At 69.1% G+C, this 55,859-nt stretch carries 58 protein-coding genes and 1 pseudogene (1 of these 59 running past the window's edge); 18 read left to right on the top strand and 41 right to left on the bottom strand.

The annotated features are described in order from the left end of the window. The 5 genes and pseudogenes from ACESK8_RS05400 to ACESK8_RS05420 form a co-directional block, all read right to left on the bottom strand. Positions 1-373, bottom strand: a pseudogene (locus ACESK8_RS05400) (DNA-directed RNA polymerase subunit beta); the annotation flags it as partial. A gap of 230 nt (positions 374-603) precedes the next feature. Further along, a complete protein-coding gene (locus tag ACESK8_RS05405; protein ID WP_372967633.1) occupies positions 604-2,310 on the bottom strand; it encodes an ABC transporter ATP-binding protein in 1,707 nt (568 codons plus the stop codon). After that, on the bottom strand, positions 2,307-3,272 hold the full coding sequence (locus tag ACESK8_RS05410; protein ID WP_372967634.1) for an ABC transporter permease: 966 nt from the start codon (positions 3,270-3,272) through the stop codon (positions 2,307-2,309). The genes ACESK8_RS05405 and ACESK8_RS05410 overlap by 4 nt, the downstream gene beginning before the upstream one ends. 34 nt (positions 3,273-3,306) lie before the next feature. Next, the gene (locus ACESK8_RS05415) at positions 3,307-4,311 is read right to left on the bottom strand and encodes an ABC transporter permease (protein WP_372967635.1); all 1,005 of its coding nucleotides are present in this window, start codon (positions 4,309-4,311) and stop codon (positions 3,307-3,309) included. A gap of 85 nt (positions 4,312-4,396) precedes the next feature. Continuing rightward, a complete protein-coding gene (locus ACESK8_RS05420; RefSeq protein WP_372967636.1) occupies positions 4,397-6,070 on the bottom strand; it encodes an ABC transporter substrate-binding protein in 1,674 nt (557 codons plus the stop codon). Between the two features lie 169 nt (positions 6,071-6,239). Between ACESK8_RS05420 and ACESK8_RS05425 the strand changes: the two genes are divergently transcribed. After that, a complete protein-coding gene (locus ACESK8_RS05425) occupies positions 6,240-7,160 on the top strand; it encodes a sugar kinase (RefSeq protein ID WP_372967637.1) in 921 nt (306 codons plus the stop codon). 35 nt (positions 7,161-7,195) lie between these two features. Here ACESK8_RS05425 and ACESK8_RS05430 read toward each other — a convergent pair whose 3' ends face one another. Genes ACESK8_RS05430 through ACESK8_RS05450 form a run of 5 tightly spaced genes read right to left on the bottom strand, consistent with a single transcriptional unit; the run spans position 7,196 to position 12,702 of the window. Next, positions 7,196-8,062, bottom strand: a complete 867-nt coding sequence (locus ACESK8_RS05430) for a MurR/RpiR family transcriptional regulator (protein ID WP_372967638.1) — start codon at positions 8,060-8,062, stop codon at positions 7,196-7,198. 14 nt (positions 8,063-8,076) lie between these two features. Continuing rightward, entirely contained in the window at positions 8,077-9,591 is a 1,515-nt protein-coding gene (locus ACESK8_RS05435; RefSeq protein WP_372967639.1) for a glycoside hydrolase family 3 protein, read from the bottom strand. Continuing rightward, the gene (locus ACESK8_RS05440) at positions 9,588-10,421 is read right to left on the bottom strand and encodes a carbohydrate ABC transporter permease (RefSeq protein ID WP_060928592.1); all 834 of its coding nucleotides are present in this window, start codon (positions 10,419-10,421) and stop codon (positions 9,588-9,590) included. Before ACESK8_RS05440 ends, ACESK8_RS05435 begins: the two co-directional genes overlap by 4 nt. Continuing rightward, entirely contained in the window at positions 10,418-11,395 is a 978-nt protein-coding gene (locus ACESK8_RS05445) for a carbohydrate ABC transporter permease (protein ID WP_372967640.1), read from the bottom strand. The genes ACESK8_RS05440 and ACESK8_RS05445 overlap by 4 nt, the downstream gene beginning before the upstream one ends. Before the next feature lie 14 nt (positions 11,396-11,409). Continuing rightward, the gene (locus tag ACESK8_RS05450) at positions 11,410-12,702 is read right to left on the bottom strand and encodes a sugar ABC transporter substrate-binding protein (RefSeq protein WP_372967641.1); all 1,293 of its coding nucleotides are present in this window, start codon (positions 12,700-12,702) and stop codon (positions 11,410-11,412) included. 143 nt (positions 12,703-12,845) lie between these two features. On the opposite strand from ACESK8_RS05450, the gene ACESK8_RS05455 reads away from it, so the two are divergent. The 4 genes from ACESK8_RS05455 (at position 12,846) to ACESK8_RS05470 (ending at position 16,171) form a co-directional block, all read left to right on the top strand. Continuing rightward, complete coding sequence (locus tag ACESK8_RS05455; protein WP_372967642.1) at positions 12,846-14,099, top strand: LCP family protein; 1,254 nt, start codon at positions 12,846-12,848, stop codon at positions 14,097-14,099. Positions 14,100-14,116: 17 nt separating this feature from the next. Next, positions 14,117-14,977, top strand: coding sequence for a spermidine synthase (locus ACESK8_RS05460; RefSeq protein ID WP_372967643.1), 861 nt, complete (start codon positions 14,117-14,119; stop codon positions 14,975-14,977). Between the two features lie 131 nt (positions 14,978-15,108). Continuing rightward, positions 15,109-15,636: a hypothetical protein gene (locus ACESK8_RS05465; RefSeq protein WP_372967644.1), complete on the top strand. Its 528-nt coding sequence runs from the start codon at positions 15,109-15,111 to the stop codon at positions 15,634-15,636. A 46-nt stretch (positions 15,637-15,682) separates the two neighbouring features. Further along, a complete protein-coding gene (locus ACESK8_RS05470; protein ID WP_372967645.1) occupies positions 15,683-16,171 on the top strand; it encodes a SprT-like domain-containing protein in 489 nt (162 codons plus the stop codon). Between the two features lie 112 nt (positions 16,172-16,283). Here ACESK8_RS05470 and ACESK8_RS05475 read toward each other — a convergent pair whose 3' ends face one another. The 11 genes from ACESK8_RS05475 to ACESK8_RS05525 form a co-directional block, all read right to left on the bottom strand. Then, a complete protein-coding gene (locus ACESK8_RS05475; protein ID WP_372967646.1) occupies positions 16,284-16,853 on the bottom strand; it encodes a DUF3054 domain-containing protein in 570 nt (189 codons plus the stop codon). Between the two features lie 70 nt (positions 16,854-16,923). After that, positions 16,924-17,586, bottom strand: coding sequence for a 2-phosphosulfolactate phosphatase (locus ACESK8_RS05480; protein ID WP_372967647.1), 663 nt, complete (start codon positions 17,584-17,586; stop codon positions 16,924-16,926). A 77-nt stretch (positions 17,587-17,663) separates the two neighbouring features. Next, positions 17,664-19,136, bottom strand: coding sequence for an FtsX-like permease family protein (locus ACESK8_RS05485; RefSeq protein WP_372967648.1), 1,473 nt, complete (start codon positions 19,134-19,136; stop codon positions 17,664-17,666). Next, positions 19,133-19,894, bottom strand: coding sequence for an ABC transporter ATP-binding protein (locus ACESK8_RS05490; protein WP_372967649.1), 762 nt, complete (start codon positions 19,892-19,894; stop codon positions 19,133-19,135). Before ACESK8_RS05490 ends, ACESK8_RS05485 begins: the two co-directional genes overlap by 4 nt. A gap of 85 nt (positions 19,895-19,979) precedes the next feature. Further along, entirely contained in the window at positions 19,980-20,615 is a 636-nt protein-coding gene (locus ACESK8_RS05495) for a response regulator transcription factor (protein ID WP_174521385.1), read from the bottom strand. Then, positions 20,612-21,790 carry a sensor histidine kinase gene (locus tag ACESK8_RS05500; RefSeq protein ID WP_372967650.1) on the bottom strand — a complete coding sequence of 393 codons (1,179 nt, stop codon included), beginning with the start codon at positions 21,788-21,790 and terminating at the stop codon, positions 20,612-20,614. The genes ACESK8_RS05495 and ACESK8_RS05500 overlap by 4 nt, the downstream gene beginning before the upstream one ends. Before the next feature lie 62 nt (positions 21,791-21,852). Beyond that, positions 21,853-22,644, bottom strand: coding sequence for a class I SAM-dependent methyltransferase (locus ACESK8_RS05505; RefSeq protein ID WP_372967651.1), 792 nt, complete (start codon positions 22,642-22,644; stop codon positions 21,853-21,855). Between the two features lie 43 nt (positions 22,645-22,687). Continuing rightward, positions 22,688-23,845, bottom strand: coding sequence for an AMP-binding protein (locus ACESK8_RS05510; RefSeq protein WP_372967652.1), 1,158 nt, complete (start codon positions 23,843-23,845; stop codon positions 22,688-22,690). Between the two features lie 16 nt (positions 23,846-23,861). Further along, positions 23,862-24,773, bottom strand: a complete 912-nt coding sequence (locus tag ACESK8_RS05515; protein WP_372967653.1) for a 1,4-dihydroxy-2-naphthoyl-CoA synthase — start codon at positions 24,771-24,773, stop codon at positions 23,862-23,864. A gap of 78 nt (positions 24,774-24,851) precedes the next feature. Beyond that, positions 24,852-25,811 carry a permease prefix domain 1-containing protein gene (locus ACESK8_RS05520; RefSeq protein WP_372967654.1) on the bottom strand — a complete coding sequence of 320 codons (960 nt, stop codon included), beginning with the start codon at positions 25,809-25,811 and terminating at the stop codon, positions 24,852-24,854. Position 25,812: 1 nt separating this feature from the next. Beyond that, the gene (locus ACESK8_RS05525; protein WP_372967655.1) at positions 25,813-26,145 is read right to left on the bottom strand and encodes a PadR family transcriptional regulator; all 333 of its coding nucleotides are present in this window, start codon (positions 26,143-26,145) and stop codon (positions 25,813-25,815) included. A gap of 130 nt (positions 26,146-26,275) precedes the next feature. Between ACESK8_RS05525 and ACESK8_RS05530 the strand changes: the two genes are divergently transcribed. Continuing rightward, complete coding sequence (locus tag ACESK8_RS05530) at positions 26,276-27,253, top strand: o-succinylbenzoate synthase (protein WP_372967656.1); 978 nt, start codon at positions 26,276-26,278, stop codon at positions 27,251-27,253. A gap of 156 nt (positions 27,254-27,409) precedes the next feature. On the opposite strand, the gene ACESK8_RS05535 is transcribed toward ACESK8_RS05530, so the two are convergent. After that, positions 27,410-28,033 carry a TetR/AcrR family transcriptional regulator gene (locus tag ACESK8_RS05535; protein ID WP_372967657.1) on the bottom strand — a complete coding sequence of 208 codons (624 nt, stop codon included), beginning with the start codon at positions 28,031-28,033 and terminating at the stop codon, positions 27,410-27,412. Between the two features lie 121 nt (positions 28,034-28,154). Here ACESK8_RS05535 and ACESK8_RS05540 point away from each other — a divergent pair, with 121 nt between their 5' ends. From ACESK8_RS05540 to ACESK8_RS05550, 3 genes are all read left to right on the top strand, one after another. Then, the gene (locus ACESK8_RS05540; protein WP_372967658.1) at positions 28,155-30,956 is read left to right on the top strand and encodes an efflux RND transporter permease subunit; all 2,802 of its coding nucleotides are present in this window, start codon (positions 28,155-28,157) and stop codon (positions 30,954-30,956) included. Beyond that, entirely contained in the window at positions 30,953-32,923 is a 1,971-nt protein-coding gene (locus tag ACESK8_RS05545) for a YhgE/Pip family protein (protein WP_372967659.1), read from the top strand. The genes ACESK8_RS05540 and ACESK8_RS05545 overlap by 4 nt, the downstream gene beginning before the upstream one ends. A 195-nt stretch (positions 32,924-33,118) precedes the next feature. Next, positions 33,119-33,715, top strand: coding sequence for a 2'-5' RNA ligase family protein (locus ACESK8_RS05550; protein WP_245647431.1), 597 nt, complete (start codon positions 33,119-33,121; stop codon positions 33,713-33,715). Positions 33,716-33,722: 7 nt separating this feature from the next. On the opposite strand, the gene ccsB is transcribed toward ACESK8_RS05550, so the two are convergent. The 5 genes from ccsB to ACESK8_RS05575 all read right to left on the bottom strand — a co-directional run bounded on the left by ccsB (position 33,723) and on the right by ACESK8_RS05575 (position 38,386). Continuing rightward, positions 33,723-34,700, bottom strand: coding sequence for a c-type cytochrome biogenesis protein CcsB (ccsB, locus tag ACESK8_RS05555; protein WP_372967660.1), 978 nt, complete (start codon positions 34,698-34,700; stop codon positions 33,723-33,725). A gap of 4 nt (positions 34,701-34,704) precedes the next feature. Further along, on the bottom strand, positions 34,705-36,441 hold the full coding sequence (locus ACESK8_RS05560) for a cytochrome c biogenesis protein ResB (protein WP_372967661.1): 1,737 nt from the start codon (positions 36,439-36,441) through the stop codon (positions 34,705-34,707). 28 nt (positions 36,442-36,469) lie between these two features. Further along, the gene (locus tag ACESK8_RS05565) at positions 36,470-37,249 is read right to left on the bottom strand and encodes a cytochrome c biogenesis CcdA family protein (RefSeq protein ID WP_372967662.1); all 780 of its coding nucleotides are present in this window, start codon (positions 37,247-37,249) and stop codon (positions 36,470-36,472) included. 16 nt (positions 37,250-37,265) lie between these two features. Then, on the bottom strand, positions 37,266-37,919 hold the full coding sequence (locus ACESK8_RS05570) for a TlpA family protein disulfide reductase (RefSeq protein ID WP_372967663.1): 654 nt from the start codon (positions 37,917-37,919) through the stop codon (positions 37,266-37,268). A 62-nt stretch (positions 37,920-37,981) separates the two neighbouring features. Next, positions 37,982-38,386: a MerR family transcriptional regulator gene (locus ACESK8_RS05575; protein WP_372967664.1), complete on the bottom strand. Its 405-nt coding sequence runs from the start codon at positions 38,384-38,386 to the stop codon at positions 37,982-37,984. 60 nt (positions 38,387-38,446) lie between these two features. On the opposite strand from ACESK8_RS05575, the gene ACESK8_RS05580 reads away from it, so the two are divergent. Next, on the top strand, positions 38,447-39,346 hold the full coding sequence (locus tag ACESK8_RS05580; RefSeq protein ID WP_372967665.1) for an NAD(P)/FAD-dependent oxidoreductase: 900 nt from the start codon (positions 38,447-38,449) through the stop codon (positions 39,344-39,346). Positions 39,347-39,409: 63 nt separating this feature from the next. Here ACESK8_RS05580 and ACESK8_RS05585 read toward each other — a convergent pair whose 3' ends face one another. Together ACESK8_RS05585 and ACESK8_RS05590 are read right to left on the bottom strand one after the other, a co-directional pair. Continuing rightward, the gene (locus tag ACESK8_RS05585) at positions 39,410-40,039 is read right to left on the bottom strand and encodes a histidine phosphatase family protein (RefSeq protein ID WP_372967666.1); all 630 of its coding nucleotides are present in this window, start codon (positions 40,037-40,039) and stop codon (positions 39,410-39,412) included. A gap of 1 nt (position 40,040) precedes the next feature. Next, positions 40,041-40,415 (bottom strand): DUF5684 domain-containing protein, encoded by a 375-nt coding sequence (locus ACESK8_RS05590; RefSeq protein WP_372967667.1) that lies wholly within the window; start codon positions 40,413-40,415, stop codon positions 40,041-40,043. Between the two features lie 115 nt (positions 40,416-40,530). Between ACESK8_RS05590 and aspS the strand changes: the two genes are divergently transcribed. After that, positions 40,531-42,309, top strand: coding sequence for an aspartate--tRNA ligase (aspS, locus tag ACESK8_RS05595; RefSeq protein ID WP_372967668.1), 1,779 nt, complete (start codon positions 40,531-40,533; stop codon positions 42,307-42,309). A 159-nt stretch (positions 42,310-42,468) separates the two neighbouring features. Here the strand turns inward: aspS and ACESK8_RS05600 are convergent, their stop codons facing one another. After that, the gene (locus ACESK8_RS05600) at positions 42,469-43,296 is read right to left on the bottom strand and encodes a sulfite exporter TauE/SafE family protein (RefSeq protein ID WP_372967669.1); all 828 of its coding nucleotides are present in this window, start codon (positions 43,294-43,296) and stop codon (positions 42,469-42,471) included. A 150-nt stretch (positions 43,297-43,446) separates the two neighbouring features. On the opposite strand from ACESK8_RS05600, the gene ACESK8_RS05605 reads away from it, so the two are divergent. The 5 genes from ACESK8_RS05605 (at position 43,447) to ACESK8_RS05625 (ending at position 47,674) form a co-directional block, all read left to right on the top strand. Beyond that, complete coding sequence (locus ACESK8_RS05605; protein WP_372967670.1) at positions 43,447-44,595, top strand: ABC transporter substrate-binding protein; 1,149 nt, start codon at positions 43,447-43,449, stop codon at positions 44,593-44,595. Further along, the gene (locus ACESK8_RS05610; protein WP_372967671.1) at positions 44,592-45,542 is read left to right on the top strand and encodes an ABC transporter permease; all 951 of its coding nucleotides are present in this window, start codon (positions 44,592-44,594) and stop codon (positions 45,540-45,542) included. Before ACESK8_RS05605 ends, ACESK8_RS05610 begins: the two co-directional genes overlap by 4 nt. Further along, positions 45,539-46,333 (top strand): ABC transporter permease, encoded by a 795-nt coding sequence (locus tag ACESK8_RS05615; protein ID WP_372967672.1) that lies wholly within the window; start codon positions 45,539-45,541, stop codon positions 46,331-46,333. The genes ACESK8_RS05610 and ACESK8_RS05615 overlap by 4 nt, the downstream gene beginning before the upstream one ends. After that, entirely contained in the window at positions 46,330-47,409 is a 1,080-nt protein-coding gene (locus tag ACESK8_RS05620; RefSeq protein ID WP_372967673.1) for an ABC transporter ATP-binding protein, read from the top strand. The genes ACESK8_RS05615 and ACESK8_RS05620 overlap by 4 nt, the downstream gene beginning before the upstream one ends. An 88-nt stretch (positions 47,410-47,497) precedes the next feature. Beyond that, complete coding sequence (locus tag ACESK8_RS05625; protein WP_074731866.1) at positions 47,498-47,674, top strand: DUF1508 domain-containing protein; 177 nt, start codon at positions 47,498-47,500, stop codon at positions 47,672-47,674. Between the two features lie 76 nt (positions 47,675-47,750). On the opposite strand, the gene ACESK8_RS05630 is transcribed toward ACESK8_RS05625, so the two are convergent. The 11 genes from ACESK8_RS05630 to ACESK8_RS05680 all read right to left on the bottom strand — a co-directional run bounded on the left by ACESK8_RS05630 (position 47,751) and on the right by ACESK8_RS05680 (position 54,140). Then, positions 47,751-48,506 carry an amino acid ABC transporter ATP-binding protein gene (locus tag ACESK8_RS05630; RefSeq protein WP_372967674.1) on the bottom strand — a complete coding sequence of 252 codons (756 nt, stop codon included), beginning with the start codon at positions 48,504-48,506 and terminating at the stop codon, positions 47,751-47,753. Then, positions 48,503-49,300, bottom strand: coding sequence for an amino acid ABC transporter permease (locus tag ACESK8_RS05635; protein ID WP_372967785.1), 798 nt, complete (start codon positions 49,298-49,300; stop codon positions 48,503-48,505). Before ACESK8_RS05635 ends, ACESK8_RS05630 begins: the two co-directional genes overlap by 4 nt. A gap of 34 nt (positions 49,301-49,334) precedes the next feature. After that, positions 49,335-50,150, bottom strand: a complete 816-nt coding sequence (locus tag ACESK8_RS05640) for a basic amino acid ABC transporter substrate-binding protein (protein ID WP_372967675.1) — start codon at positions 50,148-50,150, stop codon at positions 49,335-49,337. A gap of 149 nt (positions 50,151-50,299) precedes the next feature. Next, positions 50,300-50,599 carry a Dabb family protein gene (locus ACESK8_RS05645; RefSeq protein WP_372967676.1) on the bottom strand — a complete coding sequence of 100 codons (300 nt, stop codon included), beginning with the start codon at positions 50,597-50,599 and terminating at the stop codon, positions 50,300-50,302. Continuing rightward, positions 50,596-50,886 carry a glutaredoxin family protein gene (locus ACESK8_RS05650; protein WP_372967677.1) on the bottom strand — a complete coding sequence of 97 codons (291 nt, stop codon included), beginning with the start codon at positions 50,884-50,886 and terminating at the stop codon, positions 50,596-50,598. The genes ACESK8_RS05645 and ACESK8_RS05650 overlap by 4 nt, the downstream gene beginning before the upstream one ends. Next, complete coding sequence (locus ACESK8_RS05655; protein ID WP_372967678.1) at positions 50,883-51,185, bottom strand: rhodanese-like domain-containing protein; 303 nt, start codon at positions 51,183-51,185, stop codon at positions 50,883-50,885. The genes ACESK8_RS05650 and ACESK8_RS05655 overlap by 4 nt, the downstream gene beginning before the upstream one ends. An 81-nt stretch (positions 51,186-51,266) precedes the next feature. Next, positions 51,267-51,365 (bottom strand): 30S ribosomal protein bS22, encoded by a 99-nt coding sequence (locus tag ACESK8_RS05660; protein WP_003792170.1) that lies wholly within the window; start codon positions 51,363-51,365, stop codon positions 51,267-51,269. Positions 51,366-51,479: 114 nt separating this feature from the next. Next, positions 51,480-51,965, bottom strand: coding sequence for a hypothetical protein (locus ACESK8_RS05665; RefSeq protein ID WP_372967679.1), 486 nt, complete (start codon positions 51,963-51,965; stop codon positions 51,480-51,482). 17 nt (positions 51,966-51,982) lie between these two features. Continuing rightward, positions 51,983-52,174: a helix-turn-helix domain-containing protein gene (locus tag ACESK8_RS05670; protein ID WP_042538977.1), complete on the bottom strand. Its 192-nt coding sequence runs from the start codon at positions 52,172-52,174 to the stop codon at positions 51,983-51,985. A gap of 76 nt (positions 52,175-52,250) precedes the next feature. Further along, the gene (locus ACESK8_RS05675; protein ID WP_372967680.1) at positions 52,251-53,180 is read right to left on the bottom strand and encodes a cyclase family protein; all 930 of its coding nucleotides are present in this window, start codon (positions 53,178-53,180) and stop codon (positions 52,251-52,253) included. A gap of 27 nt (positions 53,181-53,207) precedes the next feature. Further along, positions 53,208-54,140: a TetR family transcriptional regulator gene (locus ACESK8_RS05680; protein WP_372967681.1), complete on the bottom strand. Its 933-nt coding sequence runs from the start codon at positions 54,138-54,140 to the stop codon at positions 53,208-53,210. Between the two features lie 127 nt (positions 54,141-54,267). Here ACESK8_RS05680 and ACESK8_RS05685 point away from each other — a divergent pair, with 127 nt between their 5' ends. Continuing rightward, entirely contained in the window at positions 54,268-55,152 is an 885-nt protein-coding gene (locus ACESK8_RS05685; RefSeq protein WP_372967682.1) for an ATP-binding cassette domain-containing protein, read from the top strand. Beyond that, positions 55,149-55,859 carry the 5' portion of an ABC transporter permease gene (locus tag ACESK8_RS05690; RefSeq protein WP_372967683.1) on the top strand. The gene runs 105 nt beyond the window's last position, so only the first 711 of its 816 coding nucleotides appear in the window; it begins with the start codon at positions 55,149-55,151; its stop codon lies off the right edge, out of view. The genes ACESK8_RS05685 and ACESK8_RS05690 overlap by 4 nt, the downstream gene beginning before the upstream one ends.

Below are 55,859 nucleotides of genomic sequence, written 5' to 3' on the forward strand. Positions count from 1 at the left end.
CCTCGACGTACAGCGGAGCGGCGTAGGTCTTGCCACGCTCCTTGCACTCCTCGATCGAGTACTTCTCCGGCTCGAGGTACGGGTTCGTGAACGACAGCTGCATCGTCTCGCCGAGGTCCTCGATCGGAGAGATCTCCTCGAAGATCTCGCCGAGACCGCTGTTCTCGTTCACGTCGGTGCGGCCGGCCTTCTTGGCCTCTGCGACTCGAGCCTTCCAGGCGTCGTTGCCGACGAGCCATCCGAAGGATTCCGTCTGCAGAGCGAGAAGGTCAGGGACCGTCAGCGTGTCGGAGATCTTGGCGAACGAAAGACGGGATGCTCCGCGTCCGTTCTTGGTGGTGGTGGATGTGGATGCGTTGCGAGCAGCAGCCAAGGGAATAACCTCCGTGAGCCCCGCAGGGCTTCTCGATTCCTTTGTCGTCAGGTGGAGTGTGCGCCCGAATGCTCAACGAGCTGCCGACCACCATATGAGGGCAGGGAGAAGCGAGCGCAACTACCAACTATACGCAGGATCTTGCGACATGGCAAGCTCGATCCTTGACCTTCTTCGGATGCTGCGGTAATGGCACCCGAAGAAGGTCGTGGACGCGTCGACTTCGCAGCTCAGGAGGCGATGTTGAGCTCGTTGCCGGGGATCGACGCCAGCAGCCGCCTGGTGTACGGATCGCGGGGGTTGGTGAAGATCTCCTCCGAGGAGGCCGCCTCGACCAGGGATCCGTCCTTCATCACGCACACGTAGTCGCTGATCAGTCGCACGACGGCCAGGTCATGCGAGATGAACAGGTAGCTGAGCCCGTACTCGGTCTGCAGGTCGCCGAGCAGCGTGAGGATCTGGTCCTGTACGAGCACGTCGAGCGCGGACACCGGCTCGTCGCACACGATCAGTTCGGGCGAGAGCGCGAGCGCGCGGGCGATCGCGACGCGCTGACGCTGACCTCCCGACAGCTCCGACGGATAGCGCCGCAGCATCGACTGCGGCAGCGCCACGTCGTCGAGCAGCTGCCGGACGCGCTTGCGCCGATCGGAACCGCTCCCCCGCTTGTAGAAGTCCAGGGGCTCGGAGATCAGGCGCTCGATCGTGAACATCGGGTTCAGGCTCGAGTACGGGTCCTGGAAGATCGGCTGCACCTTCTGCCGGAAGTCGCGCGTCTCCGCTCGACTCAGCGAGGCGACGTCCTTGCCCTCGTAACGGATGAGACCGCTCGTCGGCTCGATGATCTTCAGCAGCATCCGTGCGGTCGTGGTCTTGCCCGACCCCGACTCGCCCACGATCGCGACCGTCTCGCCCCGCGGGATCGCGAGCGACACGTCGTCGACGGCGACGAAGTCCTCCTTCTGCCCTCTGACCGGGTAGACCTTGGTGAGGTGCTCGATCTCGACGATGTTGTCCGCGGACTCCGGCATGGCCGCCGCATCCACCGCCGCATCCTGCTCCGCGTCCGGCGCGCTCGCGCGCTCCTCGGTGCGGAACGCCTCCGGCCGCAGCCGAGCGACGGCCACCGACGGCGCCGCCTGCACGAGCGACTGCGTGTACGGATGCTGCGGGTCCTCGAGGATCTGCTTCGCAGGCCCCTGCTCGACGACCTTGCCCCGATGCATCACGATGACGCGCTCCGCCCGCTCCGCGGCCAGCCCCAGGTCGTGGGTGATGAGGAGCACGGCGGTGCCGAGCTCCCGCGTCATCTCGGCGATCTGATCGAGGATGGTTTGCTGCACCGTGACGTCGAGAGCGCTCGTGGGCTCGTCGGCGATCAGCAGGCGCGGCTTGCAGGCGAGGCCGATCGCGATCAGCGCGCGCTGCCGCATCCCGCCCGAGAACTCGTGCGGATACTGCTTCGCGCGACGCTCGGGGTCGGGGAGGCCCGCGGCGGTGAGCGCCTCGACCGCCTTCTCCTGCACGTTCTGCCTCGTCGCGAGACCGTGCGCGAGCAGAGTCTCCGCCACCTGGGTGCCGATCTTGGCGACCGGGTTCAGGTTCGACATCGGATCCTGAGGGACGAGACCGATGTCCCGCCCGCGGATCATCCGCAGCTCGCTCTCGGGAGCGCGGGTGATGTCCTTGCCGTCGAGGCGGATGCTGCCGCCTGCCACCCGCCCACCACCGGCCAGCAGGCCGATGATCGCCATCGCGGTCGTCGACTTGCCCGAGCCCGACTCCCCCACGATCGCCACGGTCTGCCCCGGTGCGATCTCGAGGTCGACTCCCTCGACGGCGTGCACGACGCCGTCCATCGTGGCGAAGTCGACCGCCAGCCCTTCGACGGACAGCAGCGGGGCGTCCGTCGTCTGATTCTCTCTCGCAGCGTTCATCGTGCTCTCGTCCTCGGGTCCATGGCCTCGCGCAGCGCCTCACCGAACAGGGTGAAGCCGAGCGCGGTGACCGCGATGCAGATACCGGGCAGGAACGCCAGCCACGGTGCGATGGCGAGCTCCGCCTGCGCGTAGGTCAGCATGCGACCCCATTCCGCGGTCTCCGGGCGTCCTCCGCCGAGGCCGAGGAACGACAGGGCGGCCGCGTCGATGACGGCGGTGGCCAGCGTCAGCGTCCCCTGCACGATGACAGGTCCGATCGCGTTGGGAAGCACGTGCGACATGGTGATCTGCCCGCGACCGAGCCCCAGCGTCTGGGCGGAGAGCACGTAGTCGCTCGATCGCTGCTGCAGCATGGACGCGCGCAGGAGCCGGGCGAAGATCGGCACCTGCGAGGCGCCGATCGCGATCATCACGGCGAACGGGGTCTGACCGAGGATCGCGGCGATCGAGACCGCCAGCAGAAGGTTCGGCACCGACAGGATGATGTCGACGACGCGCATGATGAGCGTGTCGACCCACCCGCCGAAGGTGCCCGCGAGGAGTCCGAGGATCATGCCGCCGACCAGACCGAGCGCGGTCGAGATCACGCCGATCAGCAGCGACGCCTGCGCACCCCAGATGAGCTTGGAGAGCACATCGCCGCCGAAGCGGTCGAGCCCGAGGGGGAACGCCGGGAGCTCCCCCGGGCCCGGGATGTGCGTCGGCGTGATGTACTTCGCGCCGGGCAACGCCGTCTCGGGGTACGGGGCGAGCAGCGGCGCGAGCACCGAGACGAGGACGAACACCAGCACGATGCCGGCGCCGATCCAGGCTGTCGGGTTGCGGCGGAGGCGGCGGAACACGTCGCGCCAGAATCCGCCGGGCCCCTCCTTGAGGCCCGCCTGATTGACGGCGACAGTGTCGACGACCGAGCCGCTCGCCGCGGACGGTCCCTGCGCGGGTGGGAGCGAGATGGTCATGACGCCACCCTCTTTCGGAGAACGAGACGGGACATCACTGCACCCGCACTCTCGGATCGATGAAGCTGTAGGACACGTCGACCGCCAGGTTGATCAGCGCGTAGGCGATCGCGATGAAGATGATGAATCCCTGCAGCACGGGGAAGTCCCGTGTGAAGATCGCTCTCGCGAGGAACGATCCGATGCCGGGGAACGCGAACACGGTCTCCGTGAGCACGGCTCCCGAGATCAGGAGCCCGGTCTGCAGACCGATCGTCGTGATCACCGGCAGCATCGCGTTGCGGAGGATGAAGCGGCTGCGCAACGTCGACGAGCCGACGCCCTTCGCCCTTCCCGTGCGCACGTAGTCCGCGTTCTGCACCTCGAGCACGCTCGCCCTCGTGATGCGGACGATGATCGCGAGCGGGATGGTGCCGAGCGCGAGCGCCGGGAGGACCAGGTGCATGAGGGCATCCCAGGAGGCGTCGAACTCGCCGGTGATGATGCCGTCCCAGACATAGAAACCCGTCGGATGGGTGGCGTCTATTCGAGGGTTCTGCCTGCCGTCCGACGGCAGCCAGCCGAGCTGCACCGCGAACACGTACTTGAGGATGAACGCCAGGAAGAACACCGGGATGGTGATGCCCACGAGGCTCAGGACCACGGACGCGTGGTCGGTGAACTTCCCGTGCCGCCTGGCCGCCCAGTACCCGAGCGGGATGCCGACGCCGACCGCGAAGATGAGCGCGACGACGCTCAGTTCGATGGTCGCAGGGAAGCGCCGGAGGAACTCCTCCACGACGGGCCGGTTCGTCTGGATGGACGTCCCGAAGTCGCCCTGCAGGAGTCGGCCGACCCAGATGAAGTACTGCTCGATGAGCGGCTTGTTGAAGCCGTAGAGCTCGTTGACCCTCGCGATGGCCTCGGGCGTCGCCTTCTCACCGAGAAGCGCGACCGCCGGGCCGCCGGGGAGGGCCCTGACCCAGGCGAACAGCAGGATGCTGAGGCCGATCAGAGTGGGGATGAGGAAAAGCAGTCGCCTGCCGATGGTGCGCAGCAAGAGGTCTCCGTTGTCAGAACGTACGCCGGTCCCGGGCCTCCGCGGCGAGCGCGGAGACCCGGGTGGGCATCTCAGTCGGTCAGACCTACTTGGTGAGGACGATGTCCGTGAAGACCTCGTCGTTCACCGGGCTGGCGGGGTAGCTCTCGACACGCGAGTCGAATGCCAGGGTGGGCGCGGGGTGCGCGAGCGGCACACCGGGGATGAACTCCGCGACCATCTCGTTGATGTCCTCGTAGAGGGCCGTCTGGTCCTCGAGGTTCGAGACACCGCGCGCCTCGGTCAGCGCCTGGAACAGCTCGGGGTTGTCGAAGCCCCACTCCGAGCTCTTCTGGCCGAAGAACACGCCGACGAAGTTGTCGGTGTCGTTGTAGTCGCCGGTCCAGCCCAGGAGGTGGATGCCGTGGTCGGACGTGCCGGTGGTGCGGTCGAGGTACTCGACCCACTCCTCCGAGACCGGGGTGGTCTCGACGCCGACCTCGGACAGCTGCGACGAGAGGACCGTGAAGATCTGCTCGGGGTCCGGCATGTACGGACGCGAGACGTTGACCGGGTAGTTGAAGGTCAGCTTCAGCGGGTTGGACTCGTCGTAGCCCGCCTCGGCGAGGAGCTCCTTGGCCTTCTCGGGGTCGTAGTCGTACGTGGTGACGTCCGGGTTGTAGCCGTTGACGACCTCGGGGACGAACTGGGTCGCCTTCTCGGTGCCCTCGGGCAGGACCTGGCTGATCAGCGCATCCTTGTCGACCGCGTACGAGAGCGCCTCGCGGACCTTGGGGTCCTGCAGCTCGGGAAGGGCCTGGTTGAACGCCAGGTACAGGATCGTGAACGGAGGACGCGACACCATCGTGAAGCCGTCGTCCTCGAGAGCCTTCGTGTCGGCCGGTCCGACGAGGTCGTACCCGTCGATCGAGCCGGACTCGAGTGCCTGGCGGCGTGCGGTGGGGTCGTCGATCGTGCGGAAGATGATCTCGTCGATCTGCCCTGCCTCGCCCCAGTAGTCGTCGTAGGCCTTGAGCGTGACCTGCTCGCCCGGCGCCCACTCGTCGAACTGGTAGGGGCCGGTGCCGACCGGGTGACCCATCGCGTACTCGGACAGCACGGGCGCCTCGGCCGAGCCGCTGACGTCGTCTGCGCCGAACTCCTGCAGCGCCGACGGGCTCTGCATCGAGAAGGACGGCAGCGACAGCGACGCGACGAAACCGGCGAACGGCTTGTTCAGGTCGATGGTGACGGAGTAGTCGCCGTCGGGCGTGCAGGACTTGTAGACCGCGTCGGCGGCGTTCGCGGCGTAGCCCTTGAAGAGCTTGTTGTAGTAATAGCCGAATGCCTCGGAGGCGGCGAGACCGGTCCAGTTGAACCAGCGGTCGAAGTTCGCGCACACGGCTTCGGCGTTGAACGGCGTGCCGTCGTGGAAGGTGACGTCCTCCTTCAGCGTGAAGGTGTGGCTCATGCCGTCCTCCGACGACTCCCACTTCTCGGCCAGGAGGGGCGCGGGGTCAGCGGTGCCGGGCTTCGTGCCGACGAGGCCCTCGAAGATCTGACGGGAGACGCGGAAGCTCTCGCCGTCCTGGGCGAATGCCGGGTCGAGGCTGGCGGGGTCGGAGGATGCGGCGAACACGAACGTGCCGTCCACATCCCCAGAGCCCTCGGAGCCGCCGTCGCCGCGCTCGCTGGCGACGCATCCCGAGAGGACCAGCGCGGCGAGCGCTGCTCCGGTGACGGCGATGAGTCCTCGCCGACGCATGACTGTGTGGTGCATTGTGTGACCTTCCTGTCGAGCGCTGCAGTGCGCGTTCCGGAGGCGTCGTCGACTCCGGAAACGGTGATTCCTCGACGCTACCCAGTGGGCAGACCGATGCAAAACACCTCCAGGTTGCATTCCGGTATCGGATATTCTGCGTCGACGGCGATCCGGTAGTGTCCAGAACGTGCCCGACACGTCCCCACTCGCCGTCTGCCTGGGCGAGGGCCTGGTCTCCTTCGTCCCCGCGACCGCCGCCCCTCTCGAAGACGCCAGAACCTTCCATCGCTCGCTCGCCGGAGCGGAGTGGAACACCGCTATCGCCCTCGCATCCGCCGGCATCCGCGCGGCCGTCGTGTCCCGCGTCGGCGATGACGGCTTGGGGCGATTCCTCACCTCCGAGCTGCGCCGGCACGACGTCGACGACTCGGCGGTGGAGATCGACGCCGACTCCCCCACCGGTCTCTACGTGAAGGAGCTGTCACCGCGTCCTGACGGGTCGATCGACGGCACGATGCACTACTACCGTGCGGGATCGGCGGCGGCTCGGATGTCGCCGGCCATGCTCGCCGCTCCCCCGGCATCCGCTCTGCTGGCCGAGGCCGCGCTCGTGCACACGACCGGCATCACCCTCGCGCTCTCGGAGTCCGCGCGGGCCGCGCAGGATGCCGTGTTCGACCGGCCCCGCGACGGGCGGCTGCTGAGCTTCGACGTGAACTGGCGGCCCGCGCTGTGGCGCGGCCGCGAGGACGAGGGACGCGCCGTGATCGCCGACTTCGCGCGTCGTGCGGACATCGTCTTCTGCACGCGTCCGGACGCCGACGCCGTGTTCGGCACCGCCGAACCCGAGCGGCTGCGCGCGCTGTTCCCCGAGCCCCGGTACCTGCTCGCCACGAGCCCGGACGGCGCCGTCGCGTTCGACGGCGCCGAGCGCACGGACAGCCGCTCGCTCGATGTCCCCGTCGTCGAGTCGATCGGCGCGGGAGACGCGTTCGCCGCTGGATTCCTCGCCGGCGTGCTGACCGGCCTCTCCCTCACCGGGAGCCTTGCGAGGGCGCACCGGATCGCCACCAGGGCTCTCATCAGCACGAGGGATCACGTCGACTGACGACCGCCCGCGAGCAGCCGGTCGCTCCGATCAGGTCAGCGACGGCGTCGTGTCACCGCGGCGTCGTGCGTGAGCTGCAGCGGGATGACCACGGGTTCACCGCGGTGCTGCACCACCCGCACGAACAGGATGTCGACCAGTGCCAGCTGTGCGATGCGGCTCGACATCGCCGCCATCCGGAACGGGGACTCCTGCGCGTAGGTGAGCAGCACGATGTCGGCGGCCAGCGCGAGAGTCGAGTCCGGCGCGCTGGTGATGGCCACCGACAGCGCTCCCGCGTCCCTCGCGACCTCCACGGCTCGGACGACCTCCTGGGTCTCGCCGCCGTGGGAGAACGCGATCACCACGTCATCCTGATTGCGCAGCGATGCCGTCGTGAGCGCCAGGTGAGGATCGGCCGAGTGCGCGACCGAGCAGCCGATGCGCGCGAGCTTCTGCTGCAGGTCCTGCGCGGTGAGCGAGGACGCGGCCTGACCGAAGAGGTCGACATGCCGCGCGGCGACGACTGCCCGAGCGACGCGGTCCAGCGCATCCGCATCCAGCCCCCGCGCCGTCTTCTCGATCGCGTCGATCTCCTGCGAGGCGAGTTTGGCGGCGATCGCAGCCGGCTCGTCATCCGGGTCGATCTCGGTGGTGTCCAGCCCGAACCGGGCCTGCTGCGCCTGCGCGAGCGTGACGGTGCGGGCGACAGCCACCCTCAGTTCCCGATAGCCGCTGAAACCCAGGGACTGCGCGAAGCGGGCGACGGTCGACAGCGAGGTGTGGCACAGCTGGGCGAGGTCGTTGATGGCCAGGTCGACGACGAGCGTGGGGTCACCGAGTATCGTCTCCGCGACCCGTGCTTCGGCAGCACTCAGTCGGGGAACGGATCGGCGCACCAGCGCGAGAACATCGGCGTCCACGGTGTCATCCTGCCTCAGTCGGGCTGTCCTGCACCGTCCGGCGGAAGATCGGCGCGGCGCGGCGACCCCTTCAGCAGGCGCGATCTGGCCGCCTGAGCGCCGATTCTGCTGGCCGCGCCCACCTCGACGACGGGCAGCGGAAGCTCGCGGCGAGCCGGCAGACCGACGTTCACGACGACCGCTTCGGGGTCGCGCACGGCTGCCCGTTCGACGAGCGCGCGCTGGGCTTCGTCCGCGTCCGGTCGGTCCAGCAGGATCACCGTCAATCCGTCGGCGGCCACGGCCGCGTCGAGAGCGGCGTCCTGCTCGTCGAGCGACGCCCTGGCGACGTCGAGGCGCACGCGGTGGCCGTCCTCGGCCAGGGCCTCGGCGACGTAGGCGCCCGCGCTGTCGACCGCGAGAGTCGAGCGACGACGGGCATCGACGACGGCGAGCGCCGCCTCATCCGCCGTCGCCCCCGTGATCGCGCGGTCGACGATCTCGCGCGCGTCGTAGTCCGCGACCGGCGACTCTGCGGTCGCCCTCGTGCGGAGCAGTTGGGACAGAGCCGCGACCCGCCGCGCGGCCTGCTCGACCCGAGCACGGCTCAGCGAGCCGTCGAGCAGTGCCGCGACGATGCCGTCGCGGGCGTCGAGGTAGTCGCGCCTGTCCTGATCCGCCAGCGCGGCCTCGCCCGGATTCGTCGGGTTGCCGATGCACAGCAGATCCGTGCCGGCGGCGAGCGCGAGGGCTGCCCCACGACCGATCCCGACGGTCTCCCTGATCGCCGCCATGTCGAGGGCGTCGGAGATGATCACTCCGTCGAAGCCCCAGTCGCGCAGCATCCCGAGCACCCGAGGATTCAGCGTCGCGGGTGCGGCTCCCCACGCCGGGACGACGATGTGGGCGGTCATGATCGCATCGACTCCCGCAGCGATCGCCGCGCGGAACGGTGCGAGATGCACGCGCTCGAACTCGTCGAGGTCGAGAGAGATCTCCGGGAGAGCATGGTGCGAGTCGACGTGCGTGTCACCGTGGCCGGGGAAGTGCTTGACACAGGCCGCCGCCGGGCCGCTCTGGATGCCGGCCACGGCCGCCCGCACATGGCGGGAGACGAGGGCCTCGTCGCTGCCGAACGAGCGCACTCCGATCACGGGATTGCGCGGGTCGGTGTTGACATCGGCGACCGGCCCGAGCACGACGTTCGCGCCGACCTCGGCCACGCGGCGAGCGAGCTCGGCCCCCGTCATCCTGGTGGCGTCGACGTCGTCGAGCGTGCCGAGCTGCGCGGCGCCCGGGAGTGTGGATCCTGTGGCGGACTCCAGGCGGGTGACGCTGCCGCCCTCCTCGTCGACGCCGATCAGGGCATCCGGATTCGCCTCTCGGATCCGCGCGCTCATCTCGGCGAGGCCGTCTCCGATGTTCTGCCCGAAGTAGACGACACCGGCCAGGCCGTCGCCCAGTTCGTCGAGCAGCCACGCGGGCGGCTCGGTGCCGAAGAAGCCCGGCCAGAGCACTCCGTTGGCGAGACGGGCGAGGTCGTCGCTCATCCCTTCACCGCACCCGCGACCATGCCGGCGGAGAGCCGACGCTGCACGATCACGAAGAACACCATGACCGGGATCGTGATGATCGTGGAGGCCGCCATGATGCTGCCCCAGTCGTTCGAGTGCAGCCCGAAGAACGACTTCAGACCGATCGACACCGTGTACTGATCGGTGGCGCTGCCGAGGATCGTCATGGCGAAGATGAACTCGTTCCACGCCGTGATGAAGCTGAAGATGCTCGTCGCGACGAGACCGGGCATCACGAGCGGCAGGAGGATCGAGCGGAACATCCGCCACCAGCTGGCGCCGTCGATGTACGCGGCCTCCTCGAGCTCGACCGGGACGGCTGCGACGAATCCGCGCAGCATCCAGATCCCGAAGGCGAGCGAGAGGGCGACGTACACGACCATCAGTCCGAGGATGCTGTTGAGCAGACCGAGGCTCTTGACCTGCAGGAACAGCGGGATGACGAGTGCCTCCAACGGCACCATCTGCACCACGAGGATCATCATCAGGATCGTGGTGCGGAATTTGAAGCGGAATCGCGCCACGGCCACCGCGGCGAGCAGGCAGACCAGGGCGCTGACCAGGACGGTGACGACCGCCACGATCGCGGAGTTGCGCAGGTACGTGCCGAATCCGCCGTCGGTCAGCACGAAGGCGAAGTTGTCGAACGTGAACTCCTGCGGCAGCAGCGACTGCCCGCCGCTGGAGGCCTTCGCATCGAGCGCGCTGGAGACCATCCAGTACACGGGGAACAGCGTGAAGATCAGGACGGCGGCGATCGCGATGCCGGTCCCGACGCGCGACATGACAGACGGGCGCGGGTTCACAGCTCGTCCTCCTTCATGAGGGAGCGGATGTACACGATCGTGATGCCGATCAGCACGAGGGTGAGCAGCACGGCGAGCGCGGCGCCGAAGCCGTAGCGGTTCTGGCCGAAGGATTCGACGTACGACCAGACGCCGAGGTTCAGCACCGAGCGGTTGCCGCCGCCTCCACCGGGCATCAGGTAGACCTGCGCGAAGACCTTGAAGTCCCAGATCGTCGACAGGATGATGACCACCGAGAAGACCGGCTTGAGGGTCGGGAAGATGATCTTCCAGAACCGCATCCAGGCGTTCGCGCCGTCGAGGGCGGCCGCCTCGAGCATCTCCTTCGAGACCCCGAGGAGACCGGCGAGCACCGTGATCGCGACGAACGGGAAGCCGTGGTGCACGACGTTCAGCAGCACGATCGCATAGAACGACCACTGATTGGTGAACCAGTTCACCGGGTCGTCCATCAGGCCGAGGTCCTGCAGGACCGTGTTGAAGATGCCGCGGTCGGCATCGAAGATGAAGGTCCAGACGTAGGTCCCGGTGACGGCGGGCATCGCCCAGGCCACCATGATGCAGCTGGAGACGATGGTGCGCCACACGGTGCCGAGCTTCGCCAGCAGCAGCGCGACGAGCGTGCCCACGGCGACGGTGACGAACACGGCGACGGCGGCGAAGCCCACCGTGTTCGGGAGCACGACCGTCCACAGCGTCGGGTCGGTGAGCGCCTCGACGTAGTTGTCGACGCCGATCCAGTTGCTCTCGCCGGTGTTGATCTCGCGCAGACCGTAGTCCTGCAGCGAGTAGATGACCACCTGGATCAGCGGCCACAGCATGAGCACCGCGAGGATGGCCAGACCGGGGGCGAGAAGGAGCCAGGGGCGGGCCGTGATCAGCGAGAGACCCCGCTTGGGCGGCCGGCCGCCGGCCACGGAGGCGGAGGTGGACTCCGTCTTCGTGGCCGGCAGCGGCGCGTGCACCATCGACATGAAGGGATGCAGCCTTACTTGTTGAGCAGCTCGGTCATCTCGGCGGCGGCATCCTTCGTCGCGGCGGCGACGTCCTTCTGCCCGCTGAGGATGGCCTGGATCATCGAGTTGGTGGTCTTCTTCGCCTGCACGGCTCCGAAGTTCGGGGTGACCGGCACCGAGGCGCCGCCTTCCACCATCTGCTGCGCGAACGGAGCGACGAGCGGGTCGGTCGAGGCGAGCGCCTCCTCCATCGCGGACTGGACGCCGGGGAAGTAGCCGGTCTCGTCCGCCCACTTCTCGGCGAACTCGCCCGTGGTCATGAGCTTGACGAACTCCCACGCGAGGTCGGCGTTCTTGGTCGTGTTGAAGACCGAGAGGTGCGATCCGCCGAGCACGGAGGGCGCGATGCCGCCGTCCTCGCCCGGGATCACGGCAGCGCCGATCTTGCCCTCGAGGTCGGGGTTCGCCTCGATGAGCGCCTTCGGGGTCCAGGAGCCCGACAGCATCATGGCGACGTTGCCCTGGGTGAACGCGTCACGGAGGTCGGTCTCCTTCCAGGTGGTCGCGCCTGCGGAGGAGAAGCCGTGCTCGGTGGCGAGTCCGGTGTAGAACTCGATGCCGGCCTGCGACTCGTCGCTGTCGAGCTCGCTCGTCCAGGTCTTGCCGTCGAGCGTCGCGACCTCGCCGCCCGCGCCCCAGACCCAGGGGTAGACCTGGAACTCGGCGTCACCGGCGACGGGGAAGGGCAGCATGTCGGGCTTGGCGGCCTTGATGGCCTCACCCGCGGTGACGATGTCGTCCCACGTCTTCGGCGCCTCGAGTCCGAGCTCCTCGAACACGTCGGTGCGGTAGACGATCGAACGGACACCGGCGTACCACGGCATGCCGTAGAGGCTGTCGTCGTAGGTGCCGGCTTCCGCGAGACCCTCGACGAGGTCCTTGCGCAGGCCCTTCTCGGCGTCGACGTACTCGTCGAGCTCCTCGAGCGCGCCGGCGTCGGCGAACTCGGCGGTCCAGGTGGTGCCGGTCTCGGCGATGTCGGGCGTGGTGCCGCCGGCGATCGAGGTCACGAAGCGATCGTGAGCATCCGCCCACTGGATCTCCTCGATCTTGACCGTCGCACCGGTCTCCTCTTCGAAGGCCGCGGACACCTCGTCGTAGAACGCGGTCGCGTCGGGGTTCGTGCCCTTCATGATCCAGACGGTGAGCTCCTGGCCCTCTCCGTCGACGGCTCCGCCGTTGTCGCCGCCACCGCCGGCACAGGCCGCCAGGCCCAGGGTGGCCACGGCGCCGAGCGCCACGACCGGAAGAATGCGCTTGTGCATCAGGGATCTCCTCTTTGAACGTCCTGGCGGCATCGGGTGCCTACCACGTAGGAAAAAGTATTCATCACTAACTAATTCCCTGCAAGTTATTCTCAGAAACGTCATGCGGCCGTAACATCGCAGCTCACGGGTAGGCTCTGCGCATGTCAGGGGCCCTCGACGACGCGAATCGCGCCACGGTCGCGCGCCATGCCGACCTGCCGACGCCGACCGCGATGTCCACGTTCCTCCGACTCCTCGGAGTGGCTCTCGGCGTACTCATCGTCTCATCCGTCGCGGTGGCGAGCTTCATCGTCATCGACGTGCTGAACCGCGTCGGAGACGGCGCCGTCGCCCTCGAGGACGACGCCGAAGTGGCACCGCCTTCCCTCGGCGCGTATCCGAGCGACAAGGCGTTCAACGTCCTCATCGTCGGCACCGACGAGTGCGGGGCCGTGTCGACGAAGCTGCTCGGCGAACGCTGCGAGAAGAGCGACGAGGGCAGCCGCAATGACGTGAACCTCCTCGTCCACGTCTCCGCCGCGCCGCGCAATGTCACGGTCGTCTCCTTCCCGCGCGACCTGGGCGTCGAGGTCCCGGAGTGCGCCAGGGCCGACGGGTCGACGGCATCCGCGATGGAGAAGGCTCCGATCAACTCGCTCTTCGACCACGCGGGAGTGTCGTGCATCGCGAAGACGGTGAGCGACCTCAGCGGACTGCCGATCGAGTTCGCGGCCAAGATCAGCTTCGACGGTGTGATCGCGATCACCGATGCGATCGGCGGAGTCGAGGTGTGCGTCGCCGGCGACGGCATCCACGACACCCTCGCCGGCATCGATCTGCCGGTCGGCACCCACACGGTCTCCGGCGCCAGCGCCCTCGCGTTCATCCGCACGAGGCATGGAGTCGGTGACGAGAGCGATCTGGCGCGCATCTCGAATCAGCAGCAGTACATGTCGCGGCTGGCCAGGAAGGTGCTGAGCGCGGAGACGCTGACGGACCCCGGAAAGGTGCTGCGGCTGATGAACACCGTGGCCGACAACATCGTGCCCAGCGAGTCGCTCAGCAACGCCCTCACCCTCAGCCAGCTCGCGCTGGCCCTCAAGGACGTGGAGTTCTCGGACTTCGTGTTCGTGCAGTACCCGAACGTCGAGGACCCGGACGACAGCGACAAGGTGGTGCCGGACTACGACGCCGCCGCTCCCCTGTGGGCGGCGCTCACCGCCGGGAAGCCGATCGCCCTGTCCGGCGACGTGGCGACGCACCGGAGCGTGGAGCTCGCGACGCCGCCGCCGTCCTCCGCGCCGCCGACCGCGGACCCGACCGATGCACCGCAGGCGCGTGCGACGCTGCCGCCGGAGATCTCGGGCCAGAGCGTCGAGCAGGAGACCTGCTCGGTCGGGAACCAGGCGGAATGAGCGCGTAGTCTCGGAGCATGGGCAGGACGCGAGCACGAGACACCGAGCATCCGCAGGCCCGGCTCGACCACGGCGGCATCGCGCGCATCGTGCCGTCGGACTTCACGAGCGGCTTCGAGCTCATCGTCGATGACACGCCTCAGTCGCACGTCGACCTCGACGATCCCACCCACCTGCACTTCGAGTACATCGTGCGCATGGGCGCCGTGATCGACCAGCTGCCCGCCGGCCCTCTCACAGCCGTCCATCTGGGGGCGGGCGCCCTCACGATCCCCCGGTACATCGAGGCGACGCGACCGGGCTCCCGGCAGCAGGTTGTGGAGCTGGAGGCTCCCCTGGCAGCCCTCGTCCGCGAGCATCTGCCGCTCCCGCGCGGAGCGGCCATCAGACTGCGCATCGGGGACGCACGGGAGGGCGTGCGCCGACTGCCGCCGGCCATCGTGGGTGCCTGCGATCTCGTGGTCTCCGACGTGTACTCCGGCGCTCAGACCCCCGCGCACCTCACCAGCCTCGAGTTCTACCGGGAGCTCGAGGAGCTCCTCTCCCCCGGCGGCGTGCTGCTGGTCAACGTGGCCGACGGCCCCGGACTCGCGTTCGCGCGCCGACAGGTCGCGACGATCGCCGAGGTGCTGCCCGAGATCGGCGTCCTCGCCGACACCCAGGTGCTCAAAGGCCGACGCTTCGGAAACCTCGTGATCGCCGCATCGACCGCGCCGCTTCCGACCGAATGGCTGCCGCGGATGCTGGCGGCGGGTCCCCACCCGGCGAAGATCGCCCAGGGCGCAGAGGTCACGGCATTCGTGCAGGGTGCGCGGGTCGTGACGGATGCGGATGCGGTCGCCTCGCCGCGCCCTGACGCCTCGCTGTTCCTGCGCTGATCGCCCCGCCCCCGCCGATCCGGCTCTCCGACATCTCGTCGACATCGGATGCGAGCGCCAGGGGCGTGCCGCCCCTCGCCTCACGCCGAGCCGAGGCACACTGGAGTGGGGACCGGTGCGGAAGGAGAGCAATGAGTTTCATCCGAGGGTACGACCAGGAGACGCTGCGCGAGCTGGTCGATCTCGATGAATGTGCGGCACGACTCGCGGAGATCGAGGGTCAGCGGAGCCTTCCTGCGCTGCTCGAACGCGTCTGGCTCCTCAAGGTCCTGGATCGACTGGACGAGGCACTCCCCCTGGCGGACGAGGCGGTCCGCCAGTCGCGCATGGCGGGCACCCGAAAGGACGTGCTCCGCGCCCGCGTGCTGCACGCCACGATCCTCCAGCACCGTGGAGCGCACGCCGCGGCGGAGCAGGAGCTCGCCACCTGCGCCTCGGAGGCGGAAGGACAGCGCTGGGCATCCATCGCCGCGTTCGCCCACCACCACCACGGCCGCAACGCGTACGAGGCCGGTGACTATGAGACGGCTCGCGAGAGCTTCAAGCAGTCGCTGTTCCTGCGCCGCGAGGCGGGAGCGCAGGACCGCGAGCTCGAGACCGTGCTGCTCGCGATCGAGGCGGCGGAGCGCCGCCGGACGTCGCAGCTCGTCGCCGGCTGACGCGCCTCTGCACCGCGATGTCGGCGGTATGGCTTAGCCTGATCGCATGGCGGAACTTGACCGGGTGCGCGTCTGGGGCGAAGCACTGATCACGCTGCACCTCGACGACAGCTGGTCGTTCGGATTCGACAACGCGAAGCGGCGAGCCGGGCAGTGCGACTACACCCGCAAGCGCATCACGGTGTCGCGGTATCTGGCGGCTCGATTCGAGGACGACGAGATTCACCAGGTGCTCCTGCACGAGGTCGCGCATGCGCTCGCCGGACACGAAGCAGCCCATGGCCCCGCTTGGAAGCGCGTGGCGAGAGACCTCGGCTACGTCGGCGGCACGACCCACCACGGCGAGACCGCGGTCGAGCTCGCCCCGTGGGTGGGCGAATGCCCGGTCGGTCACGTCACCTACCGCCACCGCCGACCCGGGCGCGCCACGTCGTGCGCCCGCTGCTCACGCTCCTACGACGCTCGGTACCTGTTCGCCTGGACCCGACGCGAGATCACGGCCGACACCAAGCTCGCCGCGCAGATGTCCCGCTGATCAGCGGGCTGTCGCGAGCCGCGAACTGAGGCGCGGCTGCTCTCGCACACCCCGACACCCCGATTCGGATGCCGTATCGACCCCGCAACACGGTGGGGGCCGACGCATCGCGTCAGCGCGTCGGGCCCTCGGAGTCCGGGGCGTCGTCGGCATCCCGCTCCGGCGCAGGGACGGCCGGGTCGGGCTCACCTGCGATCGGAGCACGCGGGTCTGGAGCATCCGCACCCGCACCCGCACCCGCACTAGCACCCGCATCAAGATCCGCACCGACAGCCGACTCCGCGGTCGCAGCCCGCTCCACCGGCCCGCGGTCGTCACGGCTGCGCGCAGCCCGCCGGCGCAGCAGCGCGGCCACCGCTCGCCAGCCGACGAGGAAGACCCCCAGCGCCAGGGTCGCGACGATGATGAAGGCGATCTGGGCGGTCTCCCCCGAGACGATCCGCAGCAGCATCCCTCCGACGACCGTCACCACCCACACGACGGCACCCCAGCCCAGCGACCAGGGGCGGCGAGGCCGGGCCGGCAGCAGCGCGGCGATCAGGTGACCGAGCAGCAGCGCGACGATGAAGGGCCACGCGGTGATCAGGAATCCGCCGGGGTCCTCCTCGTGCGAGGCGCGCCCGATGACGGCGAACACGAGCACGAACAGGGCGTCGAGGATGAGAGCGGGGACGTACCTCATGTCACGACCCTACGTGCCTCGCACCGGATCACGCGCCGGGCGCCCGGCCTGTTGCGAGAGCGCGCGCCGGTCATGCGAATGCGACGAATGCTCCCTCGGTCAGCACCGGCACCACATCGAGCGCGTCGACCTCGGCGGCCTGCGCGGTCGTCGTCGGGGTGACGCCGGACGAGAGCATCCGCTCGGTCGCGGCGACGCCGTCGGCGAGCTCGCGCGCGGAGCCGCTCGCTCCGATGAGGTGACGCAGCGCGCGTCGCAGTGCACGGAATCCCTCGGCGGCTACAGCGGCATCCGGCGCCGTGTGGTCGATGCCCAAGTCGGTGAGGGCGGCGATGATCGCTCCCGCTCCGAGCTGGTCCTCGACGGCGAACCGGAGCATCCCGGCTCCATCGGCCTCACCGGCCGCGATCACCGCGACCGAGGTGCGCGACCCGTTGCGCTCCTGCAGCCTGGTCACGGCACGGGCCACCGCCGACGCATTGCGCAGACTCCCGACCAGCACGACCGAGTCCTGCGCCTGAGCCGCGGCAGCGACGGCCGCGCCGTTGCGCGACCAGTCCACCGCGTCCTCGAGCAGCACCGAGACTCCCGACGCCACGGCATCCGCGACGCTCGACGAGAATCGCAGCACGTCGACGACCACCACGACATCCGCGGGCCTCAGGCGCTGCAGTCCCGCGACGCCCCACTCGAGGCGCACCTGATACGTGGACTGATCGAAGGGAGACGGCATCCCTCCAGCCTAGAGCCGACCGGATACGGCGACGCCCCGACGGTCGCGGCGGCGATCGTCGGGGCGTCGGCAGGGGATCAGTCGGCGGCGAGCGCCTCGACCGGGGCCACCCTGGTCGCGAGCCGCGTGGGCGTGGCCGCCGCGACGAGCGTGAGCACGGCCGTGGCAGCGACGATGATGATGACGGGCAGCCAGGGGACGTGCGGTGCGACGAGTCCGGCCGGCTCGAAATCGGGGAGCGTCGGAGTCGAGCCGAGCAGCGACTGTGCGGCGATCCAGCCGTAGACGATGCCGAGCACGAGTCCGGTGAGAGTCGCCGCGACCGTGATGTGGGTGGCCTCGAGCAGCACCATCCGCCGGACCTGGGTGTTGGAGAGTCCGATCGAGCGCAGCAGCCCGAGCTCGCGCCGACGCTGCACAACCCCGATGGTGAGGAGGTTGACGAGGCCGACGGCCGCGATCACGGCGGAGACCGCCACGAGCACCATCATCACCGCGGCGAAGGCGTCGAACGGCGTGAAGAACTCCGCGGGGACCTCTCCCTCGACTTGTCCGATCAGCATCTGCTTGACCGATTCCAGGGCGACGGCGAACATCGTCACCAGCGTGACGCCCATGACCACTCCGATCGCCATGCGCGATGACCGCTCCGGGTAGCGCAGCGCGTTCTCGGCGGCGAGCCTCGCCGTGGCGCTCGATCCGAACAGGCGACCGACCAGCCGCAGCACCGGCGGCATGAACAGCACCGAGCCGAGCGCGAGTCCCGTGAACGACAGCAGCCCGCCGAGGAACGCGATGACCACGCCGAGCGGATGCACGAGACCCACGGCGACTCCGGCGGCCAGCAGGATCGCCCCGGAGATCAGCAGCACCCACGCGCCGACGTGTCGGCTGGTGCGGCTGACCTCATCATGGGTGCGCTCGACGCTTCCGCCGATCGCCTGCAACGGGGTGACGGCGAGGACCCGGCGCGACCCCGCCCACGCGGCGGCCCAGGTGGTGAGGGCGACACCGAGGGCGGGGAGCAGGATGAACGGCTGCGCCAGGGAGAACCCCTGCGGCACGTTCGCGATCAGCCCGGAGCCGATCTGCACGCCGACCGCGGCGATCGCCAGCCCGGCGCCGAGACCCAGCACCGCGCCGATCACGCCGACCACGAGGCCCTGCGTGCCGACCTCCGCCCGCTGCGAGCGCGCGGTGGCTCCGATCAGACGCATGAGCGCGATCTGGCGGGTGCGGCCGGCGATGATCGTCGAGAAGGTGTTGGCGGTCACGATCGCCGCGACGTACATCGCGACGGCGGTCAGCAGCACCGACAGCAGGGCGACGATGAAGGCCAGCGTCTCGCTGTCGCCGATGAACGGGTCGGCCTGCAGCACGGCCCCGAGGTAGGCCGTGGTCTCGACGAGCACGACGCCGAAGGCGGCAGAGAGCGCCGCGACGAGGATGCTCGCCCCCATGCCGCGATCACGCAGCCAGGCGAGACGGGGACCGGTGGCCGAGGTCTGCGGCACGTCGGTGCGTGTCGCCGTTGCAGTGACGGCGCTCATGCCGCGACCTCGGCAGCCAGCATGTAGGCGGAGATCTCCTCGGCGGTCTGGCGGGGGTGATCGGCGACGATCCGACCGTCGCCGAGGAAGAGCACGCGGTCCGCGTGGCTCGCGGCGATCGCATCGTGGGTGACCATCGCGATGGACTGACCGTGCTCACGGCTCGCGGTGGCGAGCAGCTGCAGCACCTCACGGCCGGTCTTGGAGTCCAGGTTGCCGGTCGGCTCATCCGCGAAGACGAGATCGGGAGCCGTGGCGAGCGCGCGGGCGATCGCGACCCGCTGCTGCTGTCCGCCGGAGAGCTGGTGCGGCCGGTGCTGCAGGCGCGATCCCAGGCCGAGGGTCTGGATGAGGCCGTCGATGCGCGCCTTCTCGATCGCGCTCGGCCGCCGACCGTCGAGCTCGAACGGAAGCATGATGTTCCCGAGCGCCGTGAGCGTGGGCACCAGGTTGAACGCCTGGAAGATGAAGCCCACCCGGCGCCGACGCAGGATCGTCAGATCGAGGTCGCCCAGTCCGGTGATCTCGGTGTCGCCGATCCAGGTCCGCCCCTCGGTCGGGGAGTCGAGTCCCGCCATGATGTGCATGAGCGTGGACTTGCCGGATCCGGACGAACCCATGATCGCGGTGAACTGGCCGCGGCGGATGCCGACGCTGACATCGTCCAACGCGTGGACGGTGCCTTCTCCTGCGCCGTAGGTCTTCTTGAGGTGCTGGACGCGGGCTGCGAGCCCGAGGTCGGTGGTCGTGATCTCCATGCCTTCGACGCTACGGAGCAGAGGGCCATCGCCGCGTCGCCCTGGCGACGCATCCGCGTACATCGCAAGGATGATCCCGTCGAGGTCAGGCGAGCCCGTGCTCGAAGGCGAACACCACCAGCTGGACGCGGTCACGCAGGGAGAGCTTGGTGAGGATGCGACTGATGTGCGTCTTCACCGTCGCCTCACTGAGGTACTCCCTGGCCGCGATCTCCGAGTTGGAGAGTCCCCTGGCCGCCAGCGCGAAGATCTCCCGCTCGCGGTCGGTGAGGGCGGAGTACTGCGGGGGCACGGGCTTCGGCGCCTCCGCGAAGTGCTCGAACAGCTCCCTGGTCGCCGACGCCGCGATCACGCTCGACCCGGAGTGGACCGTGCGGATCGCCGCGAGGAGGAACTCGGGATCGGCATCCTTCAACAGGAATCCGCTCGCTCCCTGACGGATCGCCCGCGCTGCCGCCTCATCGAGGTCGAACGTCGTGAGCATCACGATCCGGGGAGGATCGGGCTGCGCGAGGATCTCGGCGGTCGCGGTGAGACCGTCCATCACCGGCATCCGAATGTCCATCAGCACGACATCCGGTCGCGTGGTCGCGACGAGGGCGATGGCCTCCCGCCCGTCGGCCGCCTCCCCGACGACATCGAGGTCGGGTTGCGAGGCGAGCAGCATCCGCACGCCGGCGCGGAACAACGCCTGATCATCGACGAGGACGACCCTGATCATGCGGATTCTCCGATCGGAAGCGACGCGCGGACCACGAACTGCGCGCCCTGGCGCTCCGCCTGAAGGCTACCGCCCACGAGCTGCGCGCGTTCGCGCATGCCGATGACGCCGTGACCTCCGCCGACCTGCGGCTGCTCCCGACCGACGGTGTTGCGCACCTGGATGTCGACCCGATCGGCGAGCCAGGCCAGATGCACGTCGACCGCCCCGTCGCCATGGCGGATGGCGTTGGTCAGCGCCTCCTGCAGGATGCGGTACACCGCGAGCTGGATCGCCCCCGGCGGCTCACCCGGCGGTGTCGGATCGACCGTGATGCGCGGCTCGATCCCCGCCTGGCGCACCTGGGCGAACAGCGTCTCGAGGTCCGCCAGCGTCGGCTGCGGGCCGTCTCCCTGACGGTGGCGGAGCTGCGTGAGCAGCAGGCGTACGTCGCTCAGCGCTCCGCGCGCGGTCTGGGCGATCGTGCCGAGCGCCTCGGTCGCCATCTCGGGCTTCGCCGCGGCGGCATATCTGGCGCCGTCGGCCTGCGCGATCACCACGGCGAGCGAGTGCGCGACGATGTCGTGCATGTCGCGGGCGATGCGCACCCGCTCCTGCTCCTCGGCCGCGAGCGACTCCGCTTGCAGCTGCGCGGACCGGGTCGCGCGTGCCCGCAGGACGACGCGCCACAGCAGACCGCAGACCCAGGCGAACCCCAGCGCGAGCGCACAGAGCACGAGCAGCAGCGTGCCGGTGGTGACCTGATCCCATCCGCTGGTGGCACTCGACACGACCCCCGTGACGACCACCATGTACACGGCCGCCACGAGCGCGCCGAAGAGCGCGGAGCCGAACCCCCACCAGAGCACTGCTCGAGAGCCCCAGGCCGCCGTCGCGTACAGCACCAGCAGGATCGCGAAGTCGATCGGCAGCGGGCCGTAGCCGGCGATCATCTGCGCGATCGCTCCCGCCCAGGCTGCGGCGAGCGCGAGGCCGGGGGCGAGCCTGCCGATCGCGACGCCGCCGCACATCAGGAGACCCGACACCACCACGGCCGCCACAGTCCTTCCGTCGACGCCCTCTCCCACGGCTCCCGGGCCGTAGAACACGATCGAGAACGGGGTCAGGATGACGAAGAGCAGCGCCGCCCCGACGATGTCGAGGGCCAGCGCCGTGCGCGAGAGCGGGCGGATCACTCCCCCACGCTACGCGGCGCGGCGTCCGGCTCGCATCCGCCTGCAGATGTATCCGCCGCGGGTCAGACCCTCGCGATGATCTCGCCGTGCGGCACGAGGAACCATCCGTCGCCGTCGTCGGCCCACCGCTTCCAGGCGTCGCTGATGTCCTGCAGGTCGCCGCCGGTCGCGAGATCGCTGTCGACCAGCTGTCGCGCGAGCGCGGACTCGAGGATGCGGTCGGCCCACATCCCGCCCCACCACGCCCGGTCGTCCGGAGTCGCGTAGCACCAGGTCGAGGCGGTCGCCGTGACGTCGTCGAAGCCGGCGGCCCTCGCCCAGGCGAGGAGACGGCGTCCCGCATCCGGCTCGCCTCCGTTCGCACGCGCCGCACTCCGGTACAGGTCGAGCCAGCGGTCGAGCTCGGGGAGCAGCGGGAACCAGTGGAAGCCGGCGTAGTCGGCGTCGCGCGCCGCCACCACGCCGCCCGGCGCGGTGACCCGACGCATCTCGCGCAGCGCCTGCACCGGGTCGCCGACGTGCTGCAGCACCTGATGCGCGTGCGCGACGTCGAAGCTGTCATCCGCGAAGCTCAGCGCCTGCACGTCCTCGACCGAGAAAGCGATGTTGTCGACGCCGCGGTCCGCAGCGAGCGTCCGCGACAGCGACAGCGCGTTCTCGTCGATCTCCGTGGCGGTGACCTGCGCGACGACTCCCGCGAAGTCGACGGTGATGCTTCCGGGCCCCGCCCCGACGTCCAGCAGTCGTGTCGTCTCGGTCAGGTGCGGGCGGAGGTACTCGGCGGAGTTCGCAATGTCGCGGACGCTGTGCGAGCGGAGGACGGACGCGTGATGTCCGTGCGTGTAGGTGGCCATGCCCCAGTCTGGCAGGGCGCGATCCGCATGCGCCATCCAGCGGTCAGTGCAGTTCGGAGACGGCCCGGCGAATCGCCTCGCGGTCCGGCTTGCCCGATGCCAGGAGGTCGAGTTCGTCGACCACGATCAGCCGGGCGGGTCGCGCGTGCTTGCCGAGCTCGGCGGCGACGACGTCGCGGGCGTGGGCGAGCTGCTCCGCCTCGCTGCGCCGCAGCGCCTCGCCGCGCGGAGCCACGATCACCGAGGCCTCGCCCCAGCGGTCGTCCTGCACGCCGACGACGACCGCTCCGGTCAGGCCGGGCACCCGGCGGACGAGCCGTTCGACCCGGTCCAGGGAGATGTTGATCCCTCCGGAGACGATCACGTTGTCCGCTCTGCCGTGCACGCGCACCACGCCGTCCTCGAACAGTCCGAGATCTCCCGTGTGGTACCAGCGGATGCCGTGCTCGTCGCGCGAGAAGGCCGAGGCCGTCAGCTCCCCGTCGCCGAGGTAGCCGTCGGCCAGCATCGGGCCGGCGATCCTCAGCTCGCCGTCGACCGTGCGCACGGCCACCGTGTCGAGGGGGACGCCGTCGTACACGCATCCACCGCTGGTCTCGGTCGAGCCGTAGGTGCGCACGAGCCGTATGCCGAGGTCGGCCGCGCGGTCGCGCAGGGGCTCCGGCAGCGACTGGCCGCCGACGAGGATCGCCCGGTACGCCTGCAGCGCCGACCGGACGGGGCGGTCGTCGGAGGCGTCGAGGAGCGTCGCGAGCTGAGCCGGCACGAGCGAGGTGTAGAGATCCGGGATCGAGCTCGTCGCCGCGGACGGACGCAGCATCGACAGTGTGGCCTCGGCGAACGAGGTGGGTGAGAACCGGCCGTCGAGCGCCGCCGGATGGGTGCCTGCGAGGAGCGAGCGCACCAGCACCTGGAGTCCGGCGACGTACCCGGCAGGCAGGGCGAGCAGCCAGCGACCGCTCCCGATACGCGCCGCCGTGGCGTCGGCGCTCGCCCGCAGCGCCTCGCCGCTGAGCGCGACGCGCTTGGGGATGCCGCTCGACCCGGAGGTCGCGATGACCGCCGCCGTGCCCTGCGGAACCCAGTCGGGCGCGTCGCCGAGCATCCCGAATCCGAGTGCCGGGCCGCCGTCGAGCGCACGGGCCAACGCCTCGCGAAGCTCGGCCGGGTCCTCGGCATCCGTCGGAATCAGGGCGACCATGTCCGTCTCGATCCGCTCAGTAGTGCCAGGGGAAGGAGGACCAGTCCGCATCCCGCTTCTGCAGGAACGAGTCACGGCCCTCGACGGCCTCGTCTGTCCCGTAGGCGAGGCGCGTCGCCTCGCCCGCGAACACCTGCTGCCCGACGAGACCGTCGTCGACCGCGTTGAACGCGAACTTCAGCATCCGGATCGCCGTCGGCGACTTGGTCAGCACGGTCCGCGCCATCTTCAGCGCCTCGCGTTCGAGCTCGGCGTGGGGCACGACCCGGTTGACGGCGCCGGCCTCGTAGGCGCGCTGCGCCGAGTACTCCTCGGCGAGGAAGAACACCTCGCGGGCGAACTTCTGACCGGTCTGCCGCGCCATGTACGCCGAGCCGTATCCGGCATCGAAGCTGCCGACGTCAGCATCCGTCTGCTTGAACCTCGCCTCCTCCGCAGAGGCGATGGTGAGGTCGCAGACGACGTGCAGCGAATGCCCGCCACCGGCCGCCCAGCCCGGGACGACCGCGATCACGACCTTCGGCATGAAGCGGATGAGCCGCTGCACCTCGAGGATGTGCAGGCGACCTGCCCGCGCGGGGTCATGCACGGTCGTCTCGTCGTCGGAGTACTTGTAGCCGTCACGTCCGCGGATGCGCTGATCGCCGCCGGAGCAGAACGCCCAGCCGCCGTCCTTGGGGCTCGGGCCGTTGCCGGTCAGGAGCACGGCGCCGATGCGCGGATTCTGTCGTGCGTCGTCCAGTGCGCGGTACAGCTCGTCGACCGTGTGCGGGCGGAAGGCGTTGCGCACCTCCGGCCTGTCGAACGCGATGCGCGCGACTCCCCCGTCGGTGCTCACGTGCGCCGTGATGTCGGTGTAGTCCTCGGCACCGGGCGCGAGCACCCATTCGTCCGGGTCGAAGATGTCTGAGACGAATGCGTGGGTCACGGATCCACCCTATTCCCGCCCGGGTTGCACACGCAGACGGCGCCGCCCGCGAAGGCGACGCCGTCTGCGTTCTCCCGCTCAGCCGCGGCGGGCGCGGACCGTCTTGATCCATCCGTCGACGATGTCCCAGATCGGGAAGGCGACCAGGCCGAAGCCCGTGATCACCGTGAGGATCCGCATGGTCTCATCCGTCACGCCGTTGTCGGTGAAGACGTGGCTCAGGAACTCCGGGTTCAGCAGCTCCCCCCGCACCAGCAACGTCAGCGACCATGCCGCGAACACCACCGCGAGAAGGGTGTTGACCACCGCGGCTCCGACCGTCCAGCGCCGCTGGGCGTAGACCACCACGGCGAGCAGGGCCTCGGCGACGAACAGCGCGAAGAAGAAGGTGATGCCCCAGGGCCAGAGCGCGGGGTCGAGGATCGAGATCGGCTCACCGCCGGTCGGGAAGAATCCGATGAACGCGTCCCAGAGCACGGCGCCCACGCCGAGCACCAGGAAGATCAGCGATGCGATCGCATCCGCCCGTCCTGCCCCGTTCTGCGTCGGCTCCGGCAGCTGGTCGACGTTCCACTTCACCCCGGTGTCGGCGCCCGTCCGTTCGAGGATGAAGAACACGAGCGTCACCCAGAACCCGACGTGCACGATGGAACCGAGGGCTGCGACCACCGCAGTGCCGATGATCTCGCCGGTGGGCGCGCCGTCGATGAGCTGTCCGAGCATCACTCCGCCGAACGCGCAGATCGGCACGATGACGAGCAGCAGCTTCAGCAGGCGCCACCACACGAGGTAGTACTTCGGCCCGATCAGGTGCAGTGGACGGTCTGCGTACCCCGCGGCCAGGATGCCGGGGTCGCCGAGCCCGGTGAGAACGGCGCGTTCGGCCTCGGTGGGCGACTCGCCCTGTTCGAGGCGGGCGTCGACCGCGTCGGCGATCGACGCCTCGAGCTCGGCACGGACGTCGTCCTGCAGCTCGGGGGCGAGGCTGCGGATGGTGGCGCTGATGTAGCGCTCGGTGAGCGTGGCTGTCGTGGTCATGTCAGTTCTCCTCGGCTGTGAGGGTCGCGATCGCCGTCGTGAGCGAGCGCCATTCTTCGGTCAGGGTGTCGGCGAGCCGGATGCCGGCTTCCGAGGTGCGGTAGAACTTGCGCGGCCTGGCCTCGTCGGTGTTCCACTCGCTCGTGAGGTACTCCTGCTTCTCGAGCCTGCGAAGCAGCGGGTACAGCGTGTTCGCGTCGGTGGCGAAGCCGTGGCGCTCGAGGTCCTCGAGCAGTCCGTAGCCGTACCCCGCCGTGCGCAGCAGCTGCAGGCAGGCCAGCACCACGGTGCCGCGGCGCAGTTCCTGCAGATGCGTGTCGAGGATCTCGTTCATGTCGATCACATTAGTGTGCGTCACACACCATTGTCAATGACACATCTCCGTGTGATGCAAGCGTGACGCGGGGATCGGCCGTCGGCACGGCGGATCCCCCGAGGCGGCGCGGACAGAGCAGAATGAGCACATGCTCCCCGCACTCGCAGATCTGCTCGGCTCGGCTCGAGTCGTCTCCCTTCCGATGCACACGCGGTTCCGCGGTGTCGATACCAGGGAGGCCCTGCTCTTCGAAGGGCCGGAGGGCTGGGCGGAGTTCTCTCCGTTCGTCGAGTACGACGACGCCGAGGCCGCGACCTGGCTCGCGGCGGCCGTCGACTTCGCCTGGAACACGCAGCCCACACCACTTCGAGAGCGGATCGGCGTGAACGCGACGATCCCGGCGATCGACGCCGCGGCCGTCGCAGGGGTCCTGGCCCGGTTCGCCGGATGCCGGACCGCGAAGGTCAAGGTCGCAGAGCCGGGGCAGACTCTCGCCGACGACGTCGCCCGGGTGCGCGCAGTCCGCGAGGCGATGGGACCGGAGGGCCGCATCCGCGTCGACGCGAACGGGTTCTGGAACGTCGACGAGGCCGAGCACGCCGTGCACGCACTGAACGAGTTCGACCTCGAGTACGTCGAGCAGCCCTGCGCCACAGTGCCGGAGTTGGCGGAGCTGCGCGCCCGCGTGAAGTACATGGGCATCCCGGTCGCGGCGGACGAGAGCATCCGCAAGTCGTCCGACCCCCTCGCCGTCGCACGCGAGAAGGCCGCCGACCTGCTCGTGATCAAGGCGCAGCCGCTCGGGGGCGTCACCCACGCTCTGCAGATCGTGACGGCCGCCGGACTCCCCGTGGTCGTCTCGAGCGCGCTCGACACCGCCGTCGGGCTCTCCCAGGGCGCAGCCCTCGCTGCCGCGCTGCCGCGCCTCGACTACGACTGCGGCCTCGGCACGTCATCCCTGTTCCTCGACGACGTCGCCGAGCTTCGCCCCGAGGACGGATCGATCTCGGCCGCGCGCGTGACACCGGATGCCGCCGCGCTCACGCGCCTGGCGGCGGCGGACGACCGGCGCGACTGGTGGCTCGAGCGCCTCGAGCGATGCTACGCCGTGCTCGACGCCCGCTGACGGAGACGGGTCCGGACCCTGACCTCCCCTCCCGGACACTCACCTGCATGCCGAGAACGCGGATGCATGCCGAAACGGGTCGTCTCGGCATGCATCCGTCTTCTCGGCATGCATCCGTCTTAACAGCAGACTCAGTTCACCGGATGCGGCGCCGGCTCACTCGGCGAGCAGCAGCTGGACGAGACGTCCGAGCTCCTCGCCGCTGGTGTGGCGGAGCTGCCCTGAGTCCTGACCGGCCATCGCCCCGCGAACGGTCATGCCCTCCCAGATGATCATGAGCATGCGGGCGGCCTCCTCGGCCGGCACCCTGAGTTCGAGCGAGCTGACCGAGACGATGTCGGTGATGATGATGGCGATGCTCGACACCATCTCACGCTCCTGCGCGAGGTAGGCGGCACCGAACTGCTGGTCACGCAGTGCGCGGATGCGGATCTCGCTCATGAGCATCACGCCCAGACGGTCGTCACCTCCGGCATCCATGATCTGCTGCACGAGCTCGACGGGGTCGCAGCCTTCGGACAGACCGCCGTCCGCGGCGATCTCCTCGACGCGCGTGCGCACGGCATTGACGCGCTGCTCGGCGACGCTGCCTGCGAGCATCAGGAACAGCTCGTCCTTCGACTCGAAGTTGGAGTAGAAGGCTCCGCGAGTGAAGCCGGCGCGATCGCAGACCGCCTCGACCGAGGCACCGTCGAGTCCGACCTCGGCGAAGACCTGCGCGGCCGCATCCAGAAGCCGGGCTCGCGTGTTCTCGCGACTGCGGGTGGCGGGTGTCGTCATCGAATCCTCCTGCCTCTCATTCTCACACCCCGTACACAGATTTCCGGGGACGTGCCACCTTACGATACATCTATGTATTGGATACACCTGTGTATCCAGCCCACGTTCCCTGAGGAGCCCCGTGTCCACACTCCTGTCGTCCCTCGGCCGCTGGTCCTACCGGCACCCGTGGCGCGTTCTCGTCTCCTGGCTGCTCGCCCTCGGCATCGCCGGCGCGGGTGCACTCGTGCTCGGAGCGGGAACCGACAACTCGTTCTCGATCCCGGGGACGGAGTCGCAGGCCGGCCTCGAGCAGCTGAACCGGTCATTCCCGGCGGTGAGCGGCACGAGCGCGCAGATCATCGTCGTCGCAGCGGACGGCGATGCCATCACGGATGACCCCTACCGCGAAGACATCGAGGATGCCGTCGAGCAGCTCGCCGATCTCGACGACTCCGTGCTGTCGGCCACGTCGCCCTTCGACGAGAACGTCAGCGGCATGGTGAATGAGAAGGAGACCGCCGGCATCATCCGCCTGCAGTTCGACGGTCAGTCGACAGACGTCTCGGATGAGACCAAGGACGACCTCCGCGGCGTCGTCGCCGATCTGGCGGATGAGCTCCCGGAGGGATCGCAGACCAAGCTCGGCGGCGACCTCTTCGCCACGTCCATCCCCGGCGTGACCCTGACCGAGGCCGTCGGCCTCCTGATCGCCCTGCTCGTGCTGATCGCCACCTTCCGCTCGTTCGTCGTCGCCGGTCTCCCGCTCCTGACCGCCGTGCTCGGCGTGGGCATCTCGATGGCAGGCATCTTCGCCGCCACCGCGTTCGCCACCGTCTCCTCGACCACTCCGCTGCTCGCCCTGATGCTCGGACTCGCGGTCGGCATCGACTACGCCCTCTTCATCATGGCCAGACACCAGGACCAGGTCCGCGACGGTGTCGACCCCGAGGAGTCCACGGCACGAGCGGTCGGCACGGCCGGATCCGCGGTCGTGTTCGCCGGAGTCACCGTGCTGATCGCCCTGATCGGGCTCGGCTTCGCCGGCATCCCGTTCCTGACGACCATGGGCATCGCCGCCTCCGCTGCGGTCGCGGTCGCCGTCGCCATCGCGGTGACGCTCACACCCGCCCTCCTGGGCTTCATGAAGGGGCGCGTGGCCGGTCGCCCGCGGCGAGCGCCGAAGGCGAAGAAGGGCCAGTCCGCACCCGCCCCACGCCGCCGCTTCAGCGATCGATGGGTGACGGGTGTCACGAAGCGTCCGCTCCTCGTGTCCCTCGCAGTGGTGCTCGGACTCGGGATCGTCGCCGTTCCCGCACTCAGTCTGAATCTCGCGCTGCCCAACGCGGGCGTGCTGCCGCAGGACTCCGAGGCGCGCCAGAGCTACGACCTCGTCGGCGAGGAGTTCGGCCCCGGCTTCAACGGCCCGCTGATCCTCACCGGGACGATCGTCACCTCGACCGATCCGCTGACTCTGATGGAGGACCTCGGAGACGAGGTCGCGAAGATCGACGGCGTCAAGGAGGTCGCCCTCGCGACCCCGAACGAGACGGCCGACACCGGCATCGTCCAGATCGTCCCCGAGACGGCGCCGGATGACCCCGCCACCGCCGACCTCGTGCGTGAGCTGCGCTCGCACCACGACGAATGGCTCGACGAGTTCGGCATCGACCTCAAGGTGACCGGCTTCACCGCGGTCGGCATCGACATCTCCGACCAGCTCGGCAACGCGCTCCTCCCCTTCGGCCTCTTCGTGATCGGGCTGTCACTGATCCTGCTGACCATCGTCTTCCGCTCGCTGTGGGTGCCGCTCACGGCCGCGGCGGGATACCTGCTCTCGATCGTCGCCGCGTTCGGCATCGTGGGCGCGGTGTTCGAATGGGGCTGGTTCGCCGACGCTCTGCACGTCGCGAAGGTCGGCCCGATCATCAGCTTCATGCCGATCATCCTGATGGGCGTGCTGTTCGGGCTCGCCATGGACTACCAGGTCTTCCTGGTGTCGCGGATGCGCGAGGACTTCGTGCACGACCCTGAGGCGAAGCATCCCGACCGTGCCGTCCGCCGCGCCGCGGCACTGCGCGCGGTCCGCAGCGGCTTCACGGGATCGGCGAAGGTCGTCACGGCGGCAGGACTCATCATGTTCGCGGTGTTCGTGGCCTTCGTCCCCGAGGGCGACTCGTCGCTCAAGCCGATCGCCCTCGGCCTCGCCGCCGGCATCGCGATCGACGCGTTCCTGGTGCGGATGACGCTGATCCCCGCGCTCATGGCGATCCTCGGCGAGCGCGCCTGGGAGATCCCCGCCTGGCTGGAGCGGATCCTCCCGAGCGTCGACATCGAGGGCGAGGCCGTCGAGCGCGAGCGCCATCTGGCGGAGTGGCCGGGAGACGATTCCGTCGTCGCGGCGGACGACCTGACCATCACGGATGCCGGGGTCGAGGGTCTGCACCTGCGAGTCGCACCCGGAGCATCCGCCGTGCTCACCTGCTCGTCGGTCGGCGCCCTCCGCGCACTCGCGCTCACCATCGCGGGTCGCGTGACGCCGGGAGACGGACGCCTCAGGGTGGCCGGACACCTGCTGCCCGGTCGCGCCGCCTGGGTGCGCGCGCACGTCGGTGCCGTGCTCGCCGCTGACACGTCCGACCTGTCGGCGGACCTGTCCGAGGCTCTCCGAGGCAGGCCGGCGCTCGTCGTGATCGACGGCGTCGACCGCCTGTCGCCGCCCGCGCGCGATCAGCTCGCCGCGCGTCTGCGCGACGCCCGTCGGAGCACGGCCGTCGTGCTCACGGCGCTCTCCCCCGAAGCCGCTCTCGACGTCCTCGAGGCGGCCGGCCGCACCCCTGCCGACCTGATCGACATCGATACGCCCGTCGCACACGGGCACACCGCTTCCCCTGCTCCGCACGGCGCAGACGACACCACCGAATCGACCGAGGTGACCGCATGACCCTCCCCATCGAGCGCGTCCGCTCGCGCAAGCCCATCACCTGGCTGACCATCCTCGGCATCCTGCTGCTGCCCGCAGCGGTCGGAGGCATCCTCGTCTCGGCGTTGCACAATCCGACCGAGCGCCTGGACTCGATGACCGCCGCGATCGTGAACCTCGACGAGCCGGTCGAGATCGACGGTCAGCTGACCCCGCTCGGACGCCAGCTCGCCTCGGGCCTCGTCGAAGGCTCGGACGACCTCGACTCCAACCTCACCTGGGTCATCTCGAACGAGGAGGATGCGGCCGACGGCCTGGCGGACGGCTCGTACCAGGCGGTCATCACGATCCCCGAGGACTTCTCCTCCGCCGCGACCTCGGCAGGCCAGGCGGTCGCCGACGGCGGGGGCGACGCCGAGCAGGCGACCATCCGGGTGACCACCCCGGACGACGGCCTCGTCGCCGACGACCTCATCACGAGCCAGATCGCGAACGTCGCGGCGACGAGCATGGGCACGCTCCTGTCCGAGGCGACGACCGAGAACATCCTCGTCGGCTTCACCACGATCGGCGACCAGATCGGCGACGCCGCGGATGGCGCGGTGAAGCTCGCCACCGGGGCACGGGATGCCGCGACCGGCGCTGCCGCCATTCCGGACGGCGCGACACAGCTCGCCTCGGGTGCGGGCGACCTCGGTACGGGCGCGTCATCGCTGGCCTCGGGGCTCGACACCCTGGCGTCGAAGACGCGTGAGGCCGCGAACGGAGCCGCCACCCTCGGCGCCGGTCTCACCGACGGCGCGGCGCAGCTGGAGGCGACCGGAATCGTCCCGGCCCCGGTCTCCGATGCGGCGAAGGGCAGCGCCGCACTGTCGGGGCAGGTGGCGACCGGCGCCTCCGGCGTCTCGACCCAGCTCGCAGCGCTCATCGCGAAGTGCGACACGGCGGCGACGCCGGAGTTCTGCGCCGAGCTCGACACCGCAGGCACCGCGGCGAACACGCTGGCCACGACGACGACGACACAGGCATCCCGCGCTGCCGCCGGCACGGTCTTCGCTCTTCAGGAGTTCGACAAGGGTGCATCGGCCGAGCTCGCCTCGCAGTTCCGCGAGGCCGGCTCCGGAGCGACGACGCTCGCCGACGGCCTGAACCAGCTGGCCACGGACGGACTCGACCAGTCGGCGGCCGGTGCGCGCGCACTCGCCACCGGTGCCGGTCAGCTCTCCGACGGCGCCACCGAGCTCGCGACCGGTGCCACGGAGCTCTCGTCCGGCCTCGACACGCTCGCGACCGGGACCGGTGATCTTGCGGGCGGTCTGCGGACGGCATCCGACTCACTCCCCTCGTTCAGCGACTCGGAGTCGACCTCGCTCGCCTCGGTGATCGCGGACCCCGTGTCCTCCGAAGGAGCGGATGCCGGCACCATCTTCGGCCCGACCGCGATCCCGCTGCTCACGGCGGTGGTGCTGTGGTTCGGCGCGCTCGCGTCATTCCTCGTGATGCGCTCGTACACGGCTCGCGCACTGACCTCGCGACGGTCGTCGGCAGCACTCGCCCTCCGCGCCTTCGCTCCCGCCGCGGCGATCGGGGCCGCTCAGGGCCTGCTGGTCTCGCTCATCGTGCAGTTCGTCGCGAGCTACGACGCCGCCGCCTGGTGGTCGTTCGCCGGTATCGCCGTGCTCGCGGGGGTCGTCTTCGCCGCCGTGAACCAGGCGCTGGTAGCGCTGTTCGGCGGTGTCGGCCGCTGGGTGAGCGCGCTCATCGGAGTCCTCGCGGTCGCGACGGGCCTCATCTCGACCGTGCCGGGGTGGCTCGCCGACCTCGGTGCGGCGCTGCCCACGGCATCCGCCTTCTCCGGCCTGATCGCCGCGAACGGCGGCGCGGCCGCCGCCCTCGTGGTCTGGGGAGTGCTGTCGCTCGTCGTGACGACCCTGGTGGTCGCGCTGCGGCGCACCACCTCGGCGAAGGCGGCGCTCGCGACCGCCTGACGATCACTCGTTCGCGTTCATCATCCACGACTCCGGAGATCCGGGGGGCCTCGGGGCCGCTACCGCGTGACAGGCCAGGGAATACGCGGGTGGCGTCGCCGGCCTGCTTGAGATCTCCGGAGTTGTGGAGTGGAATCCGTGACGAACGGCCGAGGCGGGTTCACGGACGTCGCCCCGCGCACGTACGATCGGGGGATGCGTCGCCCTTTCATGACCTCTCCCGCCCAGCTCGCTTCGCTGGAGGGGCAGCAGTACCTCGTGCTGCGTCCGCGCACGGCCGTCTCCGACGTCTACCGTGCCGAGCAGCGGTCCGCGCTCGGACGCCTCGATGCCCCGCACCCGCACACCGAGCACGTCACGCTGCGCGCGTTCCACGAGCCCGAGCGGCGTGACGAGCTGCTCGCACTGATCCGCGAGTGGGCCGTGGCGCAGCGTCCGGTCGAGGTCGTCGCGGAGGCGGTCGACGTGTTCCCCGCGCCGTGGCAGGTCGTGATCCTGCGGCTGCGGCGCACGGCGACCCTCGTGTCCGCCTACGCCAACCTCAGTGCGGCGCTCGAGACGACGGACTTCCGCCGCCTCGACGAGCGCCCGACCGAGGAGTGGACGTTCCATCTCTCGGTCCTCTACGCGAAGACCCTCGCCCCCGCCGCCTGGACGGAGCTGTCGCACAAGTCCCGGAGGTCGCTGAGCTCGCGCCCCTCGGAGATCGTGCACGACGCGGAGTTCGTCTGGTACGAAGACGGCGTCGAGCACGCGGAGGTCATCCCGCTGGGGATCCGCTCGTTCGGGTGAGGCCGGTTCAGCTCAGGCCGGAGTAGGCGTGCAGGCCCTTGAAGAACACGTTGACGATCGTGAAGTTGAAGAGCACCGCCGAGAAGCCGACGATCGCCAACCAGGCTGACGGATTGCCGCGCCAGCCGCGGGTCGCACGCGCGTGGATGTATCCGGCGTAGAGCACCCAGATCACGAAGGTCCAGGTCTCCTTGACGTCGAAGCCCCAGAAGCGGCTCCAGGCGTAGTACGCCCAGATCGAACCCGCGATGAGCGTGAACGTCCAGAGGATGAAGCCGATGATCGTGAACCGGTACGCCATGCTCTCCAGGCGCTCCGATCCGGGGAAGGTGCGCAGGAATCCCGGTCCGGTCTTCTCCGCCCCCTCCGAGATCAGACGCTCCCGGCGGGACTGCATGAGCTGGATGACGGACAGCGCGAACGCCAGCGCGAAGAACGCCGTGCCGAGCGACGCCACGAACACGTGGATGACGAGCCAGACGCTCTTGAGCGGGTCCATCAGCGGCGAGACGTCGACGTAGAAGTTCGTCGCCGAGAGGCCGAGCAATACGACGACGAGCCCGGTGATGAAGGTGCCGAGGAAACGCAGGTCGATGCGCGTGAGGACGACGAGGAACACCGCGACGATCAGCAGGGTCCCCATCATGGCGAACTCGTAGAGGTTCGCCCACGGCACCCGACCGGCCGCGAGTCCGCGGGTCAGGGTCGCCGCGAAGTGGAACAGGAAGGCGAGGACCGTCAGCGAGGTGCCGATGCGCGCCATCACGAAGCGCTGCGGAGCCGCCTCGGATCCGGATGCCCCGCCGCGCGGCCCCGCGGCCGCCTTCGACCCGGCGCCGACCAGCTCGAACTCGCGGACGCTCGCCGCATCGGCCGACAGCTGAGACCGCCGGGCGAGGTCGAAGGCGAAGGCCACGAAGGCCGCCGCGTAGACCGCGATCGCCGTCCACAGCAGGATCGGCGAGATCACTTCGAGGTCGAACATGGTGTCAGTCTACTTTCGGGGTGTCGGATGCGGGTTCTGCGTCGTCGTCGGCCGCCGGCTCATCGGCGACGGCGGTCGTCACTCCGGCGGCGTCCATCAGACGGGCGTGACCGGCGACGAGGTCGTCGACGGCCGTCGCGAGCGTCGGGTCCTCGCCTCGGGCGAGGCCCGCGTACTCCAGCTCGACGGTGCCGTCGGCGGCGGTGGCCTTGACCCAGACGCGTCGACGCGGGATGAAGAGGGCGAGCATGAGTCCGCCGAGCGCGAGCAGCGCGAAGCCGAGCACCCACGGACCCGAGGCGTCGCGGTGGATCTGCAGCGACGCGAAGCGCTTGACGGACTGCGAGGCATCCGTCGCCCCGGCCGGCGACTCGTCCTCGAACGTCACCGTGCCCATGCCGTTCGGCAGGTCGGCGGTCTGGCCGGGCGTCAGCTCGATCGACTCGAGGTCGGTGGTGCGACCGGTGACCTTGGTCATCCCGGTGGTGTCGAGCACGTAGACCGACCGCGGGACTCCCTCGTTGATGCCCAGATCGCCGGTGTACACGTCGAGCGTGAGGGTCGGGTTCGTCAGGTCGCCGAACCCCGAGAAGAATGCCCCCGTGTCGAGCACCCCGGTGGTCGGGTAGAAGAAGCCGACGAGGCCGACCTGCTCGCTGAGGCCGTCCGGGATCTTGATGACGCCGAGCGAGGTCATGTTGTTGTCCTGCGGAAGGAACGGCGTGCTGTTCGTGAACACGACCGTGCCGTCGGGGTCGCGCACGGTGATGGTCGGCGCGTAGCCGTTGCCGAGCAGGAAGACGTTGTCGTCGGCGACGCCGAGCGGCTCGTTCACCTTGACCGATCCGGTGCGCTCCTCGCCGTTCTCCAGCACCGTGACGTTGGCCGAGAAGTCGCCCGCCTGACCGGAGCCCGGCTCGCCGAAGGGCTGGTAGGTCACGTCGAAGCTGTCGAGCCGCATCGAGTAGGGCGCGAGCGCTCCGTCACCGACGAACCGCCCGCGGTTCATCGAGTCGTAGTCGAGCAGCGTGTTGGCGAAGGTCTCCCCCTCGACCAGCACCCGCTGCCCCGTGTAGGCGAATCCGCCGCCGACGCCGACCGTGATGAGCACGCCGACCAGGGCGAGGTGGAAGAGCAGGTTGCCGGTCTCGCGCCAGTATCCGCGCTCGGCGGAGACCGACGACGCACGACCGGAGTCGTAGCGCTCGACCCGGTACCCCAGCGCCTTCAGCTGCTTCGTCGCGATGTCGATCGTGGCAGCCGCCTCCGCGGGAGCATCCGTCGACGCGCGCCGGACCGCGCGGAAGTCCGCGAGGCGCTTCAGCCGAGCGGGGGTGCGCGGCGGGCGCGCCTGCAGGGCCTTGGCGTGATGACGGATGCGCGGGATCACGCATCCGACCAGCGAGGCGAACAGCAGCAGGTAGATCGCCGAGAACCAGGGCGACAGGTAGACGTCGAACAGCTTGAGCGCGTCGAGCACCGGGAAGAGGTCGGGGTTCTCGCGCTCCCACTGCGTCACACCGTTGGGGTCGGCCATGCGCTGCGGGAAGATCGAGCCGGGGATCGCGGCGATGGCGAGCACGAGCAGCAGGATGAGCGCGGTGCGCATCGAGGTCAGCTGACGCCAGCCCCAGCGCAGCCATCCCACGAAACCGAGACGCGGCTGCGTGATCGACTCCTCGCCGTCGACGTGGTCCGACGGGCGGAGCGGGTCGCTGGACCTCTCGGTTGTGCTGCTCACGTCATCCTTCCGATGCGTCTTCTTCTGATCAGAGCGGGAGGATGACACTGTTCATCACCGCCGTCAGTCTCGACATGATCTCCGTCCAGAGCCCCGTCAGCATGAGCAGGCCGAGGACGATCAGCAGGATTCCGCCGATGATGTTCACCACGCGGATGTGTCGGCGGAGGAACCCGATCGCCTTCGTCGCCCACCCGAATCCGAGCGCGACGAGCAGGAACGGGATGCCGAGGCCGAGCGAGTACGCCAGGCCGAGCATGCCCGCACGCACCGGGTCGCCCGCGTTGAACGAGAGGGCGAAGATGGCGGTCAGGGTCGGGCCGAGGCACGGCGCCCAGCCGATGCCGAGTGCGACACCCAGCAGTGGTGCGCCGATCAGCCCGGCCTTCGAGTCCACATGGAACCGCACCTCGCGCTGGGCGAAGCCGAAGAGGCCGAGGAACACCAGCCCCATCAGGATGATCACACCGCCGAGGATGCGCGTGATGAGCTCGCCCCACTGGAGCAGGAAGACGTTCGCGAGTCCGCCGAGCGCCGTCAGCGAGACGAAGACCGCGCTGAAGCCGAGGATGAACAGCAGCACACCGAGGACGAGTCGGCCACGCGCGGGGGCCTCGACCGTCGAGAGGGCGGTGCCGTCGGCCGTGCTCGAGGAGCGGCGAGGCGTGACCGCGCCGCCGAGGAATCCGAGGTAGCCCGGCACCAGCGGCAGTACGCACGGCGACAGGAACGAGACGAGGCCGGCGAGCATCGCGACGGGGATGGCGACCCAGAGGGCGCCGGATCCGATGATGGCTTCGGGGTTCACCGCGCCCCCGAGAGGGTCACGAGTCCTCCGCGAGCGCGTCCTTGACGAGCGTCGAGAGGATCGAGGTGCCGTCGATCGGACCGATGATGCGCGCGGCGACCCTGCCCTGCTTGTCGAGCACGAGTGTGGTGGGCGTCGCCTGGATCGGCACGGACGAGGCGAATGCGAGCTTCGCCTCGGCGGTGTCGACGTCGATCAGGCTCGGGTACGTCACACCGAACTCGTCGGAGAAGGCCTGCGCCGTGTCCGCCTGGTCGCGCGTGTTGATGCCGAGGAAGGCCACGTCGTCGCCGCCCTGCTCCTGCCAGACGCTCTCGAGGTCCTCTGCCTCGACGCGGCACGGCGCGCACCCGGCGTACCAGAAGTTCACGACCGTCACCTTGCCGGCGAGCTCGGAGCTGTCGAAATCGTCGCCGTTCTCGGTGACGCCGCTGAACTCGGCGACCGGCTCGCCCCGCTCGGCGACGGGGATCTCGACGATCGCACCGTCGGCTGCGACGTATCCGGGGTTGTCACCGCTGAGGAACGAGTCGTTCACCGGATCGGGAGCGCAGGCGCTCAGGCCGATGGCGAGCACCGCGGCGAGCGCGACACCGACCGCGCGGCGAGAAGGCCGGATGCGGGAGGGGCGGCCGCTGCGGATCGGACGAACCGTCGAGGGGAGTGGCACGATTCCCAGTTTACGCGGGGGTTCCTATGCATGGGCCGGACGTGCGAGCCGTGCGGAAGCGGTCAGAGCCGCGCCAGCACGTCGGCCACGCTGGCCCGGAATCGGGGGCACGTGGCAATGTCGTGCGATCGGCATCCCATCGCATGCTCGGTCATCTCGCGCGACCGCCGCATCTCCTCCATCCGGCTGTCGAGGTCGTCGAGGTGCCGCTGCAGCACCTGGTGACGCTCGGCGGCGCCGTCGTCGAGCATCACGCCGATCTGGTCGAGCGTCATCCCGGCCGCCTTGCTGCGCTGGATCACCGCGATGCGGACGACCTCGTCCTGCCCGTAGCGGCGCCGACCCGCCGCATCGCGCGCGGGGGTGAGCAGCCCGACCGACTCCCAGTGCCGGAGCACGTTCGTGGGCAGATCGAACTTCCCGGCGACCTCGCCGACGGACCACGGGTTCTGGACGCTTGACTTCATGTTGACATGAAGTCACACACTGGACGAGAACGCAAGCGAGCATCCTCGGAAGGACCCCACATGTACGACGCGATCGTGATCGGCGCAGGCCCCGCAGGCCTCCAGTCCGCCTTGACCCTCGGGCGGATGCACCGCTCGACGCTGCTGCTGGATTCCGGCGACTACCGCAACGGCACCGTGCTGCACATGCACAACGTCGTCGCGAACGACGGGACTCCCCCGGCGGACTTCCGGGCGACGGCGCGCGCGCAGCTCGCCGAGTACGCCGACGTCGAGATCCGCGACGTCGGCGCGACGACCGTCACCCCGACCGATGCGACGTTCTCCGTGCAGCTGGCCGACGGCGACGCCGTCGAGGCGCGACACGTGATCCTCGCCACCGGCGTCGCCGACGACCTGCCGCCCGTGCCGGGGCTGCAGGAGCTGTGGGGCACGAGGGCGTTCATCTGCCCGTTCTGCGACGGCCATGAGCATGCCGGGATGCCCCTCGGCATCCTCGGTGCCGCGCCCCGCGCCGAGCACCTGATCGGGCTGCTCGGCCGCATCGTCGGCGACATCACGGTCTTCCCGGTCGAGCAGCCGTACACGGCCGACGAGACCCGAGCACTCGAGGGCCTCGGAGCCCGCGTCAGCCTCGCACCTGTGACCGCCGTCGCCCCTGACGGCAGCGGAGTGCGGGTGAGCACCGAGGCTGCCGAGCAGACGGTGGCCGGGGTCTTCGTGGCCTCGGGGTCGCTGCGCCATCGGGCGCCGTTCGCGGACCAGCTGGGCCTGACCCTGCTGCCCTCCGGGTCGATCGAGATCGACGACTTCGGTCGCACCTCGCTCGCGGGGGTCTTCGCGGCGGGCGACCTCGCGCACCGCGCCTCGCTCCCAGGACCCATGGCGTCGGTGCTTCTGGCGGCCGCGGCGGGGCAGCTGGCGGCGGTCGGCGTCATCCAGTCTCTGATGGCCCACTGAGAGTGGTCGCGAGCCGGCGCCCGACCGGCACCGCACCGCGCTGATCAGGCCGCGCCGCGTCGATCAGACGGCGCCGACGTCGACGGCGCCACCCGTCGCTGCGGGTTCGGCGTAGTCGACCTCACGCCAGACGTCGCCGACCAGCTCGAACGAGGTCACGCTCGACAGCGCGCACCGGCGGGTACGCGGGTCGTGCCGGAGGGGCAGGCCCGCGACCCGCAGGTGCGTGATCCAGATCGGTGCCTGATGCGAGACCATCACGAGATCGCCGTCGTCGACGGAGCGCCAGGCCTCGGCCATCATCCCCAGCATCCGCTCGGCGATCGATGCATACGGCTCGCCCCAGCTCGGCAGCGACGGCTGACGCAGATGCCACCAGTTGACCGGGTTCAGCAGCGAGCGGCGCATCTGCGTGCCCTCGAACACGTTGGTGGGCTCGATGAGCCGGATGTCGATCTCCGGCGTGAGGCCGAAGCGCTCGGCGAAGGGCTCGGCGGACTCCTGGGCGCGCTCCAACGGCGAGGAGTACAGGCCGGCCACCGAGCGGTCCAGGCTCGCGATGTGGTCGGAGGCGGCGCTCGCCATCTTCCGCCCCGCGCGGCTCAGGTGGTAGTCGGGCAGCCGGCCGTACAGCACGCGCTTCGGGTTGTGCACCTCACCGTGGCGGACCAGATGCAGTCGGGATGCCACCACGTCAGGCCCTGCGGTAGCGGGAGTCGCCGAAGCCGAGGATGAGGTACCCGATGTACGGGAAGACGAAGAGCAGGAAGAAGGAGAAGAGCCCGCCCTTGCCGAACCGCTCCCCGAGCCTGATCGCCACGATGATCCCGAAGACGAATCCGACGATCGGGATCAGGTAGAGCAACGCCCACCAGCCGGACATGCCCGCGATCTTGACGAGGAACACCACGTTCACGATCGGGATGATCGCGAGGATGCCGGGGTATCCGGCCTTGGTGAACACCTTCCACAGGCCGATGACGACCAGGACGTAGAAGACGAGGGCGATCAGGCCCGTCGTCCCCGAGAAGATCGATGCGTACAGGTCTGCGATGCCGTTGGAGTCCATGGGGGCCTTTCCGTCGTGGCGATCCTACTGAGCGATATGCCACCGGCAGAGGAGGCGACACCCGCCCCCGTAGAATGGGCGGGTTCACCATTTCCCAGATCAGGAGGAATCCTCCGTGCTTCGCACCCACTCGGCAGGCTCGCTGCGAGCCGAGCATATCGGTCAGACCGTCACCCTCTCGGGTTGGGTCGATCGCCGTCGTGATCACGGAGGAGTCGCGTTCATCGATCTTCGGGATGCGTCCGGCATCGCCCAGGTCGTCATCCGCGATGAGGAGGTCGCGCACCCGCTGCGCAACGAGTTCGTCCTGAAGGTGACCGGCGAGGTCTCGCGTCGCCCCGAGGGCAACGCGAACCCGAACCTGCCCACCGGCGAGATCGAGCTCATCGCGACCGAGGTCGAGGTGCTGAACGAGTCCGCTCCGCTGCCGTTCCAGGTGTCGACCGCTGTCGCTGACACCGAGACGGTCGGTGAGGAGGCCCGCCTCAAGTACCGCTACCTCGACCTGCGTCGCCCCGCCGCGGCATCCGCTCTGCGCCTGCGCTCAGACGTCTACAAGGCCGTCCGCGACGTGCTGCACGGCGAGGACTTCACCGAGGTCGAGACGCCCACGCTCACGCGATCGACGCCGGAAGGCGCCCGCGACTTCGTCGTGCCCGCTCGCCTGCACCCCGGCAGCTGGTACGCGCTGCCGCAGTCGCCGCAGCTGTTCAAGCAGCTGCTCATGGTCGGCGGCGTCGAGAAGTACTACCAGATCGCCCGTTGCTACCGCGATGAGGACTTCCGCGCCGACCGCCAGCCGGAGTTCACCCAGCTCGACATCGAGATGAGCTTCGTCGACCAGGAGGACGTCATCGCGCTGATGGAGTCGCTCATCCAGGCGATGTGGAAGACCATCGGCGTCGAAGTGCAGACCCCGCTGCCGCGCATGACCTACGCCGAGGCGATGGCCAAGTACGGCTCCGACAAGCCCGACCTCCGCTTCGGACTCGAGCTCGTCGAGGCGACCGAGTACTTCGCGAACACGCCGTTCCGGGTGTTCCAGGCCGAGTACGTCGGTGCCGTCGTGATGCCCGGCGGCGCGAGCCAGCCGCGCAAGCAGCTCGACGCGTGGCAGGACTGGGCGAAGCAGCGCGGCGCTCGCGGTCTCGCGTATGTGCTCTTCAACGAGGACGGCTCGCTCGGCGGCCCCGCTGCCAAGAACCTGTCCGAGGCCGAGCAGGCGGGTCTCGCCGAGTTCGTCGGCGCCTCCGCGGGTGACTGCGTGTTCTTCGCGGCCGGTTCGACGAAGGAGAGCCGTGCTCTCCTCGGCGCCGCGCGCGTGGAGATCGGTCGTCGTCTCGGCTACCTGAACCCCGACGAGTTCGCCTTCACGTGGGTCGTCGACGCGCCGATGTTCGAGCCGGCAGCGGATGCCGTCGCCTCCGGTGACGTCGCCGTCGGAGCCGGAGCCTGGACCGCCGTGCACCACGCGTTCACCGGTCCGAAGCCGGAGTTCCAGGACACGTTCGACACCGACCCCGGTTCCGCGCTGGCCTATGCGTACGACATCGTGTGCAACGGCTCTGAGCTCGGCGGCGGCTCGATTCGCATCCACCGCGAAGACGTGCAGAAGCGCGTGTTCGAGGTCATGGGCATCAGCGACGAGGTCGCTCAGGAGCAGTTCGGCTTCCTGCTCGACGCCTTCAAGTTCGGCGCCCCGCCGCACGGCGGGATCGCGCTCGGCATGGACCGCGTCCTGCAGCACCTCACCAAGACCGAGTCGATCCGCGACGTCATCGCGTTCCCGAAGTCGGGCAACGGATTCGACCCGCTGACCGCGGCGCCGGCCCCGATCACCGCGGCGCAGCGCGCCGAGGCCGGTGTCGACTTCGAGCCGGACGACGAGGCCTGACCTTCGCAGAGGCCTCTCCCGCACACGCGGGGCCTCTTGCGTATGCCCCGTCGCGCGTTGCGCCACACAAGTCCGAATGCACTTCCGAAGTCCGTATCCCGCCGATTCGGACGTGCGAAGCGCAATCGGACGTGCGAGGCGCACGACGGGGACGGATGCTCAGCGCAGCTGCGCGAGCGCCGGGGCGATGTTCTCGTTCCAGACGTCGACGCCGAGCTTCGCGATCAGCGCCACCACCACGACGAGGAACACCACCCGGATGAAGGTCGTGCCGCGGGAGATGGCCATGCGCGAGCCGAGGTAGCTGCCGGCGACGTTCGCGACCGCGAGGATGCCACCGAGCAGCCAGAGCACCGCGCCGTGCGGGATGAAGAGCAGCAGTGCACCGGTGTTCGTGGCGAGGTTGACGATCTTCGCCTTCGCACTCGCCTGCAGGAAGTCGTACCCCAGCAGCGCGACGAGCGAGATCACGAGGAACGTACCGGTGCCGGGGCCGATGAGTCCGTCGTAGAACCCGATCACGAGTCCGGCGAGTCCTGCGGTGATGTGGTGCTTGTGCCCGGTGAAGCGCAGTCGGGTCGCTGCGCCCATCTGCGGGCGGAACGCGGTGAACAGGGCGACGGCCAGCAGAGCGACCACGATGATCGGCTTGAACGCCGCCGCGGGGAGGATGGTCGCGACCGCCGCGCCGCCGAAGGATCCGGCGAGCGCGATCGCGGCCATGGGCAGCGCGGTGCGGATGTCGGGTCTCGCTCGTCGGTAGTAGGTCACGCTGCTCGTGGCGGTGCCGAAGACCGAGGCGAGCTTGTTGGTGGCGAGGGCCTGGATGGGCGAGATGCCGGGGATCAGCAGCAGTGCAGGGAGCTGCAGAAGTCCGCCGCCGCCCACCACGGCGTCGATCCACCCGGCCGCGAACGCCGCGACGACCACGAGGATCAGGGTTCCCCAGGTGAGCTGCTCGAGCCCCAGCATCCCACCGATCTCCATCCGTCCAGGATGCCAGACTGACAGCACCTGACCGGCCACGCCCCGGCCACCTGTCGTTCACCCGAGGCGGGATCGTCGGCAACCCGCGGCTCATAGTGTCCTCTCGCAACCCGACTCCGGCTCACCCTGCCGGACACCGAGAGGACCCTGATGACCAACTTCCACCGCCGCGCGCGCATCGGCGCCGGCATCGCCCTGTTCACCACCGCCGCGCTGGGCCTGACCGCGTGCGCCACGGGCGCGGAGACCCCCGCCGCCGGCAGTGACGAGATCGACGCCGCGACCGCGACGTCCGTCGAGGACTTCGGCACCTTCGCCGAGCTCGAGGAGGCCGCTAAGGCCGAGGGCCAGCTCAACGTGATCGCGCTCCCGCGCGACTGGGCGAACTACGGGGAGATCCTCGACCTGTTCGCCGAGAAGTACCCCGAGATCACGATCAACGAGGCCTCCCCCGACGTGTCGAGCGCCGAGGAGATCCAGGCTGCGAAGACGAACGAGGGCCTCGACACCGCGCCCGACGTGTTCGACCTGGGTCTGACCGTCGCATTGCAGAACACCGACGTCTTCGCGCCGTACCAGGTGCAGACGTGGGACGAGATCCCCGACGCTCTCAAGGAGCCGACCGGCCTCTTCGTCGGCGACTACGGCGGATACATGTCGATCGGCTACGACTCGTCGAAGTTCGACGCCCCCGAGTCGCTCGACGACCTGAAGGATGCCGCCTACAAGGGCGCCGTCGCCATCAACGGCGACCCGACCCAGGCCGGCGCGGCGTTCGCGGCCGTGGGCCTCGCCACGGTGCAGTCGGACGGATCGCTCGACGACTTCCAGCCGGGCATCGACTTCTTCGCCGACCTGCAGAAGGCCGGCAACCTGCTCAAGGTCGACGTCACCACCGCGACCGTCGCGAGCGGCGAGACGCCGGTCGTCTTCGACTGGGATTACCTGAACGCCGCACACGCCCAGGGCGACGACGGCAACAAGGACTGGAAGGTCGTCGTCCTCGACGGCACCGGCTACGCGGGCTACTACAACCAGGCGATCAACAAGGATGCCCCGAACCCGGCTGCCGCACGCCTGTGGCAGGAGTTCCTCTACAGCGACGAGGTCCAGAACCTGTGGCTCAAGGGCGGCGCACGCCCCGCGCGCATGGAGGCCATGACCGAGGCCGGCACCATCGACGCCGACCTCGCTGCCGCCCTCCCCGAGGTCCCCGGCGAGACGGTCGTCCCGACCGAGGAGCAGTCGACGAACGCCGGCACGCTGCTCGGCGAGAAGTGGGCCGCGGCGGTCCAGTGACCACTGCCACCGCTGCGGGGGCGGAGGCCACGGCATCCGCCCCCGTCTCCCCCGCAGCGCACAGCGCTGGGCCCGCGACCACGTCGCGAGCCCAGCGCTCCGCGCCATCCGTCGCCTGGCTCGGCCTGGTCCCGTTCGCCGCCTACGTCCTGCTCTTCCTCGCCGTCCCCACCGTCCTCGCCATCGGCTCGGGGTTCTTCACGAAGGACGGCACCTTCACGGGGGCGAACCTCTCGGCGCTGGGCGACCCCGTCGTCCTCACCACCTTCGCGAACTCCGCCGGCGTGTCACTGCTGACCGCCGTGGTCGGAGCGATCGTCGGCGCGCTCGTCTGCTACGCCCTGCTCGGCATGAACCCGGACGGCGTCGTGCGCTCGACCGTGGATGCCGCGGCCGGCGTCCTCGCCCAGTTCGGCGGGGTGATGCTCGCCTTCGCGTTCATCGCCACGATCGGCATCCAGGGCGTCCTCAAGCTGTTCCTTCAGGACGCCTTCGGGATCGACATCTTCGCGAACGGCACCTGGCTCTACGAGCTCCCCGGGCTGATCCTGCCGTACATCTACTTCCAGATCCCGCTCATGGTGATCACGTTCATGCCCGCCCTCGCCGCGCTGAAGCCGCAGTGGGCGGAAGCGAACCTTACGCTCGGCGGCACCCGTTCCAGCTTCTGGCTGCGGATCGGCATCCCTGTGCTCGCCCCCTCGTTCCTCGCCAGTCTGCTGCTCCTGTTCGCTAACGCGTTCTCGTCGTATGCGACCGCCGCCGCGCTCGCCAGCCAGGGGTCGCAGATCGTGCCGCTGCAGATCCGCGCCGCTCTCACCAGCGAGACCGTGCTCGGGCGGGAGAACCTCGCCGGCGTGCTCGCGCTCGGCATGATCGTGATCGTCGGAGTGGTGATGACCCTGTACTCGCTCGTCCAGCGTCGGGCTGCGAGGTGGCAGTCGTGAACCGTCTCGGCCCCTCGCTCGCGACCCGGTGGATCATCGGCATCGTCGTCGGCGCCTTCTTCGCCGTCCCGCTCGTCGCCACCTTCCTCTACACGCTCCGCGGCACCGACGGCGGGCTGTCGCTCGAGCGGTGGTTCGCACTGTTCGACCCGGAGAAGTCCGCGGCGATCAAGCCGATCTGGACGGGGCTCGGCAACTCGCTGATCCTCGCAGTGGTGACCGTCGCGATCGTCCTCCTGTTGCTCGCTCCCACGATGATCCTCGTGAACCTGCGCTTCGCGAGGCTGAAGCCGGTGTTCGAGTTCGCGGTCCTGCTGCCGATCTCGATCCCCGCGATCGTGCTGGTCGTCGGCCTGGCCCCGATCTATCTGCAGATCGGACGCGCGCTGGGCACCGGCACCTGGACTCTGGCCTTCGCGTACGGCATCACCGTGCTGCCCTTCGCCTACCGCTCGATCCAGGCGTCGATCGATGCGGCCGACCTCCGCACGCTCGCCGAGGCCGCCCGCTCTCTCGGCGCCGGCTGGCCGACCGTCGTCCTGAAGGTGCTCGCCCCGAACCTGCGTCAGGGTCTGCTCGCCGCCTCGCTGATCTCGATCGCCGTCGTCCTCGGCGAGTTCACGATCGCCTCGCTCCTCAACCGACAGGTGTTCCAGACGGCCATGCTCGTCGTCCAGAAGCAGGATCCGTACGCGCCGGCGATCTTCACCCTGCTGGCCCTGCTGTTCGTCTTCCTCCTGCTCCTCCTCATCGGCCGCCTCGCCCGCGGCACCGGAAAGGCCCGCTCATGACCCTCCCCCAGACCGCCGACAACATGCTGCTCGCCGAAGCCGGCGAAGGCACCCGGGTGCAGCTGCAGGACATCGTGAAGAGCTACTCCGGCACCACCGTGCTGCACGGCGTCGACCTCGACATCGCCCCGGGCGAGTTCGTCTCGCTGCTGGGACCCTCCGGCTGCGGCAAGACGACGCTGCTGCGGGTGCTCGCCGGGCTCGAGGGGCTCGACAGCGGTGCGGTGCTCCTCGACGGCGGCGACGTGTCGCGCGTTCCGACGAACAAGCGCGACATCGGCATGGTGTTCCAGTCCTACTCGCTGTTCCCGCACCTGCGGGTGGCCGAGAACACCGCCTTCGGTCTGCGTCGACGCGGTGTCGGCAAGGCGGAGGCGGCCAAGCGCGCGCTCGACGCTCTCGCTCTGGTCGGTCTCGCCGAGTTCGCCGACCGCTATCCGCATCAGCTCTCGGGCGGGCAGCAGCAGCGCGTCGCCCTCGCCCGCGCGCTCGTGACCGAACCCAAGGTGCTGCTGCTCGACGAGCCGCTCTCGGCACTCGACGCCAAGGTCCGAGTGCAGCTGCGCGATGAGATCCGCCGGATCCAGCTGCGCCTGGGCATCACCACGGTGTTCGTGACGCACGACCAGGAGGAGGCGCTGGCCGTCTCCGACCGGATCGCGGTGATGAACTCGGGGCGGATCGAGCAGATCGGCACGCCGGAGCAGCTGTACACGACCCCCTCGACAGCCGGTGTCGCCGCGTTCGTCGGCCTCTCCAGCGTCGTGTCCGGGGTCGCCGAGGGCGACCACGTCGTCGTGTGGGGACAGCGGCTGCCGCTGCGCGCACCGGCCGACGGTCCCGTCGACGTCTACCTGCGCCCTGAGAACGTCCATTTCGCCTCGGAGGCGGATGCCGCGACCGACGCCCTCGTGCAGGAGAGCACGTTCCTCGGCAGCATGCGCCGAACGCTCGTGCGCACCGAGTCCGGCGAGCTCGTGCGCCTGCAGCACGCGCCGGGCATCCATCCGGCCTTCGGCGACCGGGTGCGCATCGCCGTGGCGCCCGAACCCGTCGCCGTGCATCCGCGCGGCTGAGCCGCCGCTCTATCCGCGGACCAGTACTCCGGGATACCGTAACCCTCGAGGGGTGACTCCCCTCGATCCGACAGCGAAGGGATGCCCCATGGCAGGCAAGTTCGAGTTGTTCACCGACAGTTCCGGTGGACACCGGTTCCGTCTCAAGGCCGGCAACGGCGAGGTCATCGCGACGAGCGAGAGCTACACCACGAAGGCAGCGGCGCTGAACGGCGTCGACTCGGTCCGCCGCAACGCCGCGGACGCCGAGGTCGTCGAGGCCTGAGCATCTCCCGACACATCGAGACCCCCTCCTGCTGATTCAGCGGGAGGGGGTCTCGATGTCAGACAGGTCGTCCGGGTCACAGCACCCTGGACAGGAAGTCCTGGGTCCGCGGATGCTGCGGGTTGCCGATCACCTCGCGGGGATCGCCCTCCTCGACGATGTGCCCGCCGTCCATGAAGATCAGTCGGGATCCGACCTCGCGCGCGAAACCCATCTCGTGGGTGACGACGAGCATCGTCATCCCTTCGTCCGCGAGCGAGCGCATGACCTGCAGCACTTCGCCGACGAGTTCGGGGTCGAGCGCCGAGGTGGGCTCGTCGAACAGCATCATGTCGGGGTTCATGCACAGTGCCCGTGCGATCGCGACGCGCTGCTGCTGCCCGCCGGAGAGATGGCCGGGGAACGCATCGGCCTTCTCGGCCAGGCCGACCCGCCCGAGCATCTCGTGCGCGATCCTCGCCGCCTCCGCCTTCGAGCGCTTCTTCACGCGCTGCTGAGCGATCATCAGGTTGCCCATGACGTCGAGGTGCGGGAACAGGTTGAAGCTCTGGAACACCATGCCGATGCGCGTGCGCACGCGGTCGATGTCGACGTCGGGGTCGGTGATGTCGATGCCCTCGATGAGCACCTTGCCACCCGTCGGCTCCTCGAGGAGGTTCACCGATCGCAGCAGCGTCGACTTGCCGGACCCGGACGGTCCGATGATGCAGACGACCTCGCCCGCCGTGACGGTGAGGTCGATGCCCTTGAGCACCTCATTGTCACCGAAGCTCTTCACGAGCCCCTGCAGATCGATCGCAGGAGCGTGGACATCAATCAGGTCGGTGCTCATCGCTGCTTCGCCATCCGTCGTTCCAGGTACGCGCTGAAGCGCGTGAGGGGGATCGTCACGATCAGGTACAGGATCGCCGCCATGATGAGCGGCGTCGCGTTGGTGTTCTGGGTCGCCGCGTCGCGGGCGAAGTTGGTGAGCTCCTTCGACCAGATGAACGTGCCGGCCACGAAGAGCAGCGAGGTGTCCTTGAGCAGCAGCACGAACTCGTTCGTCAGCGGCGGGATGATGATGCGGAACCCCTGCGGCACGATGATCCAGAACGTGGTCTTCATCGGCGACATGCCCAGTGACCGAGCGGCCTCCGTCTGTCCCTTGGGCACCGCCTGGATGCCGGCACGGATGGTCTCTGCCATGTACGCGGAGGCCACCAGGATGAGGCCGATCAGGCCGAGGACCACCGGTCCGCCGAGGTCACGCCCGGAGATCCCCAGCGCGATGGGCAGGATGAAGGCCACGCCGAAGATCGTGAGGATCGCGGGGAGCCCGCGGAACAGCTCGATCCACGCCGTCGCGATCCAGCGGAACGGTCCGATGCTCGACAGCTTCAGCAGCGCCAGGACGATGCCCAGCAGCAACCCCGCGATGAACGCCACTGCGGTGAACCACAGCGTGTTCACGAGTGCGGTGGTGATGATCCCGGGGAACATCTTGGCCGCGATCTCGGGGTTGAAGAACAGCGGCCCGATCTTCGCCCAGTCGGTGCTGACCGCGGCCCAGACGACGATCGCGATCAGCACCGCATAGACGATGTACCGGTACAGCTTGCTTTTCGTGGTGCGCCTCAACGCCATTGTCAAGGTCTCCCTGCTCTACGTCGCTCGCCGATTACTTCGCGGTGAAGTACTCGTCGTAGATGGTCTGGTAGTCGCCGCTGTCGCGCAGATCCTGCAGCGCGCCGTCGATCGCCTCACGCAGCGCATCCTTCTCGCCCTTCGCGAACGCGAAGCCGTACGACTCACCCGTCTCGTACTCCTCGACGATCTTGTAGGCGCTGTCGGCCTTCTCGTGCTCGAGGTTCACCGGCTGGTCCTGCAGGATGGCGTCGATCTGGCCGGCCTGCATCGCGGGCCACAGCTCTCCGTCGGACGGGTACTGCACGAGCTCGGCGCCCTCGGCGTTCTCCGTGGCGTACGCCTCGCCCGTGGTGCCCTGCTGCACGCCGACGTTCTTGCCCGAGAGGTCGTCGATCGACTCGATGCCCGAGTCGGTGCGCACCAGCAGCGACTGGAGCGACTCGTAGTACGGCTCGGAGAAGTCGATGTTCGCCTTGCGCTCGTCGGTGATCGTCATCGCCGATGCCCCCACGTCGCAGGTGCCCGCCGCGAGCGTCGTGCCCGACTGCAGGGCGTCGAATCCGACGTCCTGCACGGAGAGCTTGAGGTCGAGCTCCTTCGCGACCGCGTCGAGCAGGTCGATGTCGAAGCCGGTGTATCCCGTGCCGTTGTCGCCGCCCTCGAACTCGAACGGAGCGTAGGGGACGTCCGAGCAGACCGTGAGGGTGCCCGACTCGACGAGGTCGTACTCATCGCCCGCTGCCGGCTCTCCGGAGCCCGGGTTCCCGCCGCCCGTGGCACATCCGGCGAGGGCGAGGGTCACGGTCGCGGCGAGCGCGATCCCGGCGATGATGTTGCGACGCTGCATGTCAGCTCCTGAAAAGACGTGGGTGAGTTCCCAAGGACGGGTAGGTGAACATCTAAACATGCGCGGTCGCACCGAACATGCCGCGAGCCATCATCCGGGGATCACGTTTGTGTTGCAAGTGCGACGCGATATTACGCGCGTGTGACGACTCACACCTCGAAGTCGACGGCCACCCGTGATGCGACGACCGAGCGCACGTAGGCGACCACCTCTTCGTGGGCCGGATGCACCTGGTACTCCTCCAGTGCGGCGATCGAGTCGAAGTCGGCCACGAGGGTCACGTCCCAGTTCGCGTCCGGGTAGGCGACGTTCGCACCGGCGGAGATCGAGCGCAGCTGCGGCACCACTCCGTCGAGCGCAGTCAAGCGTCGCGCGACCTCGGCGGCCTGCTCGGCGCGCTGTTCCGGGTCCGCTGCGGCGAGCTTCCAGCTGACGACGTGCCTGATCATCGCGACTCCTTCTCCAGCGCGTCCTGCTGGACGGCATCTTCGAGGGCATTGCGCAGCCGATCGGCCGACAGACGCCAGTGGGCGTGCAGCTCGCCGTCGATGAGGACGACCGGGATCTTCTCCCACCACAGCTCGTACAGTGCGGGGTCGTCCTGGATGGACGCCTCGACGATCTCGATGCGCTCAGCCGCCGCATCCGGCAGCTCCGCGACCACTGCGTCGATGATCTCGGACGCGACGTCGCACAGGTGGCAGTCGGGCTTGCCGATGAGGGTCAGCGTGGTCACGCCGACGGCACCTCGACATCGCGCCCCTGGGCGATCCACTCGCCGGTGCCGCCTTCGACGTTCGTCGCGTCGTAGCCGCGGGTCTCGAGCGCCTCGACCACGCGAGCCGACCGGCCGCCTGCCTGGCAGATCACGTCGAACGCCTCGGCGGGGAGTTCTTCGAGGCGGTTGCCGATCTCGGACATCGGGATGTTCACGGCACCGGGCACGTGGCCGGCGGCGAACTCGTGCGCCTCGCGCACGTCGATGAGCGGGATGTTCGAGCGCTCGGCGAGTTCGGTGACGGTGATCGACTTCATGGCATGCTCCTGCGACGACGGGAAACCTGGGGGTAGAGACACAAAGCGCCCGTCCGGAGACAGGCGCTCGTGTCTGGCCGCTTACTTCTTGTTGCGGCGCTGGTGGCGAGTCTTGCGAAGCAGCTTGCGGTGCTTCTTCTTCGCCATGCGCTTGCGGCGCTTCTTGATGACAGAACCCACGGAAACCTCACTAAGTCAGGGGCTGGGCGTCGCACGGTGGCGGACACCCGGGTACGGGCAAGGAAAAATGCCTCGGATCAGTCTAGCAAACCACAGAGGCCCCGCCGCACGCGATCAGTCTTCGACCTGTTCGGTGACGAGGTACCGCCACACCAGAGCGTGTCCGAGGGCCACGAGGGTGATGAGCAGCAGCGCCTCGACCTGGATCGGTGCGAGGCCGACGGGGGTCGCGATCTGCGGGAACACGCCGATCACGGCGATGGCTGTGTAGACGAGGATGGTGCCGGCCTGGGTCCAGCGCACGGCGCGGGTCGTGCCGTCACCGCGCGAGCGCGAGACGAGGCGGAGCATGGACACGCCGCCGACGACCGCGATGACGACGAAGGGTGCGCGCCAGAGGATCGGATTCTCGGTGCCGCCCACCTGTGCGAACAGCCCCATGAGCGCAGGCAGCAGGAAGGAGAGGTAGACGCCTCCGATGGTGCGGCGCATCGAGGGATCGCTCGACCAGTCGCGACGCGCGCGCACCACGTTCCACCAGAGGCCGGTGAGCGCGAAGCACGTCGTGGAGAAGAGGGCGTAGAACGTGCTTACGTCCACGATCTTCTCCTGGGTGCTCAGCCGACGTCGGCGATGGGACGCTGCAGCGCGTCGGCGACGGCGGACTCGGGCACGCGGAAGCTGCGACCGAAGCGGATGGCGGGAAGCTCGCCGGCGTGCACCATCCGGTACACGGTCATCTTGGATACGCGCATCAGCTCGGCGACCTCAGCCACCGTCAGGAACCGCACGTCAGGCACCTCGGGCATCCCACGTACCCCTTTCTCGATTGAGCACACTCTATGGGGTAGCTGGGACGCGTGTAAACCCGTGTGACCTGTGTGATCAGCGAGGATCCGCGACGGTCGCGAACGCCCGCACCGGGAACGTGCCGAATCCACGCACCGCAGGAGGAGCCGCCGTGAACCGCGCGCCACGGGCCGGCACGTCGGCGAGGCGGGTCAGATGCTCGACGACGTGGATGCCGGCGGCGAGCAGGATGCTGTGAGCGGGCCGCTCGCCTCCACTCTCCGTGTCGTCGATGTTGAGGGAGTCGATCCCCACCAGTGCGACTCCGGCGTCGACGAGGAATCTCGCGCCGGCGTCGGTCAGGAACGGGGCCCCGCGACCATACTCCGGGGTCCCGAAGAACCGGCTCCACCCCGTGTCCAGGAGTACGGCAGCTCCGCGCAGGTCGCGATCCGAGAGCGTCACCGCCTCGATCCCCCGCTGTTGCGGACTCCACGCATCGTGCAGATGGAAGACCTCGGCCGGAAGCCCGACCAGCGTGGCGAGGTCGAGGGATGCCAGATCGCCGCCGTCCGCGTAGCGATGGTACGGCGCATCCAGATAGGTGCCCGTGTTGCCGATCATCGTGATGATGTCCATCGCGAACTCGGTGCCGGGGGCGTACTTCGCACGCGAGGCCTCGCGGGTGAGATGCGAGGTGATCGTCGGCGCCGGCAGGCCGGGGTAGGTCACGAGACCCGCTTCGATGGGGTGGCTCAGATCGATCACTCTCGATGCTTGCTGAGCCTGAGCGTCGACGCCGCGGCTCCCGCGGTGCGGTTCCTCGACGATCCGGAGGTTCGTCAGCTCGACGGAGCTGACCAGAGCGAGGCCGAGGTGGTGCACGAGCAGCGCCCCGATCTCATCCGCCCCGAGCTCGGGCCGCGGCAGGTCGAGACGGAACGCCTCACCGTTGAGCCCTCCCCCGTTCGCGAAGGAGATCGTGAAGTCGAAGTGCGCGCGGTGCTCGCCGGATGCGGTGGTCATCCCCTCATCATGCCGCTGGTGCGCGCGTCACCGGGCGGTTCGGGACTTCGCCTGTCTTTCTCGTGCCTCGCGCAGCGCCTGGCGCTCGAGCTTGTGCGCTGCACGCAGCGCCTTCTCGGCCTCGCGCACCGCCTTCTGCGCATCCTTGAGCCGTCGATCGCCGGCGAGCTCGACGGGATCCAGCGCGATCCACTCGTCGCTCACCTCGTGCGAGGCTCCTTCAGCGAGCCCATCGATGTAGGCGGCGACACCGTCGAGGAGCCTGTCCACTCCGAATCGGAACGGATCGGCCGGCGAAGTGAAGACCCCGTCGTCGATCGCGCGGCGCAGTGCGGGGAACTCGTCGACCGTGATGACGCGGTCGTAGAGCTCCGACTCGCGGACGGCCACCTCGTCGGCACTGAGGCCTGTGCCCCTGGACTGCTCGGTGTATCCCGCCTGCACGATGCCGCACCACCGGGCGTCACCGGTCACTGCGAGGGCCACCGCCATCCGCTCCTCGGCGGACAGCGGCGTCTCCTCCAGGGCGGCGAGGCTCGCATCGAGCCAGGCCGAGCTGTTCGGCGTGATCGGCGAGCCGGTGATGGGCAGCGAGAGGATCCACGGGTGACGCTGGTAGAGCAGCACCTGCTCGGCGTAGAGCGCGAGCAGTTTCGGTCGCCAGCCCTCCAGGTCGCGGTGCGATTCGGGCGGCAGGCCCGTCGCCTGCTCCTGCATGAGGAGCAGGAGATCGTCTTTCGCGCTCACGTAGCGGTAGAGCGACATGGGCGTGAATCCCAGGGCCGAAGCCACAGCGGCCATCGAGACAGCGCCGATCCCCTCGGCATCCGCGAGGTCGACCGCGGCATCGACGATGCGCTCGACGCTCATCTCGCGCTTGGGTCCACGCTGCGGATTGGCGGCCACGCCCCAGGCGAGCGCGATCCCTCTGGGCAGTTCGGGTGGCTCGGTGTCGATCACCTGTCCAGTGTACTTCTGTTTACTTTATAAACAGTGTGTTATGGTCATACACAGTTGCGTACGACACACACAGTTTCATGGCTTGACGACGGATCGACCGACCTCGAAAAGGAACACGAAGGGACACATGATGGAGACGGCAATCGAGATACGCGGGCTGCGAAAGGCCTTCGGCACGAAGGTGGTGGTCGACGATCTCGACCTCACGGTCGGGCGCGGCGAGGTCTTCGCGCTGCTCGGGCCCAACGGAGCGGGCAAGACCACGACGGTCAACATCCTCACCACCCTCGTCGCCCCGGACGACGGCGTGGCCAGGGTCCTCGGATACGACACCGGGACCGAGGCGTCGGAGATTCAACGACGCATCAGTCTCACCGGTCAGTCCGCTGCCGTGGACGATGCGCTGACGGGCCTCGAGAACGTCGTCATGTTCGCACGCCTCGCGGGCCTGACCCGGGTCGAGTCCGCACGTCGGGCGGCCGAGCTCCTCGCGCGCTTCGACCTCTCAGACGCGGCGACCAGAGCGGTGCGCACGTATTCGGGAGGGATGCGGCGCAGGCTCGACCTCGCCCTCAGCTTCGTCGTCACACCTGAGGTGCTGTTCCTCGACGAACCCACCACCGGGCTCGACACCCGCAGCAGGCGAGATCTCTGGGACCTGATCCGCACGGTCGCCGCAACCGGCACGACCGTGTTCCTGACCACCCAGTACCTGGAGGAGGCCGACCAGCTCGCCGACCGGATCGCGGTGCTCCACGCAGGCAGGATCGCCGCCCTCGGCACCCCCGCCGAGCTCAAGGCCAGAGTGGGCGGTGACACGGTCGAACTGCACGACGCACAGGGCGAACCGATCCGCGAGATCCCCACCGACGGCACTGTCGCCGATCTGCGACGGGCACTGGACCTGCTCGACGAGGAGGGACTCGACGGCGTCGTGACCCTGCGGCGTCCCACGCTCGACGACGTCTTCCTCGCTGTCACCACCTCACCTCGCGCTCAGGAGATCGCATGAACACCCTCGCAGTCATCCCACCCCTCTCGCCCTCGGCTGCCCAGCCACGGCCCCGCCTCCGGGGTCTGACCGCTGAAGCCGTCTTCGTCGGCCGCAGCCTGCGTCATTCGCTGCGCGACGGCGAATCGCTGCTCATGGCGATCCTCCTGCCGGTGATGCTCATGCTCATGTTCACCTGGGTCTTCGGCGGCGCGATCGACCCCTCGGGCGCCTACGTCGACTACGTGGTGCCGGGGATCATCCTCACGTGCGCGGGCTTCGGCGCGTCCTCGACCGCCGTGTACGTCGCCAACGACATGCGCACCGGCATCATCGACCGCTTCCGGACGATGCCGCTGCGGGCCGGTGCGGTGCTCACCGGCCATGTGGTCGCGAGCCTGCTGCGCAACCTGATCGCGACGACGGTCGTCATCGGCGTCGGGATCCTCGTCGGGTTCCGCCCCGAGGCCTCCTTCGCGCAGTGGGTGGCCCTGGCTGGTCTGATCGCGCTGTACATCCTGGCGATCACCTACCTGTTCGCCGCGATCGGCCTGGCCGCAGGCTCACCGGAGGGAGCGAACGGCTACGGCTTCGTCCTGCTCTTCCTGCCGTATCTCTCGAGTGCCTTCGTCCCGGTCGCGAGCATGCCGGACTGGCTGCAGCCGGTCGCCGCCCATCAGCCGATCACCCCGATCGTCGACACCATCCGAGGCCTCCTCACGGCCGCA

This window comes from Microbacterium sp. (assembly GCF_041641055.1).
GTDB lineage: Bacteria > Actinomycetota > Actinomycetes > Actinomycetales > Microbacteriaceae > Microbacterium.

Bases quoted from the DNA above. Each gene is read 5' to 3' on its own strand.
- ACESK8_RS05405 (WP_372967633.1), bottom strand. From the start codon at position 2,310: ATGAACGCTGCGAGAGAGAATCAGACGACGGACGCCCCGCTGCTGTCC.
- ACESK8_RS05410 (WP_372967634.1), bottom strand. From the start codon at position 3,272: ATGACCATCTCGCTCCCACCCGCGCAGGGACCGTCCGCGGCGAGCGGC.
- ACESK8_RS05420 (WP_372967636.1), bottom strand. From the start codon at position 6,070: ATGCACCACACAGTCATGCGTCGGCGAGGACTCATCGCCGTCACCGGA.
- ACESK8_RS05435 (WP_372967639.1), bottom strand. From the start codon at position 9,591: ATGAGCGACGACCTCGCCCGTCTCGCCAACGGAGTGCTCTGGCCGGGC.
- ACESK8_RS05445 (WP_372967640.1), bottom strand. From the start codon at position 11,395: ATGTCGATGGTGCACGCGCCGCTGCCGGCCACGAAGACGGAGTCCACC.
- ACESK8_RS05450 (WP_372967641.1), bottom strand. From the start codon at position 12,702: ATGCACAAGCGCATTCTTCCGGTCGTGGCGCTCGGCGCCGTGGCCACC.
- ACESK8_RS05455 (WP_372967642.1), top strand. From the start codon at position 12,846: ATGTCAGGGGCCCTCGACGACGCGAATCGCGCCACGGTCGCGCGCCAT.
- ACESK8_RS05460 (WP_372967643.1), top strand. From the start codon at position 14,117: ATGGGCAGGACGCGAGCACGAGACACCGAGCATCCGCAGGCCCGGCTC.
- ACESK8_RS05465 (WP_372967644.1), top strand. From the start codon at position 15,109: ATGAGTTTCATCCGAGGGTACGACCAGGAGACGCTGCGCGAGCTGGTC.
- ACESK8_RS05470 (WP_372967645.1), top strand. From the start codon at position 15,683: ATGGCGGAACTTGACCGGGTGCGCGTCTGGGGCGAAGCACTGATCACG.
- ACESK8_RS05475 (WP_372967646.1), bottom strand. From the start codon at position 16,853: ATGAGGTACGTCCCCGCTCTCATCCTCGACGCCCTGTTCGTGCTCGTG.
- ACESK8_RS05480 (WP_372967647.1), bottom strand. From the start codon at position 17,586: ATGCCGTCTCCCTTCGATCAGTCCACGTATCAGGTGCGCCTCGAGTGG.
- ACESK8_RS05485 (WP_372967648.1), bottom strand. From the start codon at position 19,136: ATGAGCGCCGTCACTGCAACGGCGACACGCACCGACGTGCCGCAGACC.
- ACESK8_RS05490 (WP_372967649.1), bottom strand. From the start codon at position 19,894: ATGGAGATCACGACCACCGACCTCGGGCTCGCAGCCCGCGTCCAGCAC.
- ACESK8_RS05495 (WP_174521385.1), bottom strand. From the start codon at position 20,615: ATGATCAGGGTCGTCCTCGTCGATGATCAGGCGTTGTTCCGCGCCGGC.
- ACESK8_RS05505 (WP_372967651.1), bottom strand. From the start codon at position 22,644: ATGGCCACCTACACGCACGGACATCACGCGTCCGTCCTCCGCTCGCAC.
- ACESK8_RS05510 (WP_372967652.1), bottom strand. From the start codon at position 23,845: ATGGTCGCCCTGATTCCGACGGATGCCGAGGACCCGGCCGAGCTTCGC.
- ACESK8_RS05520 (WP_372967654.1), bottom strand. From the start codon at position 25,811: ATGACCACGACAGCCACGCTCACCGAGCGCTACATCAGCGCCACCATC.
- ACESK8_RS05525 (WP_372967655.1), bottom strand. From the start codon at position 26,145: ATGAACGAGATCCTCGACACGCATCTGCAGGAACTGCGCCGCGGCACC.
- ACESK8_RS05530 (WP_372967656.1), top strand. From the start codon at position 26,276: ATGCTCCCCGCACTCGCAGATCTGCTCGGCTCGGCTCGAGTCGTCTCC.
- ACESK8_RS05535 (WP_372967657.1), bottom strand. From the start codon at position 28,033: ATGACGACACCCGCCACCCGCAGTCGCGAGAACACGCGAGCCCGGCTT.
- ACESK8_RS05545 (WP_372967659.1), top strand. From the start codon at position 30,953: ATGACCCTCCCCATCGAGCGCGTCCGCTCGCGCAAGCCCATCACCTGG.
- ACESK8_RS05550 (WP_245647431.1), top strand. From the start codon at position 33,119: ATGCGTCGCCCTTTCATGACCTCTCCCGCCCAGCTCGCTTCGCTGGAG.
- ccsB (WP_372967660.1), bottom strand. From the start codon at position 34,700: ATGTTCGACCTCGAAGTGATCTCGCCGATCCTGCTGTGGACGGCGATC.
- ACESK8_RS05575 (WP_372967664.1), bottom strand. From the start codon at position 38,386: ATGAAGTCAAGCGTCCAGAACCCGTGGTCCGTCGGCGAGGTCGCCGGG.
- ACESK8_RS05580 (WP_372967665.1), top strand. From the start codon at position 38,447: ATGTACGACGCGATCGTGATCGGCGCAGGCCCCGCAGGCCTCCAGTCC.
- ACESK8_RS05590 (WP_372967667.1), bottom strand. From the start codon at position 40,415: ATGGACTCCAACGGCATCGCAGACCTGTACGCATCGATCTTCTCGGGG.
- ACESK8_RS05600 (WP_372967669.1), bottom strand. From the start codon at position 43,296: ATGGAGATCGGTGGGATGCTGGGGCTCGAGCAGCTCACCTGGGGAACC.
- ACESK8_RS05605 (WP_372967670.1), top strand. From the start codon at position 43,447: ATGACCAACTTCCACCGCCGCGCGCGCATCGGCGCCGGCATCGCCCTG.
- ACESK8_RS05620 (WP_372967673.1), top strand. From the start codon at position 46,330: ATGACCCTCCCCCAGACCGCCGACAACATGCTGCTCGCCGAAGCCGGC.
- ACESK8_RS05625 (WP_074731866.1), top strand. From the start codon at position 47,498: ATGGCAGGCAAGTTCGAGTTGTTCACCGACAGTTCCGGTGGACACCGG.
- ACESK8_RS05630 (WP_372967674.1), bottom strand. From the start codon at position 48,506: ATGAGCACCGACCTGATTGATGTCCACGCTCCTGCGATCGATCTGCAG.
- ACESK8_RS05635 (WP_372967785.1), bottom strand. From the start codon at position 49,300: ATGGCGTTGAGGCGCACCACGAAAAGCAAGCTGTACCGGTACATCGTC.
- ACESK8_RS05640 (WP_372967675.1), bottom strand. From the start codon at position 50,150: ATGCAGCGTCGCAACATCATCGCCGGGATCGCGCTCGCCGCGACCGTG.
- ACESK8_RS05645 (WP_372967676.1), bottom strand. From the start codon at position 50,599: ATGATCAGGCACGTCGTCAGCTGGAAGCTCGCCGCAGCGGACCCGGAA.
- ACESK8_RS05655 (WP_372967678.1), bottom strand. From the start codon at position 51,185: ATGAAGTCGATCACCGTCACCGAACTCGCCGAGCGCTCGAACATCCCG.
- ACESK8_RS05670 (WP_042538977.1), bottom strand. From the start codon at position 52,174: ATGCCCGAGGTGCCTGACGTGCGGTTCCTGACGGTGGCTGAGGTCGCC.
- ACESK8_RS05675 (WP_372967680.1), bottom strand. From the start codon at position 53,180: ATGACCACCGCATCCGGCGAGCACCGCGCGCACTTCGACTTCACGATC.
- ACESK8_RS05685 (WP_372967682.1), top strand. From the start codon at position 54,268: ATGATGGAGACGGCAATCGAGATACGCGGGCTGCGAAAGGCCTTCGGC.